The organism is Bacteroides fragilis, assembly GCF_019583405.1.
GTDB classification, from domain to species: Bacteria; Bacteroidota; Bacteroidia; order Bacteroidales; family Bacteroidaceae; genus Bacteroides; species Bacteroides fragilis_B.
Genome location: NZ_SZUU01000002.1, coordinates 1 through 57,671, shown reverse-complemented (window position 1 = coordinate 57,671; position 57,671 = coordinate 1). Strand labels below are relative to the sequence as shown.

The 57,671-nt window shown below is 40.5% G+C and carries 56 protein-coding genes and 4 pseudogenes (1 of these 60 running past the window's edge); 49 read left to right on the top strand and 11 right to left on the bottom strand.

Features of this window, described 5'->3' with window-relative positions:
- Both FDF36_RS04550 and FDF36_RS04545 read left to right on the top strand, forming a co-directional pair.
- Positions 1-767: the end of a polysaccharide biosynthesis protein gene (locus tag FDF36_RS04550; RefSeq protein WP_220390509.1), read on the top strand. The gene continues 1,138 nt to the left of window position 1, outside the view; only the last 767 of its 1,905 coding nucleotides appear in the window; its start codon lies beyond the left edge, outside the window; it ends in the stop codon at positions 765-767.
- Between the two features lie 356 nt (positions 768-1,123).
- A pseudogene (locus FDF36_RS04545) lies at positions 1,124-1,576 on the top strand (DUF2589 domain-containing protein); the annotation flags it as partial.
- A gap of 62 nt (positions 1,577-1,638) precedes the next feature.
- On the opposite strand, the gene FDF36_RS04540 reads toward FDF36_RS04545, so the two are convergent.
- The 3 genes from FDF36_RS04540 to FDF36_RS04530 all read right to left on the bottom strand — a co-directional run bounded on the left by FDF36_RS04540 (position 1,639) and on the right by FDF36_RS04530 (position 3,947).
- Positions 1,639-2,613: a dihydroorotate dehydrogenase-like protein gene (locus tag FDF36_RS04540; protein WP_220390508.1), complete on the bottom strand. Its 975-nt coding sequence runs from the start codon at positions 2,611-2,613 to the stop codon at positions 1,639-1,641.
- Positions 2,614-2,667: 54 nt separating this feature from the next.
- A complete protein-coding gene (locus FDF36_RS04535) occupies positions 2,668-3,336 on the bottom strand; it encodes a YggS family pyridoxal phosphate-dependent enzyme (RefSeq protein ID WP_220390507.1) in 669 nt (222 codons plus the stop codon).
- A gap of 146 nt (positions 3,337-3,482) precedes the next feature.
- The gene (locus FDF36_RS04530; RefSeq protein ID WP_005788684.1) at positions 3,483-3,947 is read right to left on the bottom strand and encodes a DUF4494 domain-containing protein; all 465 of its coding nucleotides are present in this window, start codon (positions 3,945-3,947) and stop codon (positions 3,483-3,485) included.
- Between the two features lie 337 nt (positions 3,948-4,284).
- Here FDF36_RS04530 and FDF36_RS21445 point away from each other — a divergent pair, with 337 nt between their 5' ends.
- On the top strand, positions 4,285-4,500 hold the full coding sequence (locus FDF36_RS21445) for a hypothetical protein (RefSeq protein WP_310503285.1): 216 nt from the start codon (positions 4,285-4,287) through the stop codon (positions 4,498-4,500).
- A 327-nt stretch (positions 4,501-4,827) separates the two neighbouring features.
- Here FDF36_RS21445 and FDF36_RS04520 read toward each other — a convergent pair whose 3' ends face one another.
- Positions 4,828-5,142 carry a helix-turn-helix domain-containing protein gene (locus FDF36_RS04520; RefSeq protein ID WP_220390505.1) on the bottom strand — a complete coding sequence of 105 codons (315 nt, stop codon included), beginning with the start codon at positions 5,140-5,142 and terminating at the stop codon, positions 4,828-4,830.
- A gap of 5 nt (positions 5,143-5,147) precedes the next feature.
- A pseudogene (locus FDF36_RS04515) lies at positions 5,148-5,484 on the bottom strand (type II toxin-antitoxin system RelE/ParE family toxin).
- Positions 5,485-5,584: 100 nt separating this feature from the next.
- Between FDF36_RS04515 and FDF36_RS21125 the strand changes: the two are divergent.
- A pseudogene (locus FDF36_RS21125) lies at positions 5,585-5,893 on the top strand (DUF4858 domain-containing protein); the annotation flags it as partial.
- Between the two features lie 437 nt (positions 5,894-6,330).
- On the opposite strand, the gene FDF36_RS04510 reads toward FDF36_RS21125, so the two are convergent.
- The 3 genes from FDF36_RS04510 to FDF36_RS04500 form a co-directional block, all read right to left on the bottom strand.
- Positions 6,331-7,224: a DUF4373 domain-containing protein gene (locus FDF36_RS04510; RefSeq protein ID WP_220390504.1), complete on the bottom strand. Its 894-nt coding sequence runs from the start codon at positions 7,222-7,224 to the stop codon at positions 6,331-6,333.
- A gap of 140 nt (positions 7,225-7,364) precedes the next feature.
- On the bottom strand, positions 7,365-7,712 hold the full coding sequence (locus tag FDF36_RS04505; protein ID WP_044301806.1) for an SH3 beta-barrel fold-containing protein: 348 nt from the start codon (positions 7,710-7,712) through the stop codon (positions 7,365-7,367).
- 67 nt (positions 7,713-7,779) lie between these two features.
- Positions 7,780-8,013: a hypothetical protein gene (locus FDF36_RS04500; protein ID WP_005780393.1), complete on the bottom strand. Its 234-nt coding sequence runs from the start codon at positions 8,011-8,013 to the stop codon at positions 7,780-7,782.
- Between the two features lie 783 nt (positions 8,014-8,796).
- Here FDF36_RS04500 and upfY point away from each other — a divergent pair.
- The 45 genes from upfY to FDF36_RS04275 all read left to right on the top strand — a co-directional run bounded on the left by upfY (position 8,797) and on the right by FDF36_RS04275 (position 55,604).
- Entirely contained in the window at positions 8,797-9,357 is a 561-nt protein-coding gene (gene upfY, locus FDF36_RS04495; RefSeq protein ID WP_220390871.1) for a capsular polysaccharide transcription antiterminator UpfY, read from the top strand.
- 11 nt (positions 9,358-9,368) lie between these two features.
- Positions 9,369-9,851: a UpxZ family transcription anti-terminator antagonist gene (locus FDF36_RS04490; protein ID WP_005820796.1), complete on the top strand. Its 483-nt coding sequence runs from the start codon at positions 9,369-9,371 to the stop codon at positions 9,849-9,851.
- A gap of 50 nt (positions 9,852-9,901) precedes the next feature.
- Complete coding sequence (rfbA, locus tag FDF36_RS04485; RefSeq protein WP_217737563.1) at positions 9,902-10,786, top strand: glucose-1-phosphate thymidylyltransferase RfbA; 885 nt, start codon at positions 9,902-9,904, stop codon at positions 10,784-10,786.
- A complete protein-coding gene (locus FDF36_RS04480; protein ID WP_220390503.1) occupies positions 10,783-12,228 on the top strand; it encodes a lipopolysaccharide biosynthesis protein in 1,446 nt (481 codons plus the stop codon). The genes rfbA and FDF36_RS04480 overlap by 4 nt, the downstream gene beginning before the upstream one ends.
- Before the next feature lie 12 nt (positions 12,229-12,240).
- Entirely contained in the window at positions 12,241-13,356 is a 1,116-nt protein-coding gene (locus tag FDF36_RS04475) for a DegT/DnrJ/EryC1/StrS family aminotransferase (protein WP_220390502.1), read from the top strand.
- The gene (locus FDF36_RS04470; RefSeq protein ID WP_220390501.1) at positions 13,347-14,186 is read left to right on the top strand and encodes a glycosyltransferase family 2 protein; all 840 of its coding nucleotides are present in this window, start codon (positions 13,347-13,349) and stop codon (positions 14,184-14,186) included. Before FDF36_RS04475 ends, FDF36_RS04470 begins: the two co-directional genes overlap by 10 nt.
- A complete protein-coding gene (locus tag FDF36_RS04465) occupies positions 14,186-15,391 on the top strand; it encodes a hypothetical protein (RefSeq protein WP_005820789.1) in 1,206 nt (401 codons plus the stop codon). Before FDF36_RS04470 ends, FDF36_RS04465 begins: the two co-directional genes overlap by 1 nt.
- On the top strand, positions 15,375-16,169 hold the full coding sequence (locus FDF36_RS04460; protein WP_005820787.1) for a glycosyltransferase family 2 protein: 795 nt from the start codon (positions 15,375-15,377) through the stop codon (positions 16,167-16,169). The genes FDF36_RS04465 and FDF36_RS04460 overlap by 17 nt, the downstream gene beginning before the upstream one ends.
- Positions 16,166-17,173 (top strand): glycosyltransferase family 4 protein, encoded by a 1,008-nt coding sequence (locus FDF36_RS04455; RefSeq protein WP_220390500.1) that lies wholly within the window; start codon positions 16,166-16,168, stop codon positions 17,171-17,173. The genes FDF36_RS04460 and FDF36_RS04455 overlap by 4 nt, the downstream gene beginning before the upstream one ends.
- A gap of 6 nt (positions 17,174-17,179) precedes the next feature.
- On the top strand, positions 17,180-18,202 hold the full coding sequence (locus tag FDF36_RS04450) for a polysaccharide biosynthesis protein (RefSeq protein WP_220390498.1): 1,023 nt from the start codon (positions 17,180-17,182) through the stop codon (positions 18,200-18,202).
- A 41-nt stretch (positions 18,203-18,243) separates the two neighbouring features.
- The gene (locus FDF36_RS04445) at positions 18,244-19,395 is read left to right on the top strand and encodes a capsular polysaccharide biosynthesis protein CapF (RefSeq protein WP_220390497.1); all 1,152 of its coding nucleotides are present in this window, start codon (positions 18,244-18,246) and stop codon (positions 19,393-19,395) included.
- Positions 19,396-19,402: 7 nt separating this feature from the next.
- On the top strand, positions 19,403-20,587 hold the full coding sequence (gene wecB, locus FDF36_RS04440) for a non-hydrolyzing UDP-N-acetylglucosamine 2-epimerase (RefSeq protein ID WP_186993089.1): 1,185 nt from the start codon (positions 19,403-19,405) through the stop codon (positions 20,585-20,587).
- 10 nt (positions 20,588-20,597) lie between these two features.
- Positions 20,598-21,806: a glycosyltransferase family 4 protein gene (locus FDF36_RS04435; protein ID WP_220390496.1), complete on the top strand. Its 1,209-nt coding sequence runs from the start codon at positions 20,598-20,600 to the stop codon at positions 21,804-21,806.
- Positions 21,807-21,808: 2 nt separating this feature from the next.
- Positions 21,809-22,417, top strand: coding sequence for a sugar transferase (locus tag FDF36_RS04430; protein ID WP_220390495.1), 609 nt, complete (start codon positions 21,809-21,811; stop codon positions 22,415-22,417).
- 11 nt (positions 22,418-22,428) lie between these two features.
- The gene (locus FDF36_RS04425) at positions 22,429-23,958 is read left to right on the top strand and encodes an amino acid adenylation domain-containing protein (protein WP_220390494.1); all 1,530 of its coding nucleotides are present in this window, start codon (positions 22,429-22,431) and stop codon (positions 23,956-23,958) included.
- Positions 23,951-24,754, top strand: coding sequence for a GNAT family N-acetyltransferase (locus FDF36_RS04420; protein ID WP_005820774.1), 804 nt, complete (start codon positions 23,951-23,953; stop codon positions 24,752-24,754). Before FDF36_RS04425 ends, FDF36_RS04420 begins: the two co-directional genes overlap by 8 nt.
- A gap of 7 nt (positions 24,755-24,761) precedes the next feature.
- Positions 24,762-24,992 (top strand): phosphopantetheine-binding protein, encoded by a 231-nt coding sequence (locus FDF36_RS04415; protein ID WP_005820772.1) that lies wholly within the window; start codon positions 24,762-24,764, stop codon positions 24,990-24,992.
- On the top strand, positions 24,992-26,056 hold the full coding sequence (locus FDF36_RS04410; RefSeq protein WP_005820769.1) for a 3-oxoacyl-ACP synthase III family protein: 1,065 nt from the start codon (positions 24,992-24,994) through the stop codon (positions 26,054-26,056). Before FDF36_RS04415 ends, FDF36_RS04410 begins: the two co-directional genes overlap by 1 nt.
- Before the next feature lie 2 nt (positions 26,057-26,058).
- Positions 26,059-26,277 (top strand): acyl carrier protein, encoded by a 219-nt coding sequence (locus tag FDF36_RS04405; protein WP_005820767.1) that lies wholly within the window; start codon positions 26,059-26,061, stop codon positions 26,275-26,277.
- Positions 26,278-26,281: 4 nt separating this feature from the next.
- Positions 26,282-27,043 (top strand): SDR family NAD(P)-dependent oxidoreductase, encoded by a 762-nt coding sequence (locus FDF36_RS04400; protein ID WP_005820766.1) that lies wholly within the window; start codon positions 26,282-26,284, stop codon positions 27,041-27,043.
- 8 nt (positions 27,044-27,051) lie between these two features.
- Positions 27,052-27,801 carry an SDR family NAD(P)-dependent oxidoreductase gene (locus tag FDF36_RS04395; RefSeq protein ID WP_005820764.1) on the top strand — a complete coding sequence of 250 codons (750 nt, stop codon included), beginning with the start codon at positions 27,052-27,054 and terminating at the stop codon, positions 27,799-27,801.
- Positions 27,801-28,433 carry an MBL fold metallo-hydrolase gene (locus FDF36_RS04390; protein ID WP_005820762.1) on the top strand — a complete coding sequence of 211 codons (633 nt, stop codon included), beginning with the start codon at positions 27,801-27,803 and terminating at the stop codon, positions 28,431-28,433. The genes FDF36_RS04395 and FDF36_RS04390 overlap by 1 nt, the downstream gene beginning before the upstream one ends.
- Positions 28,430-29,092 carry an acetyltransferase gene (locus FDF36_RS04385; protein ID WP_005820760.1) on the top strand — a complete coding sequence of 221 codons (663 nt, stop codon included), beginning with the start codon at positions 28,430-28,432 and terminating at the stop codon, positions 29,090-29,092. Before FDF36_RS04390 ends, FDF36_RS04385 begins: the two co-directional genes overlap by 4 nt.
- A gap of 161 nt (positions 29,093-29,253) precedes the next feature.
- On the top strand, positions 29,254-30,384 hold the full coding sequence (locus tag FDF36_RS04380) for a DegT/DnrJ/EryC1/StrS family aminotransferase (protein ID WP_220390493.1): 1,131 nt from the start codon (positions 29,254-29,256) through the stop codon (positions 30,382-30,384).
- A gap of 177 nt (positions 30,385-30,561) precedes the next feature.
- A complete protein-coding gene (locus FDF36_RS04375; protein WP_220390492.1) occupies positions 30,562-32,199 on the top strand; it encodes a bifunctional metallophosphatase/5'-nucleotidase in 1,638 nt (545 codons plus the stop codon).
- Positions 32,200-32,374: 175 nt separating this feature from the next.
- The gene (locus tag FDF36_RS04370) at positions 32,375-32,632 is read left to right on the top strand and encodes an OadG family protein (protein WP_220390491.1); all 258 of its coding nucleotides are present in this window, start codon (positions 32,375-32,377) and stop codon (positions 32,630-32,632) included.
- Between the two features lie 34 nt (positions 32,633-32,666).
- Positions 32,667-34,502 (top strand): biotin/lipoyl-containing protein, encoded by a 1,836-nt coding sequence (locus FDF36_RS04365; protein ID WP_220390490.1) that lies wholly within the window; start codon positions 32,667-32,669, stop codon positions 34,500-34,502.
- A complete protein-coding gene (locus FDF36_RS04360; RefSeq protein WP_005779936.1) occupies positions 34,502-35,737 on the top strand; it encodes a sodium ion-translocating decarboxylase subunit beta in 1,236 nt (411 codons plus the stop codon). Before FDF36_RS04365 ends, FDF36_RS04360 begins: the two co-directional genes overlap by 1 nt.
- 223 nt (positions 35,738-35,960) lie before the next feature.
- Positions 35,961-36,500, top strand: a complete 540-nt coding sequence (locus FDF36_RS04355) for a Pvc16 family protein (protein ID WP_220390489.1) — start codon at positions 35,961-35,963, stop codon at positions 36,498-36,500.
- Positions 36,497-37,249, top strand: coding sequence for a hypothetical protein (locus FDF36_RS04350; RefSeq protein WP_220390488.1), 753 nt, complete (start codon positions 36,497-36,499; stop codon positions 37,247-37,249). The genes FDF36_RS04355 and FDF36_RS04350 overlap by 4 nt, the downstream gene beginning before the upstream one ends.
- 36 nt (positions 37,250-37,285) lie before the next feature.
- A complete protein-coding gene (locus FDF36_RS04345) occupies positions 37,286-38,779 on the top strand; it encodes a phage tail sheath family protein (protein WP_220390487.1) in 1,494 nt (497 codons plus the stop codon).
- Between the two features lie 157 nt (positions 38,780-38,936).
- Positions 38,937-39,389 (top strand): phage tail protein, encoded by a 453-nt coding sequence (locus FDF36_RS04340; RefSeq protein ID WP_005803146.1) that lies wholly within the window; start codon positions 38,937-38,939, stop codon positions 39,387-39,389.
- Positions 39,390-39,401: 12 nt separating this feature from the next.
- A complete protein-coding gene (locus FDF36_RS04335) occupies positions 39,402-39,863 on the top strand; it encodes a phage tail protein (protein ID WP_220390486.1) in 462 nt (153 codons plus the stop codon).
- A gap of 1 nt (position 39,864) precedes the next feature.
- The gene (locus FDF36_RS04330) at positions 39,865-40,035 is read left to right on the top strand and encodes a DUF5908 family protein (protein ID WP_193683993.1); all 171 of its coding nucleotides are present in this window, start codon (positions 39,865-39,867) and stop codon (positions 40,033-40,035) included.
- 1 nt (position 40,036) lies between these two features.
- A complete protein-coding gene (locus tag FDF36_RS04325) occupies positions 40,037-40,711 on the top strand; it encodes a CIS tube protein (protein ID WP_220390485.1) in 675 nt (224 codons plus the stop codon).
- Positions 40,712-40,721: 10 nt separating this feature from the next.
- The gene (gene vgrG / locus FDF36_RS04320) at positions 40,722-42,518 is read left to right on the top strand and encodes a type VI secretion system tip protein VgrG (protein ID WP_220390484.1); all 1,797 of its coding nucleotides are present in this window, start codon (positions 40,722-40,724) and stop codon (positions 42,516-42,518) included.
- A 26-nt stretch (positions 42,519-42,544) separates the two neighbouring features.
- Positions 42,545-42,847 carry a PAAR domain-containing protein gene (locus tag FDF36_RS04315; RefSeq protein ID WP_220390483.1) on the top strand — a complete coding sequence of 101 codons (303 nt, stop codon included), beginning with the start codon at positions 42,545-42,547 and terminating at the stop codon, positions 42,845-42,847.
- A 5-nt stretch (positions 42,848-42,852) separates the two neighbouring features.
- Positions 42,853-43,263, top strand: coding sequence for a GPW/gp25 family protein (locus FDF36_RS04310; RefSeq protein ID WP_220390482.1), 411 nt, complete (start codon positions 42,853-42,855; stop codon positions 43,261-43,263).
- Positions 43,247-46,447 carry a hypothetical protein gene (locus tag FDF36_RS04305; RefSeq protein WP_220390481.1) on the top strand — a complete coding sequence of 1,067 codons (3,201 nt, stop codon included), beginning with the start codon at positions 43,247-43,249 and terminating at the stop codon, positions 46,445-46,447. The genes FDF36_RS04310 and FDF36_RS04305 overlap by 17 nt, the downstream gene beginning before the upstream one ends.
- 5 nt (positions 46,448-46,452) lie before the next feature.
- The gene (locus FDF36_RS04300; RefSeq protein ID WP_220390480.1) at positions 46,453-47,175 is read left to right on the top strand and encodes a hypothetical protein; all 723 of its coding nucleotides are present in this window, start codon (positions 46,453-46,455) and stop codon (positions 47,173-47,175) included.
- Positions 47,176-48,972, top strand: coding sequence for a hypothetical protein (locus tag FDF36_RS04295; protein WP_220390479.1), 1,797 nt, complete (start codon positions 47,176-47,178; stop codon positions 48,970-48,972).
- Positions 48,959-51,916 carry a contractile injection system tape measure protein gene (locus FDF36_RS04290; protein WP_220390478.1) on the top strand — a complete coding sequence of 986 codons (2,958 nt, stop codon included), beginning with the start codon at positions 48,959-48,961 and terminating at the stop codon, positions 51,914-51,916. The genes FDF36_RS04295 and FDF36_RS04290 overlap by 14 nt, the downstream gene beginning before the upstream one ends.
- The gene (locus FDF36_RS04285; RefSeq protein ID WP_220390477.1) at positions 51,913-52,497 is read left to right on the top strand and encodes an eCIS core domain-containing protein; all 585 of its coding nucleotides are present in this window, start codon (positions 51,913-51,915) and stop codon (positions 52,495-52,497) included. Before FDF36_RS04290 ends, FDF36_RS04285 begins: the two co-directional genes overlap by 4 nt.
- A gap of 12 nt (positions 52,498-52,509) precedes the next feature.
- Complete coding sequence (locus FDF36_RS04280; RefSeq protein WP_220390476.1) at positions 52,510-53,817, top strand: ATP-binding protein; 1,308 nt, start codon at positions 52,510-52,512, stop codon at positions 53,815-53,817.
- A gap of 20 nt (positions 53,818-53,837) precedes the next feature.
- Positions 53,838-55,604 (top strand): hypothetical protein, encoded by a 1,767-nt coding sequence (locus FDF36_RS04275; protein ID WP_220390475.1) that lies wholly within the window; start codon positions 53,838-53,840, stop codon positions 55,602-55,604.
- Between the two features lie 137 nt (positions 55,605-55,741).
- On the opposite strand, the gene FDF36_RS04270 is transcribed toward FDF36_RS04275, so the two are convergent.
- The 3 genes and pseudogenes from FDF36_RS04270 to FDF36_RS04260 form a co-directional block, all read right to left on the bottom strand.
- The gene (locus tag FDF36_RS04270; protein ID WP_220390474.1) at positions 55,742-56,791 is read right to left on the bottom strand and encodes a mannose-1-phosphate guanylyltransferase; all 1,050 of its coding nucleotides are present in this window, start codon (positions 56,789-56,791) and stop codon (positions 55,742-55,744) included.
- A gap of 16 nt (positions 56,792-56,807) precedes the next feature.
- Positions 56,808-57,236, bottom strand: coding sequence for a BT0820 family HAD-type phosphatase (locus FDF36_RS04265; protein WP_005820748.1), 429 nt, complete (start codon positions 57,234-57,236; stop codon positions 56,808-56,810).
- Between the two features lie 27 nt (positions 57,237-57,263).
- Positions 57,264-57,548 (bottom strand): annotated as a pseudogene (locus FDF36_RS04260) (OmpA family protein); the annotation flags it as partial.
- Positions 57,549-57,671 lie beyond the last annotated feature (123 nt).

Here is a 57,671-nt window from a genome sequence, read left to right as displayed (position 1 = left end):
TGCCGATGATGGAAGACAATGTATCGGAGTCTATTCAAATTAATGTATCGGGTACACGTACGCTTGCCGATCTGGCTGTTAAATTCGGTTCAGAGAAATTCGTAATGATTTCTACGGATAAAGCCGTTAATCCGACGAATGTTATGGGTTGTTCAAAGCGTATTTGTGAGATCTATGTACAGTCCTTGGCCAAGAAATTACAGAAGGAAGGCATACGTTCGGTACAGTTCATTACCACTCGTTTCGGCAATGTATTAGGATCTAACGGTTCGGTTATTCCCCGTTTCCGCGATCAGATTCAGCGTGGGGGGCCTGTCACAGTGACCCATCCCGAAATAATCCGTTATTTCATGACTATTCCAGAAGCTTGCCGTCTGGTACTGGAAGCCGGAAGTATGGGTAATGGTGGAGAAATCTACATCTTCGATATGGGTAAACCGGTTAAGATTGTCGATCTGGCAAAACGGATGATCAGCCTTTCGGGACGTACGGATGTGAAAATTGAGTTTACCGGTTTGCGTCATGGTGAGAAACTGTACGAAGAGTTGCTCAATGTGAAGGAGCTGACCAAACCTACTTATCACGAAAAGATTATGATTGCTACTGTACGTGAGTATGATTATGACGAAGTGAAAGAGAGAATCCAGAAGTTAATCGATGTAAGCTATACCTATGATCAGATGAAGATCGTAGCTGCCATGAAAGATATTGTTCCTGAGTTTGTCAGCAAAAACTCTTGTTTTGAAGCGTTGGATAAGAAAGATTGATCGTATAGGAATATCCTGATCTTATTTATATAATCCGAAGTTATAGTTGAATCTATAGTTTCGGATTTTTTTATGTATTCATGCTTTTCGCTACTTCACGATCTTATTAAATATGCCTTTTACGCTTTTGGGCAAATCATATTTCCGCTTTCTTTCTTGTGAGTTCAGTACTTTCTTCATATATTGTCTATTGGTTTCCGTTGGATCTGCCTGATACGTCTTTATTATTAATTTAGTCACTTCAAATAAAGAAAGACTTGGTTAGTTACGTAAACCTTCTTAAGATTTTATCTCAACCATTTTTAAATATAGGAACTAACAATAAATAATTTATGAAAGAGAATTTAACCAAACTCAAGATGAATGCCGATATGAACGCAAGCTATTCATCGAAAAAGGACTCTAAAGCGACTTCCGATTCTAAATACAGTGTAGAGTATACTATGGACGTGGCTGTAAAAGCCGGACAGGACAGTATGCCCGCAGGTCTTTCTAAAATCCTGGAATTGCTGGGTAATTCACTGGATGTTTCCGATCCTGACGGTACACTGGAAGTGAACAGCGACTTGCTGTTTATTGAAAATGGTAAAGAAACAGCGCAATTGATTGCTACCTATAAGGATAGAAACGGTCTGTTCTCTCCTGACAAACTGACTATTACAGGAACCGGTGCCAATGCGGTCGGCTTTAAGGTAAGTGGCGATAGTAAGATTATAGATTTGCCGGAAGGTAAATATACCGTCAAAGCAGAGGGAAGGGAGAAAGAAGTGACTGTCGAAGTGAAGAAAAATGCCTGCGGGGGTGTCTAATGTGGATTAAAAAGAGCGGTGAGCAAGCTGTGAAGCTTGTTCACCGTTCATCGTTATTATCTTTATTTCTCAGAAAAATATTTCAGGAATTGGGTACGTTCAAACATATTGATGCCTTCTACATCTTTGGCGTTCAATTTACCTTTGAATTGCGAGATGTGTTTGAAGCCTTTTCTTTCCATCCATGCACCCAGGAAACGGTTCATTTCTCCTATAAACAAGTTGGTGTTCTGATAAATGGCACTGCATACCTCTATGGCAGATGCTCCGGCTAAAATGGCTTTTACGATTGCGTCCGGTTTATGAATACCTCCCGAAGCGGCATAATCTATTTTAGTAACCAATGATGAAGAAATGCCTATCCAACGCAGGGTTGCCGAAAGGTCGGATGCGTTGCTGAACACGTCTCCTGAAGTATGCTCCATTTTCTCTACGTCAATATCCGGTTGGTAGAAACGGTTGAAGAGAACAACTGCCGCTGCACCGTTGGCATATAGTTGATCGATCAGAGCTACCGGATTCGTAAAGTTACTGCCCAACTTCATAATAACCGGAATACGAATCGTTTTCTTTATATGGCTTAAGATATCGATGTGACGCTGTTCAAATGAACCATATTTATATTGGACGTCCGATTGCAAAGCAAGAATGTTGATTTCCAGCGCGTCTGCACCGGCTTCTTCTATTTGTTTGGCGAAGTCTATCCATTCAGCATCGGTATAGCAGTTTATACTTGCAATGACAGGAATGGTGCAGGCCTTTTTGCTTTCTTTAATCAGTTCCAGATATTCAGCCAGTTTATGATTGCGGATATATTCAGCCAGATAGTCACTTCCTTCCGGATAATAAGACGGGTTTCTCAGGCGGTCAGCTTCCAGCATAATTTGCTCTTCGAACAGTGATTTCAGGACAATAGCTCCTGCACCGGCTGCTTCCAGCTTAGCGTTTTTAGCAGCGCTGTTAGTGAGTCCCGAACTACTGATGATAACAGGATTTTTTAAAGTCAATCCCGCAAAGGTTGTTTTTAAGTCGGCCATGGTAATTATTGTTAATGGTTTTTCAATGAATTTTCTGTTTCATTGTTTCAATTATTAATAAACTCTTTCCCCGAAAATTTTACTTCCTACTCTTACCAGCGTGCTGCCTTCTGCAATGGCGAGGTGATAATCGTGGGACATCCCCATTGAGAGTTCGCAAAAAGTCGGTTCGTCAGCAAAATATTGTTTTTTCACTTCGTGGAAGAAACAATTTAAAGAACGGAATTCCCGTTCGATTTGTTCTTTCGAATCTGTGTTGGTAGCCATTCCCATCAGTCCGCATATCTGTATGTTTGCCAATGCTTTCCATTCGGCGGCATTCAACATCTCCTTGCATTCGTCAAAACTGAAACCAAACTTGGTCTCTTCCTGGGCAATATGTATTTGCAGCAAACAGCGAATGACTCTTCCTGCTTTGATAGCTTGTTTATTTACTTCCGCTAACAACTTGTACGAGTCGATTCCATGGATCATGGACACATAAGGCGCCATATACTTGATCTTGTTGGTCTGCAAGTGCCCGATAAAATGCCACTCAATGTCCTTGGGCAGGCTTTCATACTTGCCTGTCATCTCCTGTACTTTGCTTTCTCCGAAAATTCTCTGTCCCGCGCGATAGGCTTCTTCAATGGTTTCGTTCGGATGGAATTTCGAGACTGCAACCAGTCGAACGCCGGATGGCAATTCGGCCAGGACCTGCTTTAAGTTATCAGTAACATTCATTTTTATACTGTTTTGAGTTCATTTCACCACAGATTACACGGATTTTCACAGATTGATAATTTTTTATTTCATTGAAAATTAGATTAAAACATCTGTGTTAATCTGTGTCAATCTGTGGTGAACTTAGTTCATTTCCTTATATAATATTATACTTCCGGTTTATCATTAGGCTCAGAACTATACGGATATACATCCATAATTGCTGTTTCAGCAACAGAACCGATCTGATAATCAGCCATTGTACCTTTCATGCCTTCGTCCAGCTTTTTTACAGCATCGCGCAGGTCGGCTGCCTGTACCAAAACTTGTGTCGACGTTTTTTTCTCAGCACCACTTTTTTCGTCCAGTGTGATAAAAATCAGTTTACACTTAAACCAGCGGTCAGCAGCTTCTTCTTCGCTGGGGAAAAGTTCACTATAGTTGGCTCGTTTGATGTCCGATACGGTAAATTCTCCTGTAATGAACGGAGTCATCTCCTCAATAATGCGTGCTTCTGCTTCTGTAAAGCTGAGTGCATCTACGAGATAAGGTTCAGTAACTTTCTTGTTCATTCCGTTTTCCATCAATTTCTCGTAACGGATCTTACACTCAAACCAAGTATGCATTGACATATTCTCTTTTGATTTTTAAGTAGTTAATATATGATTTACTATATAGATCTGCTTGTTTGCTAATCTATTCTACCACAAAGATAGTTCAAAATCTCTCTTTATGCTGTGATAAAGATAAGAATTTATTGCCAGTTTATTGTAATTTATCACCTCGCAGCCCGGAAATATGGGTTTATTGGGGGATTTTTGTTGATGAATTCGTAAGTTGGCGTTGGGTATACAATTTCTACAACATATCAAGTATGTGAGATTTAGTGCCTCATTGGAGAAAAGATCCGGACACCTGTAAGATCAAAACCGTTTCTTGCATATATGCGCGGAATAAATAACGGATAAAATGGATAAAGTGGTTTACGTATATCTCGTCTTTGAGAAAAAATACTATTTTTTCGGCAGCATCGCCGCCATTTATGACCACCTGAGCGCGGAACAGGTCGGAGCCGGCTACCATACGCTCTGGAATGTCCGGTGGAGAGAGACGTCGGTGCATACTACGTCCAGGGCTATCATAAAGGTCGGAAGGCTTCTGCGTGCCCGTAGTGGCAGGAAGTGACCTTATCTGTAATTTATGACAATAGTGATTGCCTGAGGAGTGGTCCGCAAGTGGAGGGTAAATTGAGGCAACATTACCTCGATTTTAATAAAAAGCCTGTTTCCCGGTAATATTCAGCGGTAAATTTACCTGTTTCCGGATAAATTACACACCTGTTTCCGTGATGCGTTTCATTAGGAACTGTAGGGGTTCCGGATTTAGAGAAATGGTATCATTTGATGGCGAGAGACCGGAAAGAGAAGAGGCGTTAGAAGCAAGCAAGAAGGAACTGATTATACAAAAATAGCCTATACGGTTTTATATAGCCTATTCTTTTTTATATCCGGGTTACCACAAAGCGACTTTTCCTAAATTGCCAATTTTAAGTTTAGCGCTTATTCCCATAGCCTTGAAAACTCTGGAAATGGTAGAAAAAGTCAGGTTCTTCCCGTTCTCGATCCGGGAGATCTGCGCTCTTTGTACCCCGATCAAGTTGCCTAATTCCTCTTGGGTCAGATTCTTGGATTGCCGGGCTTGTTTGATCGCTTCGCCAATCAGAAACGAATGCAGGTCCGCTTCAAACTTATCTCTCTTGGGAGTGTCTTTTTCTCCTATGTGCCTATCTAATATTTCTTCTTCTGTATAAAACTTCATTGTTTCCATACGCTTTATTTTTTTGAGTTAAAATATGCTTTTCTGATCTCTTCGGCTTTGGCTGTTTCTTTGGGCGGTGTCTTTTGAGTCTTCTTGATAAATCCATGCGTGGCAATCACCAACGTGTCTGCGCCGCTATCTTTGTCCCAAAAGGCCAGCAGCCTGTATTTTACTTTCTTATAGAATGTCCTGAACTCCCAAATGTCCGTATCATCTAATTTTTTAAAGAGTTCGGGGTCAATCACAAACTTCGCTTTGGCAATGTTGTAGATGATCCTTTGAGGGTAAGTGATTCAGAAAATCGTCTGCCTCCTTTGAATATACAACCTTGAATTTAGCTTTTACTTCCATTACTTTTATTTTGATGCAAAAATAAGCAAATAGTTCCATATAAAGAAACATTTTCCCAAAGAAATAAAATAAATTAATATAAAAGACAGCTTCCCGGTATGGCAATAAACAGTTATTTATAAAATCCCAGTTAGACACAGGGGATCCCCGAGTATTGATAAAGAGGAAAACTGATATACAGTTCAAGTTTACAGACCATTTGGCGTATCGTGTTTATGGTGGCTATGCTATTGATAAGAACCGAACAGTAATATTGCCAACTACAGCTACTCCATATTATGTGGGCACAGGTTTTTCTTATAGCCTTAATAAGAAATTACAGTTAAAAACAGGGGTAGAGTATCAGTACAACGTTGTTTATAAGCGTTGGGAATGGGTTTGGAATTCCGGTATCCGTTTTAGCTTTTAATGATTTCAGGCTAGATTCTCTACTTGTGTTGAACCATGGAATAAACCTTTATGCGCTTTACTATATAGATTGGAAGATTTCGTTAAAATAGAGTGGTTTCTCTGATACAAGAAAGTATTCTTATCTAGTAGTACGTAAATACAGTTTGTTATCCTTATTATTAACATTGTTAACACCCTTTCTCGGCCATTTTTATTCTTGTGTGCAAATAACAAGTCTTTTGCATTTAAAACACTTGTTATTTGCATCCAAAGAATAAACTTTAACTCTGTGTTAAAACAAAGCTTTTACTGATAGATATTTTGTACTTTGAATAGCTTGTTTTTCAGTTTGTTAAGTTTGATCTTTACTTCTTAGCCTCACTGAAGGTCTCTGCGGGCTAAAACCGATATACTTGCTTTTTTGCCAACTATACACAGGGGACTTGCACTATCCGTTTATTTCCTTTTTGTCTTATTTAGCGCCGCTATCAGATATCTTCCTTTAGCCCCTATATCGCTCCAGCAAGTGTTGGCAATCAGCCGCCACACCGTCGTTCCCTTTCTTCCATAGTCCGACAGCCTGAGAATGGCATTTACCTCGCTTACCTCGTTGATCCCCAATCTTTGGAGCGTATCCGTCAGTCCCGGATAATTGTGCGTCATCGTATTGAAAGCGTATCCCGGTATCGGGAGAGAAGCAGAATCCTCCATCCTTTCTTCCTCCTTCCCCTTGGGGGGAGCTGAGGGGGGTAATTCTTTATTTTCCTTTGCTTTACTTTCCTTTACTTTACTTTGTCCGGAATTGCATGCATTTTTTGCGTTAACGGCTACATCGTGTACTACATTTCCCGGGCTAACGGCTACATCTCCTGTACCGACAGCTACTTTTCCTTCTTTAAGCGGCTTGGGTCGTTCAATTTCCTGTTGTGTGGATGCATTGTCCGGTTTGCCGCTTTCCTTTTCCGGTCTCACCATCAGGTAGGGGAGCTCCGACAGCTCTCGCTTTCTCCGCTTCGTAGCTTCCAGCCATACCTTCTGTATGCTTTCCGAAGTCAGTATTCCGTTTTCCTGATAACTGTTTTCGTCCAGTATTCCTTTGATGAACAGAATTTTGATGATCCCCTTCACCTCTTCTGCTTGCACCTCTCTCCCTGCCTTGTTTGCGAAAATCAGGCACTGTTCTTCATCCCACCGTATGTAGTATCCCTCCTTGTAAATCTTGCACATCAGTTTCAGCACAATTGCCAACCCTTTTATTCCGTATTTTGCCTCTATCACTTCCATTGCGTTCTCTTCCATGAAGTTTACGCCCACCGGGAAATAGTTGATCCCGTCATATGCTATTGCCATATTGTTTTTTAGATTAGTTGTTTGTACTTTCAATAAGATATTTACCACAAATTACACCGGATTCCCAAAGACGTTTTCTCCTGATTCCTCAAAATAGAAATAATTCATTTGTGAAAATCTGTGTAATCTGTGGTGGCGCCCTATACGATCGGTCTCCACTCCATGAAGTTCTCCACCTGGAATGTTGTCCATCGCTGTTCGTCCACATTCCAGTAGACTACTGCGCCTTCTATTTTTGTGGGATCATACTTCTTGTGGAATTCCGCTTCATAGTAGATCAGTGTCGCTTTCACCAGTTTGAAATCTCCGTTCTGCTTCTGATAAGCAATAGCTGCGTGCCCGTATTGCAAGTGGTCTGTTAATTCTTCCAGGCGTTCCGCCATCCATTCGGCACACTGCTCGGTATATCCTTTCTCAAAGACAATCCGTCTCTTCCATCTCAGTTTCATGGCTTCACTTTGTGATGCCGGTCTTTTTTTCCGTTTCATACGTATATTTTTTAAGTTGATAAAATGTTATCGCTACGAAGATAGGGGACGTTTCATGTAAGGCGGATTATGATAATTCATTGTGCGTATTTTTGCGGATGATGGCTTTGTGCGGTTTGTCTTTTTCCATTTCTTCCCAAATGCTGCTGATATAGACTAATATTGAACTGATGGATAATGGTTTAAATACTCCGTTTTTAATATTTCCGATTAGTCTTTTTTCATTGATGTAGCGTGCGAGTGAAGCCTGACATGTATTGATATTTTGTATGTTCGCATCCTCTATGTAGGATTCTATCAACGCTTTGATAAGCTCTGCTTTGTGCGAAGTAATTCCACGTATCGGTATTCCTTTCTTTCTGCCTCTTGTTTCTTTAACTGGTTATGTAATAGTTGATTGCGTTTTGCTAATAGCGTTTTTTTACACTTTTGTCTACGGCTTGAAATAATCCTTTTTCTTTGTCCATAATTTCTTTTATTTTGTTAATAACTAAATGTTGTTAATTTGTGGCAAAGGTAGAAAGGAATCTATCGGTAGGCAAGTAAAGATGGAATTAAAGAGAAAATGAACCTTCTGATTAGATAATTATTTGATATATAGTATTATATTGGGTGAAAATGTGAGTGTTTCAATAGACGTTCGTTTAATTGAACGCAAAGATAGGGGGTATTTTTAGAACTACAAAATGTTTAATAAAAAAAATGATTTTCTTCTTTTGATTGTTATCCCAATATCTTAAACCACAGGTATTTATGAATTAACAAAAAACAGTTTATTATCTGTCTGATTTTGTTTTCTGTTCTCTTCTGATTTATATACAAAAATCATGTGTTTTTAAACGAACGTCTATTGAAACACTTTTTGTTTTCAATACCCTCGTTTAAAAGCTATTATAATAAATAACTATTTTCTGCCTCTCCTTCTGTGATAGTGGAGGGTCATTAAATAACATGGATGCACTGAATTTTTCATTAAAATCCGCATTACATAACTTGACCGGGAGGTATGCTTCGCTACTCCGGTGTCCCCAAAGAACATCCTGACGTGAACGACATGACAACATCCGCATCTATCGAATCTTCGATGGAGCGTTCTCAATCCCTCCTGTCTTCTTCCGCTTTGAACTGGTATGCCTTGCGTATCACTTACGGGCGTGAACTGGCTTTGCAGGAGTACCTCAATTCGGAGGGGATCGAGAATTTCATCCCCATGCACTACGAATATACCATTAAAAACGAGCGTCGGGTCCGTAAGCTTGTTCCTGCGGTCCATAATCTGGTTTTTGTCCGTTCCTCGCGTAGTTGTATCGATGCCATCAAAGAAAGCAAGTGCACCACGCTTCCTATCCGTTACATTATGGATCGTGAATACCATCGTCCCATCATCGTTCCTGATTCCCAAATGCGTAATTTCATGGCTGTCTCTGCGAATTATGATGAATCCCTGCTTTATTTCGAACCTTCTGAGTTGAACATCCGCAAGGGTACCCGTGTGCGTATCACCGGAGGCCTTTTCGAGGGGGTGGAGGGCGAGTTTGTCCGTGTCCGCAATGACCGTCGTGTCGTAGTCACCATCGAAGGAGTCATGGCTGTCGCCACCACTTTTGTCCATCCTTCATTGGTCGAACCTGTCATCGAAAAATAACATAACAAGATATGAACTATTTAGAATCCGAAATCTCCGCCCTTTATGCTTCTGCCCATGAACTTTGCTACTTAGGCATGGACGGTCGGCCGATCTACAGTGATCAATTCACCCGTCTGAATCGTGATGTTTTTTCTCAGGCTAATGCCTTGTACGACAAGCATGGCAATAGTCATGAAGAAGAGGCCCGGTTGTGTCTGTCGCTCCTGATGGGATATAATGCGACTCTCTATAATAACGGTGACAAGGAGGAACGCATTCAGCATATTCTGGATCGTTGCTGGGATGTATTGGAGCATCTGCCTGCCTCCCTGTTGAAAGTCCAACTGTTAGTTTATTGTTACGGAGAAGTTTTCGACGAGGAATTGGCTCGGGAAGCTCAGGCCATCATTGATACGTGGCAGGACAGGGAGTTGTCAGAAGAGGAGCGTGAGGTGATGGAACGTCTGAAGGATGTGCAAGAGAATCCGTATCCTTGGAGTGAGGTGGAATGATTCCGGTGGAGTGATTTCGGTATAGTAATTTAATTTTAATAAGTATATTGATGAAAGGTATTGTTTTGGCCGGTGGTTCCGGCACTCGCTTATATCCGATCACCAAAGGAGTCAGTAAGCAGTTGCTTCCGATATTTGATAAGCCGATGATCTATTATCCTATCTCTGTACTCATGTTGGCGGGGATTCGTGAAATATTGATTATTTCCACTCCATACGATTTACCCGGCTTTCAACGTTTGCTAGGTGACGGCTCTGACTTTGGAGTACGTTTTGAGTACGCCGAGCAACCTTCTCCCGACGGCTTGGCACAGGCATTTATTATTGGTGAGAAGTTTATAGGCAATGATTCTGTATGCCTGGTTCTTGGCGATAATATCTTTTATGGTAGCTTTTTTACTAAGATGTTGAAGGAAGCTGTAGTATCCGCAGAATTACAAAATAAGGCTACGGTTTTTGGCTATTGGGTTGAAGATCCGGAACGCTATGGGGTGGCTGAGTTTGATAGGGATGGGAATGTCCTCAGCCTTGAGGAGAAACCTGATACTCCTAAATCTAATTATGCGGTTGTTGGACTTTACTTTTATCCCAATAGGGTTGTTGAGATCGCAAAACAGATCAAGCCTTCTTCCCGTGGAGAACTGGAAATCACCAGTGTAAATCAGCAATTTCTGTTTTCTCAGGATCTGAAAGTTCAGGTATTAGGACGTGGCTTTGCTTGGCTTGATACAGGTACCCATGATTCTTTATCCGAGGCAAGCACCTTTATAGAAGTAATAGAGAAGCGTCAAGGCCTAAAAATAGCTTGTTTGGAAGGTATTGCTTTCCGTCAGGGCTGGATTGATTCAAAGAAGTTACGTGAACTAGCTTATCCTATGCTGAAGAATCAGTATGGAAAGTATTTATTGAAAGTAATAAAAGAGATAGAAGGGTGAGCGAATCCTTAAAGCATAAAACGGTTAAGGGAGTGGGATGGAGTTTTGCTGATAACATCTCCAGTTCCGGTGTTTCATTTCTGGTCGGATTGGTACTTGCGCGTTTGCTTACTCCTGCAGAATATGGCATTATGGCTATGATTGCCATCTTTATCGCTATTTCGAATTCTATTATTGACAGTGGATTCTCCAATGCGTTAATTCGCAAAACGGATATAAAGCGTATTGATTATAACACAGTCTTTTTTTTTAATCTGGTGGTTGGTGTCATCCTATATGTCCTTCTTTATTTTTGTGCCCCTTCTATCAGTTCTTTTTTTAATGAACCTATATTGATTCCTGTTACAAGAGTTATAGGCCTTGTTCTAATCATTAATTCTTTAGGTATCATTCAACGCACTATTATGGTGCGGGAGATTGATTTTAGAACACAAACCAAAATCTCTTTGATAGCTTCTTTATCCAGTGGTGGAATTGGCATCGTGATGGCTTGCTATGGCTACGGTGTCTGGAGTTTGGTTGGACAACAGGTCTCCCGGCAGTTATTAAATACCGTTTTCCTCTGGCTTTACAGTGCTTGGCGTCCGGTGTGTGAGTTCTCCGCAGATAGTTTTAAATGCCTTTTCGGCTTTGGCTCAAAATTACTGTTGTCGGGTTTACTCGATACGCTTTACAAGAACATCTACTATATCGTTATCGGACGTTTTTATAGTTCCGCCCAGTTGGGCCAATATACACGTGCCGAGCAGTTTAATACAATTTTTTCCAGTAATCTGACTAGCGTGGTACAGCGTGTCAGCTATCCCGTTCTGAGCTCCATCCAGGATGAACCGGAACGTTTGCGTGAAGCTTACCGCCGTGTGATAAAGGTTACCATGCTGATCTCTTTTGCCTGTATGCTTGGTCTGGCGGCTGTGGCTAAGCCGTTGATACTGTTATTAATCGGTGAGAAATGGCTGGTGTCAGTCTCTTATCTTCAGATCATTTGTTTTGCCGGAATGTTATATCCTCTTCATGCCATTAATTTGAATATTTTGCAGGTGAAGGGTCGGTCTGATCTGTTTCTCAAGTTAGAAATCATAAAAAAAATAATAGCGGTCATTCCCATTTTTCTTGGTATCATGTATGGTATAGAATATATGTTGTGGGGCAGTGTCTTAATCTCCTTTATAGCTTATTTTCTGAATAGTTATTATTCTGCCGGTTTAATCCGGTATCCTACAATAGATCAGATCAAAGATGTATTTCCGACGTTCGCTGTTTCATTGTCTGTCGCTTTTGTCATGTGGATTATTTCTTTTCTTGATATTTCAATATATGTCATGCTCCCCTTGCAATGCTTTTCAGGTCTTTTGTTGTCTTTTCTTGTATATGAAAAGTTGAATCTGGAGGAATATCTTGAAATCAAACAGCTCATACTCTCTTGTGTTCAAAAAAAGTAATATAATATTAAGATGGATGAAAAACTAATCACGGTTACTTCTCCACTTCTTCCTTCCTTGGATGACTTTATTCCTTATCTTGAGGATATCTGGGATCGTAAATGGCTCACTAATAATGGTCATTATCATCAGAAGTTGGAGCAGGCTTTATGTGAGTATTTAAAGGTACCTTATATAAGTCTTTTTACTAATGGTACACTTCCTTTAATGTGTGCCTTACAAGCATTACGTATAACCGGTGAAGTAATTACGACTCCTTATAGTTTTGTTGCCACTACCCATTCTCTGTGGTGGAACGGGATTAAGCCGGTGTTTGTAGATATTGATCCTGTAACCTGCAATCTGGATCCTGGAAAAATAGAGGCTGCTATTACTCCCAAGACGACTGCTATCATGCCTGTGCATGTCTATGGCAAACCTTGTGACACGGTTCGTATTCAAGAGATTGCGGATAAATATGGTTTGAAGGTCATTTATGACGCTGCCCATGCATTTGGTGTAGAGGTAAACGGCAAGTCAATACTTGAATCCGGTGATATGTCCACTCTGAGTTTTCATGCTACGAAGGTCTATAATACGATTGAAGGTGGAGCTCTGGTCTGTCACGACGAACAGACCAAGAAACGCATTGATTATCTGAAGAATTTTGGCTTTGCCGGTGAAACGACTATTGTTGCTCCTGGCATTAATGGTAAGATGGATGAAGTTCGTTCCGCTTATGGACTATTGAATTTGAAACAAGTTGATTCCGCCATTGAGGCTCGTCGTAAAGTTGCCGTTCAATATCGTGATGCTTTGAAAGATATCCCCGGTATCCGTTTCATGGAGGATATACCCGGTGTCCGTCACAACTATTCTTATTTTCCTATTTTTATAAATGCTGAGGAATATGGTCTGACCCGTGATGAACTTTACTTCAAGTTGAAAGAGAGTGACGTACTCGGCAGAAGATATTTTTATCCGTTAATAAGTGAGTTTTCCACTTATCGTGGATTGGAATCCGCTAAAAGGGAGAACTTACCAGTAGCAGTGAAGATGGCAGATAGTGTGATATGTCTGCCAATGCATCATAACTTAACAAATCAAGATGTTGATATTATCTTAAATTTTGTTGCTCGATGGAAGTAATGTTGTCTATTATTTGTACGGCTTATAATCATGAGGAGTTTATTGACAAAGCTATAGACGGATTTTTGGTACAACAATGTAATTTCAAAATAGAAATTATTATACATGATGATGCCTCTATTGATCACACGCCTCTGATTATACAAAGATATGTGGATAAATATCCAAATTTAATTTATCCGATCTTTCAAAAAGAAAATCAATACTCAAAAGGTGTTAATGTTTGGGGGAGTTTGATAAATAAGGCTCGAGGGAAATATATTGCAATATGTGAAGGAGATGACTATTGGATCAATCCTTTAAAACTACAACAGCAAGTTGATTTTTTAGAGAATAATCCTTCTTATTCACTTTGTGCTCACAATGCTTTGGTTGTATATACAGATTCGAATTTACAATATCAGTTTCTAAAAAAGGAAAAGAGTACTGAACTATGTATAAAAGAGATTCTATCAAATTGGTGTGTACCTACTGCTAGTATTGTTTTTAGAAAGGAATTGTATGAATGGCCTATTTGGGCAAATAATGTTATTAATGGTGATTTAGTTTTGCAGATTGTATTAATAAAGAAAGGAAAGGTCTTCTTCTTCAAAGATATAATGTCTGTTTATAGGAAACACAATGCAGGCTTGTCTATAATGATTAATAGTTTCCCAGTAGAGTATCTGAGGCAAAAAAACACATTATATAAACATATTAATAAGTACTTTGTATATAAATATTCATTGGTAATATACAAGATAATAATAAAAAATGATATTCGTATATTTTTTCAAGTTATATTTAGAATAGCTCCTTTTCTGAGGTTTTTAGTAAAAAAAGTTAGGTGATGAAATACGTGACTAGATGGAGCATGATTTGTTTATCGATATTGATTTTGTATTTTTATATTTTCGCACCTCCATTTAAAGTACTTCCATTTGGAAGTGATAAAATAATAATTATAGTTATATTGTTTATTATATTAATAAATGGGATGTTTTCTAAAATCATTTATTTTTATAAATATGAGATGTTTTTTTTAGGATTAATAGCATTATTTTCTATTTATGTAGATTTATTTAATGGACATGTAGTTTGCTCTTTAAATGATACTTCATTAGTTTTATTTTTATTTCCATGTTCTTATGGGGTACTATGGAGTATTAATCATATAACTGATATTTCTATTAAAAGAATATTATTTATGTGTGTGTCTTTAGCTTCATTTTTCTCATTCTTTTTAATTCTAAATCCTAATATAGCATATGATTTAAAAATAAATTTGTTAAGATACCCAGAGGAACTTTTAAACACTTTTATATATAGAGGGTATGGTTTGGCTGATGGGTTGTTATTTTCGTATCCAGTTATACAAGGTATATGTATTGGATTAATTATTTTAGGTTATTGGAAATACGGGGGATGGGGGGCTTTTTTTGCCAGTATAATGTTGATAGCTGTGTTTACAAATGCAAGATCAGGGTTTGTTCCAATTTTATTTTCATTATTGATTGTATTTGTTCTAAATACTAGAAAATTCCTAAAGGTAGGGTCGTTCTTTATAATAATAGTTTTGTGTATTACTGTTTTGGATGATTTTATGGAAAAAAGTGAAATGTTATCAACATCTTTTGAATGGAGCATGACAACTTTCGATATCCTCAATGATTTTTTATTGGGGAAAACAAGTGAAAATTTAGAAGCATTATTAGGAGATATGCTTGTTTTTCCTGTTAATTTACAAGATTGGCTTCTAGGTACAGGTAATTATCTTTTTGTTGATGGAGTTCGTACAACAGATATAGGTTTCTTATTACGTTTAAATTATGGTGGAATATTCTATTTATCATTGATGTTAGCGTTATATTTTTATATGTTTTATCGTATATGTTATGTTGATAAAAAAATTGCGATATATTTATTATTCACTTTACTATATTGTAATTATAAAAGTGATTTTTTTATATTTAATTCAGGTGTGCGATTTGTTTTTTTACTATATGTTTTAATTACTTGTCCTTTTTTTAATTCAGAAAATGGAGAAAAAACTTAAAATAACAGTCATTACAGTAGTATACAATGGCATAGATTATATTGAAGATACTATATTAAGTGTCATTAATCAAGATTATTCAAATATAGAATATATTATAATAGATGGAAAATCAGATGATGGTACTATGGACATAGTGGAGAAGTATGCTACAAAAATTAGTTATTGGGTTTCAGAATCTGATAATGGTATATATGACGCCATGAACAAAGGAATTAAAGTTGCTACGGGAGATTGGATTATTTTTATGAATTGCGGAGATTACTTTTTTAGTTCTGATATAATTACTCAGGTGTTTAGTCAAATGCTAATTGGAATTGATGTTGTGTACGGAGGTGCGTGGGTTCGTAGTATGTGGGGAGAATTTCAAATAAATCCCTGCATTCCTAAGAATATTTGGAAAGGATTTGTTCATCAGTCAGTTTTTGTAAAATGTGAGGTTTGTAAAGATATGCTTTTTGATGTAGATATAAAAGCAGCTTCCGATTATGATTTTATATATAAATTATATATTGGTGGAAAAAGATTTCAAATGTTAGATTTAATCATATCTAATATCCTATATATTGATTCTGGTTTCAGTTCAGTAAATGAGATCGTCTCTAAAAAAGATGTTTTATATTCTATTTTTAGAAATAGGCATTCAAGAAAAAAATTTATTATTCATTACAGCTATCATTTGATTGCCTACTTGAGGAAGTGTATGCTTATTATTATTAGAAGTTTATTTCCAAATGTAATATTGCAAATTCGTAGATATAGAGATTGTAAAAGATGAAAAGAATATTATTTTATTCAAGTGTAAGAGATTTGTCTTCATTTGTGAGCCAACGATTTTATGTAATAGATATTTTGTTGTTAAAAGAATTAGGATATGATGTGATTATCACTAATAAAATTATAGATTTTATTAGATTTTATCGATATGATTTCTCTTTCTTATATTTTTATAGAAAAAGTTTATTCTCAGCTATATTATCTCGTCTTTTCTGCAAGAAAGTATATATGACAGGAGGAATTGATGCTTTAGACCGAAATCTTGTATCGGAGAAAGAATATATATTTCAAAAAATAATGTTTAAATTATGTTATTTGTTTGCTGATAAATGTGTTGTTGTTTCAAATTCTGATTTGAAAAACATAAGTGGGTTATATAAAAAGAAACCTACAAAGCTTTTTTTCTCATATCATGTAATAAATATAGAAAAATTTAGTTGTGGATTTGAAAAGAAATGTGAAGAGTTATTTGTGACAATTGGCTGGATGGAAACTAAAGCTAATGTAATAAGAAAGGGTATTGATAGAGCTTTGTATGTATTTGAAAAATTGGTTGCTAATAAAAAATACGCAGACTCTAAATTTGTTATAATTGGTAAACTTGGAGAGGGAAGCGATTATCTTAGAGAAATAGTAGAGAATTTAAGATTGGAGGAATATGTTTCTTTTGTGGGGAGTATATCAGAGGAAGATAAAGTCTCTTTGTTGAAAAAAAGTAAGTATTATTTCCAACTATCTTCTTATGAAGGTTTTGGCATATCTGCTTTGGAGGCATTGGCTGCCAGTAATATAGTTATTCATTCTGGTATGGGAGGACTTAATGATACCATTAAATCATTTGGTATAAAAATCGATATACAAAAAAATTATGAAAATATGACTGCTTCTATTCTTGACTTGATAGAGCAATTTGATTATAATAAACTCATTGATGGTTATAATTATATTCATGAAACTTTTTCTTTAGAGAAGAGACGTGAGGAGTTTAGGGAACTATTAAAATAATATATTGTGTTTGATAATAAGATACTTTTAATTACCGGTGGAACAGGTTCTTTCGGCAATGCGGTTTTACGTCGTTTTCTTGATTCCGATATCAGGGAGATTCGTATATTCTCTCGTGATGAAAAGAAACAAGATGATATGCGTCACCATCTTCAGAATCCCAAAGTAAAATTCTATATTGGCGATGTCCGTGACAAACGCTCTGTGGATGGAGTTATGAATGGAGTGGATTATATCTTCCATGCCGCTGCGCTGAAGCAAGTCCCTTCCTGTGAGTTTTTTCCCACACAAGCGGTTAGGACAAATGTTCTCGGTACAGAAAATGTGTTGGATTCCGCCATAACTCATGGTGTTAAGAATGTGGTGGTACTTTCTACCGATAAAGCTGCCTATCCTATAAATGCGATGGGTATCAGCAAAGCCATGATGGAGAAAGTCGCTATCGCCAAAGGTCGTCAGTTGGGTAATTGTGGAGGAACAACGATTTGCTGTACCCGTTATGGGAATGTTATGGCCAGCCGTGGTTCTGTGATACCATTGTGGGTAGAGCAAATTAAGAAATGTAATCCAATAACAATAACAGATCCCAACATGACCCGCTTCATGATGACTTTGGATGATGCTGTCGACTTGGTGATTTATGCCTTTCAGCATGGAAAAAATGGTGATTTGTTTGTTCAGAAGGCACCCGCTGCCACTCTGGATGTATTAGCCGATGCATTAAAGTCTCTTTACCATAGTAACGCGGATGTCAAAGTGATTGGTACCCGCCACGGTGAGAAACTCTATGAAACTCTTGTTACCCGTGAAGAGATGTCTAAAGCAGAGGATATGGGTGATTATTATCGTATCCCATGTGATACGCGTGATTTAAATTATGATAAGTTTTTTGTGGAAGGAAGTGAGGAGGTCTCCAAAATAGAAGATTACCATTCTCATAATACCCGTCGTCTTGATGTTGAAGGAATGAAAGAACTTCTCTTGAAACTTGATTTCATTCGTAAAGATCTGGCTCTTGAAGAAAAATAGAATTGATAGCAAAGATCAAATAAATTAATTCCTCTTTATTTATGAAAGTTTTAGTAACCGGTGCGAAAGGTTTTGTCGGGCGGAATCTTGTATCCCAACTGCGCAATATTCAAAGTGGCAAAGCAAAAAATTACGCTTTGTCCGGAAACGAGTTGGTCATTTTTGAATATGATGTAGATAGTGACCCTTCTGAATTGGATGACTATTGCCGACAGGCTGATTTCATTTTTAATCTGGCCGGTGTCAACCGCCCACTGGACCAGTCTGAATTTATGAAAGGGAACTTTGGTTTTGCCTCTACGCTTCTTGCTTCATTGAAGAGACATGGAAATACTTGCCCTATCATGATATCCTCCTCTACACAAGCCGCTTTGGATAATCCTTATGGAGCCTCTAAACGGGCGGGTGAACAATTGTTGTTTGAGTATTCCCGGGAAACGGGATCGAAAGTGTTGGTATACCGTTTTCCCAATCTCTTTGGTAAATGGTGTCGTCCCAATTATAATAGTGCAATAGCTACTTTTTGCTATAACATAGCACATGATCTTCCCATTCAGGTCAATGATCCGAATGTGGAGATGAATCTTGTATATATAGATGATGTTGTGGATGAATTAATCTCTGCTTTGACGGGCAATGAACATCGGGAAGGAGCTTATTGTAAAGTATCTGCTGTATACACTGTTACTTTGGGAGCAGTTGTGGAATTGCTATTTTCTTTCCGTGAGAACCGTAACAACTTGGGAGTTCCCCATGTGGGAGATGGTTTTACTAAGAAACTTTACTCCACCTATCTCTCTTATCTGCCGAAAGATGGATTTGGCTATCCTTTGAAGATGAATGTGGATGCCCGTGGCAGTTTCACGGAGATTATCCGCAGTACGGACCGGGGACAGTTCTCGGTTAATATTTCCAAGCCACATATTACAAAAGGTAACCATTGGCATCATACCAAAAACGAAAAATTTGTGGTTGTAAGTGGCCAAGGTGTCATCCGTTTTCGTAACATGTATGATTCATCCTCTGAGATTCTAGAATATTTTGTTTCAGGTGATAAGCTTGAAATAATTGATATTCCTACCGGTTATACCCATAATATTGAGAACCTGGGTGATACGGATATGGTAACTTTTATGTGGTGTAACGAGTGTTTTGATCCCGGTAGGCCGGATACTTATTTTGAAGAAGTTTAATAGCATTATGGAAATCAAACTGGATTATTCAGATATCAAGTTTCGGTATAATGGCAAACTGAGACTGTTGATAATAGTCGGTACCCGTCCGGAGATTATCCGGTTGGCTGCCGTAATAAATAAATGCCGTCGATATTTTGATTGTATTTTGGCTCATACCGGACAGAATTATGATTATAATCTGAACGGAGTCTTTTTTCATGACCTGAGCTTACAGGCTCCGGATGTCTATATGGATGCTGTAGGGGATGATTTGGGCTCGACAATGGGTAATATTTTGAATGCGAGCTATAAACTGATGTCACACTTACGCCCTGATGCCGTTTTGGTTCTCGGTGATACCAATTCTTGCCTAAGTGTAATCAGCGCTAAACGCTTGCATATTCCTATTTTTCATATGGAAGCCGGTAACCGTTGCTTTGATGAGTGCCTTCCTGAAGAGACAAACCGGCGTATTGTAGACATTATTTCTGATATGAATCTATGCTATTCGGAGCATGCCAGACGGTATCTGAATGCTTCGGGTGTGGCAAAGGAACGTACTTATGTAACCGGTTCTCCGATGGCCGAGGTTCTGTCTGAGAACCTTTCTGCTATAGAATCTTCGGATATTCACGCCAGATTGGGTTTGAGGAAAGGACAATATATCCTGCTGTCTGCACATCGGGAAGAGAATATTGATACTGACAAGAACTTCGCTTCATTGTTTGAAGGCATAAACGCGATGGCTGAAAAGTATGACATGCCTGTACTTTACAGTTGCCATCCTCGTAGCCGTAACCGCCTGGAATCAAGTGGATTTAAACTGGATAGCCGGGTGATTCGGCATGCCCCTCTGGGTTTCCATGACTATAACTGCTTGCAGATGCATGCTTATGCCGTGGTCAGTGATAGCGGGACATTACCGGAGGAAAGTTCTTTTTTCACTTCTGTCGGTCACTCTTTTCCGGCTGTTTGTATTCGCACAAGTACCGAACGTCCTGAAGCTTTGGATAAGGGATGTTTTATTCTTGCAGGGATTGATAAAGCTTCTTTGCTTCAAGCTGTAGATACTGCTGTGGAAATGAATAGGAATGGTGATAATGGTGTCCCTGTTCCGGACTATATGGATCGAAATGTATCGACAAAGGTGGTGAAGTTGATTCAAAGTTATACAGGAATAGTAAACAAAATCGTCTGGAGAAAATCTTGATAATATCGAAATGAATATTTTGTTTCTGACCCTTAACCGTGTTTCAGATCTTTCTGAACGGGGGATATACACGGATTTGATGCGGGAATTTATTTGTCATGGGCATAGGGTCTATATGGTTGTTCCCGCTGAACGTCGCTTTCATGAATCTACTTCAATAAAAGAGAGTTGTGGCGCTCAAATATTGAGGGTGAAGACATTGAATATCCAAAAGAGCAATGTGGTGGAGAAAGGCATCGGTACATTGTTATTGGAAATGCAGTATCAATGTGCCATAAAGAGATATTGGAAGGATATCCAGTTTGATTTGATACTTTATTCAACTCCTCCCATTACTTTCAATAGGGTCATCAGTTCACAAAAGAAACGTTGTAAGGCGAAAAGTTATCTTTTATTGAAAGATATTTTTCCTCAAAATGCCGTTGATTTGGGAATGTTTTCAAAGAGAAGCTTAATTTATAGATTTTTCCGTAAAAAAGAGGAGGTTTTATATCAGATATCGGACTTTATAGGCTGTATGTCTCCTGCCAATGTGGATTATGTGTTGACACATAATCCGGAAATAAAGGCTGATAGAGTAGAGATATGCCCCAATAGTATTAAATTGTTAGAGAAGCCATTAATGACTTCAATTGCAAGAAAAAACATATTGCAGAAATTGCATATTCCAATTAATAAGACTCTTTTTATATATGGTGGCAATTTGGGGCGTCCACAAGGTCTGATTTTCTTGTTGGACGTGATAGCCGCAAATGAGGAACGTAATGACAGTTATTTCATCATTGTAGGCAGTGGCACTGAATATGGCAAGATAAAGTCTTGGTTTGAGGCGAATCATCCGGATAATTCAATGCTGCTATCTTCACTTCCAAAGAAAGAGTATGATGATTTGGTAAAGGCTTGTGACGTCGGTTTGATTTTCCTTGATAGACGTTTTACCATCCCCAATTATCCTTCCCGTTTACTTTCTTATTTAGAAAACCGGATGCCCGTTTTATTGGCTACAGACATGAATACGGATATCGGGCGGATCGCTGAACGGAATGGTTATGGCTTTTGGACAGAAAATGGGAATCTGGATACATTTATGGAAATGGTGGATTCTTTATCTGCAGACAGGGAAAAAATAAAAGTGATGGGCGAGAAAGGGTATGAATACCTGAAATCTAATTATACAGTAGAAAGAGGGTACCGGATGATAATGAAACATTTTGAGTAAGTATGTATCAGTATGTTATTAAACGATTAATTGATTTTATTGTCGTATTTTTTGTCTTGATCATTGTCTGGCCTGTATTGTTTCTCGTAACTTTTTGGCTTTATTTTGCCAATAAAGGTGCCGGTGCTTTTTTTCTTCAGGAGAGGCCCGGGCGGCATGGTAAAATCTTTAAGGTCATCAAATTTAAAACTATGACAGATGAACGTGATGCAGAAGGGAACTTACTTCCGGATGATAAACGACTAACTAGGATTGGTAAACTAGTACGTTCTACTTCGATAGATGAGTTACCCCAATTAATTAATGTCTTGAGAGGAGACATGTCTTTAATCGGACCACGCCCTTTGCTTCCTCAGTATTTGTCCTTATACAATACTGAACAGGCTCGGAGACACGAAATAAGACCTGGTATTACTGGTTGGGCACAGGTGAATGGGCGTAATGCTATATCATGGACAAGAAGGTTTGAATTGGATGTATGGTATGTCGATCATTGCTCCTTCTCTCTTGATTTGAAAATTCTGTTTTTAACAGTAAAGAAAGTATTCACACGCGAAGGAATTAGTTCAGATTCGTGTGCAACTATGGAAGCGTTTAATGGTAATAATTAAATAATGGTAAAATGAAGATCAATATTATTGAGTATTTTAAAGAAACAGTACACTTATTTCCTAATAAAATTGCTGTTATAGATCGAGATAGAGAAATAACTTTCTCTTCATTAGATGATAAAGTTCATACATTAGCTTACAATTTTGCATCGAATGCCAATGTTCTGAAAAAGCCAATAGCTGTCTATTTGAATAAAAGTATTGAAAGTGTTTGTGCGGACTTAGCTATAATCTATTCTGGTAATTTTTATATGAATTTAGATGTGAAAACACCTTCCGAACGTATAAAAAATATAATAGATTTAATCACTCCAGCCATAATTGTTACTAATAATCAATATCTTAAAAATATATCAGGAATTCTACCTGATTCTATACAAGTAGTAAACTTAGATGAGGTGGATTGGGACTTGTCTATTGATGATGAGCTATTAGACATTCGTTTGCAAAAACTAGTTGATACTGATCCCTTGTGTATTATTAATACGTCTGGATCTACCGGTACCCCTAAAGGAGTGGTACTAAATCATAGAAGCTTCTTTGATTTTACTGAATGGGCGTTAGATGTATTTAAGTTCTCAAACGATGAAGTGATAGGCTCATTATCTCCATTAGTATTTGATATATATAGTTTTGAACTTTGTATGTTGATGGCAAAGGGGAATACTATTGTAGTAATCCCAGAGCATTTGTCTGCTTTTCCTGCTTCTATATTACAATTATTGGAAAAATATAAAGTTACGTTTCTTTTTTGGGTACCTACTATCATGGTTAATATTGCTAACATGAATCTATTGACCTCAATAAAGTTACCTGACTTGAAAACTGTTTGGTTCGCAGGAGAAGTATTTCCGACTAAACAATTTAACTATTGGAAAAAACAATTGCCAAATACTATGTTTGCTAACTTATATGGGCCTATTGAGATTACTTTAGATTGTACATATTATATTGTAGATAGAGATATAAAAGATGAAGAACCTATACCTATTGGCTTCCCTTGCCGGAATACGGATGTGTTGATACTCAATGAGGATAATAAACTTGTTACAAAAGTAAATGAAGAGGGGGAGTTGTGTGTTAGAGGAAGTTCTTTAGCAATGGGGTATTATAATAATCCGGAAAAGACAGCTGCTGCTTTTGTGCAAAATCCATTAAATAGTGCTTATCCTGAGCTTGTCTATCGTACGGGTGACATTGTATATGTTAATGCCTTGGGAGAGATTGTTTTCAAAGGCAGAAAAGATAGTTTGGTAAAACATATGGGATATCGTACGGAACTGGGAGAGATAGAACATATTATAATAAATAAGTTGAAGTTAGTGAACAATGGATGTATTGTTTATAATTTTGTGCATAAGGAAATAACTCTGTTCTACGAATCGGCAGAAGAAATTTCACCAGCGGAGTTTAGGACTAAAATAGGAAAGGAACTTCCTAAGTATATGTTACCTACAGCTTTTTATCGATTGGATGAATTACGACGTAATACCAATGGTAAAATTGATCGTTTGTTCTATAATAAACAGATTAATGGATAATTTACAATCGATCAATGACGTCCAAATGCTAATTCAGCAGATAAGGAGTGAAAGAAAGGGGTTTATTACAAATTTTTTTCTTGATCATTTTAAGCATTCTTTATGGATAGATCGTAATGCCTTCTTTTATGAATCATTTGATGATTGCTTTTTATTGATTAAGCGGAATGAGACTTACTCTTATCTTTATTTTATCTCAACTGATATGCGTGCTTTAAATAAAGCTTTAGTAAAATTCTTTCGAAACTACATAGGTACTTGTGTCGTTGACTTAGTGGGAAATGACTCTATATTACCACTTAAAAACAAGTTTGTACTTTGGGGATTTGAAGAGTATGAATTGCTCTATCGGATGAGTAGGACAGGATATCCGAATGTTTCTCTTCCTATAGATGAACACATAAAAAAGGGAGTGCTGGGTGATGTTGAAACGATAAAAATATTGCTTGATGCTTGTTTTGATCCACTGTCAGAACAAATACCATCAGAAGAAGAATTAGGCCATTTTGTAAAAAATGGGACAGTACTGGTTTATAAACAGAATGGTTCTATAAGTGGTTTCATTATTTATGAACTTACTGGAGTAACACTTTATTTAAGATATTGGTTTGTCATACCAGAGTTTCGTGAAAAAAAAATTGGAGCAAAATTGTTCAATGCTTTCATGCATGAAGGTGCTTTATCGAAACGGCAGATGTTTTGGGTAATCTCAAGAAATGAGAATGCGATAAAACGGTATTTGCATTATGGCTTTTCCCCAGAGAAACTATATGATTATGTTTTAATTAAAAAATAATATATATATGAAAGAAAAGATTGTAGTAATTCTAAATGGTCTAAGGCCTGAATTTGATTTCAATGAACCGGTTAACTTTATAGAAGAAGGTATGCTAGATTCGTTTGATGTAATTAATTTGGTAAATGAATTGGATTCTACTTTTGGCATTTCCATTGATGGTGTTGATGTATTGCCAGAAAATTTTTCTTCTTTAGAGAGTATTATCGGACTTCTAAAAAAGAATGGAGTTGTCTAATGAAGTTGTTATTTCATAATAAAAAAATATCGGGTATATTGACAATATTGCCTGATAAAGAAGTTTTGTTTGAAGATGAAATGGATAATTATAATTTCTCACATGCAAAATCTTTGAAATTGAAATTAGCTATGGGATATAATAAGCATCGTATTGTGGAAAAGGGTGTTTGTGTATCTGATTTATGCTGCTATGGTTTGAACTATCTAATTGAAAGCGGAAAGATTAGTAGAGATGAAATAGATGCTTTAGTTCTTGTAACGCAATCTCCTGATCATTTTATGCCACCTACAAGTAATATTATCCAAGGAAAACTGGGATTAAAGCGGGATATGATTTGTTTGGATATTAATCAAGGTTGTGCTGGATTTATTATAGGTTTAATTCAGTCTTTTATGCTGCTTGATCAGCCAGAGATAAATAAAGTCGTTTTGCTGAATGCTGATGTATTAAGTCAGAAAGTGTCTAAAAGAGATCGTAATAGTAATCCTTTGATAGGGGATGGTGCATCTGTTACTATTGTGGAACGCTCTAATTGTGATTCTGTTATTTATGGTAGAATACAAATGGATGGGAGTAGGGCTGAAGCACTAATGATTCCGGCAGGGGGCTTTCGAGAACCATCGTCGGTTGAAACCGCTGTGATGAAAGAAGATGTTAATGGGAATTTTCGTTCAAGGGATAATCTTGTAATGAAAGGCGATGAGGTTTTTAATTTTGTTCAGATAGAAGTCCCTCCCATGATTAATTCTTTGTTAGAAGATGCAGCTATAGATAAAGATTGTGTAGATTATTACATGTTTCATCAGCCGAATAGGTTTATGTTACATAAATTGGCTGATAAAATAGGAGTTCCTTATGAAAAACTTCCTAGTAATATTGTGGAAAACTTTGGGAATGCCAGTGGAGTATCTATTCCTACAAATATTACTTTTAATTTAGAGAAGAGATTATTAAAAGAGGAACTGAACCTTTGTTTTGCAGGTTTTGGAGTTGGGCTGACGTGGGGGAGCTTATTAATGAAAGTTGGGAATTTATCTTTTTGTGAACAAATAAATTATTAATTATGGAACAATTTTTAGAACAAATTGCAGAATTACTCGAAGAAGATACGGTGAACGTGTCAGATGAATTAAAATCTTTTGAGGCTTGGGATTCTTTAACTATTCTTTCGATTATAGCTTTTGCTGATGAAAGTTATAAGATCACTTTAAATGCCAAAGAGATTACTGAGGCAAAAACTGTTGGAGGATTAAAGGAACTTATAGATTCAAAGTCTAAATAGAATTATGGAATTAGATTTATTAAATCTTTCAGGAAGGAGTTATTTGATAACTGGTGCAGCCTCAGGAATGGGGCGTGCTACTAGTATTTTGTTATCTAAATGTGGAGCACGTTTAATTTTAGTAGATATAAATGAAGATGGGCTCCAAATAACGAAGAAAGACTGTGTAGGAGAAACAATGATTCTAAAAATGGATTTGTCTTTTCCAGAAGAGTTTAAAGGATGTATCCTATCTTCTATTAGCTCGTTCGGAAAGTTGAATGGATTTGTGCATTGCGCGGGACTTCCATATATTTCACCGTTGAAAACCGTATCAGCAGCCCATTGTGAAAAACTTTATACTGTAAATGCTTATGCTGCGGTTGAATTAGCAAAAATATTGATGAATAGAAATGTGTATGCGGGTGAGCATGGCACTATTGTTTTGATTTCGTCGGTTTATGGTTTGGTTGGTTCCGCTGCCAATGTTGGGTATGCACTTTCTAAAGGGGCTATTCAAGGAATTACCAAAGCATTGTCTATCGAGTTGGCACCTAAGAAAGTACGTGTAAATTGTATTGCTCCTGGGTTTATAAAAACTAAGATGATGGAGAATGTATCTTCTTCTTTTTCGGAAGATTATGTTGATCATCTAAGTACTTTACATCCATTGGGACTGGGGGAAGCGGAAGATGTGGCTAATTCTGTTTTATTTTTGTTGTCTGATATGTCGAAATGGATAACAGGAGCAATTATTAGTGTGGATGGTGGATTTACTGCCCAATAAAATATGATATGAAAAAAAGACAGAATGTTATAATCACTGGAGCTTCGTCTGGAATAGGTAGAATCATTGCTATTAAATTATCAGAGAATTATAATGTTATTTTGAATGGGAGAAATGAAGACAAATTAATGTCTGTCTTACAGGACTGTGATAAGGAGGGCTCTCATCTAATTTGGGCCGCAGATTTAGAAGATACGCATACATTAGAAGATAAATTGAGGACTTTTATTGATTTGGAAGATATCTCAATATCTCATTTTGTTCATTGTGCTGGTTTCATGAAGATGTTACCATTAAAATTGGTAAACTTGTCCAATCTATATACAACATTTAATACCAATGTATTTTCAGTGGCTCTAATCATTAAACTTTTAGTTTCGAAGAAAGTTAATAAATCATCTCTTAAAAGTGCGGTTTTTATTTCAAGTAATATAAGTAACCGTGGTGCAAAGGCGTTCAGTAGTTATGCGGCTTCTAAAGCTGCGTTGGATGGTTTAATGAGATGTTTGGCTATAGAGTTGGCACCGAATGTGAGGATAAACTCTGTGTTGCCAGGGGCTGTTCAAACTCAAATGACGCAATCTATATTTGAGAATGAAGAGGTTGCAAAAAGGATGCTTGTGACATATCCTTTAGGGTTAGGAAGACCTGAAGATGTTTATAATGCAGTGAGTTTTCTGCTATCTGATAAGGCAAGATGGATAACCGGGCAACAATTGGTTGTAGATGGTGGACGGATTATTAATATAACAGGTTGATGGCATTAGAATTATTACGAATAGAAAATGAGCCTGTGAATTCTAATTGCTTTATCCTTTTTGATAAAGTTGTAGGCCTGAGATGTGTTGTTGTGGATCCGGGGAGTGAAAATTGTGCTGTAATAGATATGGTCTTAGAGAAGAATAAACTTATTCCTGAATACATTATTTTGACTCATGAGCATTTTGATCATATATGGGGATGTAATTATTTGGTGAATAAGTACAGCACTCGGATTATATGCTCTAAACAATGCGCTTTTGCTATCAGAGATGCAAAAAGAAATCATTCTTTGTTTTATAATCAAAAAGGATTTATTATATCTAAAGTTGATATTCTTTTAGAAGATGTACAATTCAAATTTTTGTGGGAAGGATATGATATTTACTTTGAGAATGCAAGGGGCCATACTAATGCTGGAGTCTTTTTTAAAATAGACCATTATTTATTCACAGGTGATACTTTGATAAAAGGTATACGTACGGTAACGAAACTGTATACAGGATCTAGATCGGAATTAATAGATACATTGGAGGTAATAGAGAAAATGAAAGGAAAAAAATTGGTCGTCTGTCCTGGGCATGGTGAATGTTTTGAATTAGATACTTATGATATGAAGTTGGCTTTATGAATAAAAAAATTGTATTTATAGGAACTGGGGCTGTAGCTGCTGAATTAACCTCTTATTTGGAGGATGGAAGTTGGGGAAATGATTGTACCTTTGAAATAAAGGGATATTTGACATATGGAGTGTCGGGTATTGATAGTTGGAAAGAATATCAATTAGCCCATTCATATTTAGGGCTGTTAGAAGATTATCAAGTTCAAGAGGAGGATCATTTTATTTTGGCTTTAGGTAATAGTGAAGTTAAAAGAAAAATAGTGGAGATAATAAAAGCTCGTAATGGTAAATTTATGACTTTGATTCATCCTACCGCAATTGTGGCAAAAACAGCTAAGATTGGTGAGGGAAATATATTGTGCCCTTTTGTTATGATTGGTCCAAATGTCCTTTTAGGGAACTTTAATTTGCTAACTTCTCAAAGTATTATTAGTCACGATTCAAAAGTCGGTGATTTTAATTTTTTTGCAACAGCTTTATTATGTGGACATACCATTGTAGGAGATGCCAATTATATGGGTATTCGAGTAACAACTGTTCCAGATATAATTATTGGAAATAGAAATAAAATTCAGGCAGGGATGATTGTTGATAAGAATGTTGGTGATGATTCAACTTTGTTTTATCGATACAAAGAAAAACTGATGTTTGTCCCGTCTAGTGAATAAATTTATGTTGATATAAAATTATTATATATTTAATCATATGGATAGTTGAAAAACAATGTGCCATTTTATTAGATTGTTTTGTTTAAAAATATATGTATTGCTATCTTTCCTTTTTATTCCTTACTACGTAAGAAAATCAAATAAACATAGATAATTTCGTTATGAACAAACGAATCTGGCTTTCGCTTGCTCACATGGGTGGCCGTGAGCAAGACTTTATAAAAGAGGCCTTTGATACGAACTGGGTAGTTCCTTTGGGACCTAACGTGGATGCCTTTGAGCAATCTTTGGCCGAATGTTTGCATGAAGACCGCCATGTGGTGGCCTTGAGTGCGGGAACGGCTGCACTTCACTTGGGCTTGATTCTTCTGGATGTAAAACCCGGTGATGAAGTGATCTGCCAAAGCTTTACTTTTGCCGCCTCTGCCAATCCGATTTCTTATCTGGAGGCCAAACCTGTTTTTGTGGATAGTGAGAAAGATACCTGGAATATGGATCCGGTATTGCTCGAGGAGGCCATAAAGGACCGTTTGCGCAAGACGGGTAAGCTTCCGAAGGCGATTATTCCGGTTCACCTTTATGGCATGCCTGCCAAGATGGACGAGATCATGGATATTGCGGGGCGTTATGGTATTCCCGTATTGGAGGATGCTGCCGAGGCTTTGGGTTCGGAGTTGAACGGACAGAAGTGTGGCACATTCGGTGAACTGGCCGCTCTCTCTTTCAATGGCAACAAGATGATCACGACTTCCGGTGGAGGTGCTCTGATCTGTCGTACGGAAGAGGAGGCCCGGCAAACAAAGTTCTATGCGACGCAGGCTCGTGATGCCGCTCCGCATTACCAGCATACTCATATCGGTTATAATTACCGTATGAGCAACATCTGTGCGGGTATCGGCCGTGGCCAGATGTACGTTCTGGAAGAGCATATTGCGCGTCGCCGTGCTATTCACTCTTTGTATGTTGATTTGCTGAAAGATGTTGCGGGTATTACGGTCATGGAGAATCCTGATTCACGGTTTGCTTCCAACTTTTGGCTGACTTGTATTCTGGTTGATCCGAAGCTTGCGGGCAAGAGTCGTGAGGATCTTCGCCTGAAGCTGGATGCCGCAAACATAGAGACTCGTCCTTTGTGGAAGCCGATGCATCTTCAGCCTGTGTTTACGGATGCTCCGTTCTATGGGAATGGTACGAGTGAGAGGTTGTTCGATATCGGTCTTTGTCTGCCTTCGGGACCTACATTGACAGATGAAGATATCAGGAGGGTGGTAGATACGATCAAGAAGATATAATGATTCATTGTATCAGTATTATAAAGGAAAGCCGGCTGGAATATTTGAAAAATTCCGGCCGGCTTTCCTTTATATATATGGGAATACAAGAAAACTAAATTTTACTTTTCCGGGAAACGAATTGCTTTTGAATATATTTCTTTTACCTTTGTGAGAAAATACTTAAAATAAATTGCTATGGAAAAATTATACTTTCAAAGAGCTGCTTCATTAGGGTTGCTTTTCTGTCTTCTTGCAGGAACATGGGCTCAGACACCTCTGAAAACAAAGAAGAAAAAAGAACATAAGTCGCAAACAGAAGTATCGGTAAACGAATGCGTATCGGTGGATACGTTGTCTTTGGTATCGTTTAACGATTTCCATGGAGCCTTTGCCAGCGATAAGGGAGTGCCCGGGGCAGGGAAATTAGTACAAACTATCTTGACTCAAAAAGAAAAAAACAAAAATACAATAGTGCTTTCGGTCGGCGATAATTTCAGCGGGAGTTATTTCTCAAGAATTACAAGAGGTAATCCGTTGCCTGAAATGTTTCGGGAGATGGATGTCAAGATGTCAGCGGTAGGTAACCATGAATTTGACTGGGGATTACCTTATCTGACGGATACAGCCAAAGTATATATGAACTTTGTAGCTGCCAATATCATTTCAGAACGGGGGGATTCGTTGGAGTGGGCAAAACCTTACCGGATTGTGAATCTGGAGATGAAAAACGGAGGAAAGGTGCGTGTTGCTTTTGTCGGATTGACAACAACGGAAACTGCCCATAAGACGAGTCCGGAAAATATCAAAGGATTGGCTTTTGTACATCCCACATATGTTGCCCGTGTCGAGACGGCTTGCCGGTTGAAGAAGGAGGGGAAGGTGGATCTGGTGGTGCTTCTGATGCACATTGGTACCAATATGAAAAATAAAGATATTATTGAAGAAGAGAATGCCAAGTCACTTCCTTATCTTAATGGAGTGGACGCTATCATTTCCGGTCATTCCCATGAAGTGGTGCTTAGTAAGGTGAACGATGTTCCCATTATTCAGGCAGGAGTCAACGGTACACACGTCGGTAAACTGGATTTCAAGGTTATCAGAGAAGGAGGGAGTTGTAAGGTTTCTTATATCGGTGGCGATACTATTCGCACCGGTGAGGTTTCGAATCCATATATTGATTCATTGGTCAATAATGTACTGGAAGAATATGGATTGTCGGATAGCTTGACTAATGCTGAGGATGCTTTGATCCATGATCGTACCGTTAATAAGTGGGACTATACATCTGTGGGAGCTTATGTGACTGCTGCCTACGTGCAGAGTTTCTTGCAAAGTGAATGTGTGGCGGATGAACTGAAAAAATTACCTGTGATTGGAGTGAATCATTACGGGGGCTTACGTGCCAGTATTCCGGCCGGAAAGGTCACAAAGTTGCGTGCCGGTAATGTGCTCCCATTCGGTGGTAATGTGGTGGCTTATGAATTTACGGGTGAACGATTGAAGCAATTATTGGACGATGGACGCAGAAATAAAAACGGTTTTCTGCAAACTTCTTATTTAAAATTACATTTGAATTCTAAAGGAAATATTGAAACGATAACCGACTGCCGTACCAATAAGATAATCCGTGATGACGATAAATGTATTGTTGTGTTGGATGCTTTCATCACCTCGGGTGGCGACGGTTATGACAGCAAATTGTTTTCAGGTTATGAAATAGGAGATTTTAATAATCAGAAACTTGAAACAACCACGGCTTTTATCGATTATTTGAAGAGTCTGAAAGGGTTTATTTCGTCTGCGGCTGCACCGATACCCATAGTGCAAAAGTAAAAAATTAGAGCTAAGATGAAAGCGATCAGGCGGTTTAAAATGTAATTACACATTTTGACTTGCCTGATCGCTTTTGTGTTTTTTAAGGTTTTTGTCTTTCACTTATTAATAAATTATTGCTAAATTCGAACGATTTTTTTGCAAATCGACATTGTTTACTAATAATTTAATTTATATGGAAAATCTGGAAACAGCGTTTCTGCTGATGGTAGTTGGAATGGCAACTGTCTTTGCTATTCTCCTTCTTGTGATCTATTTAGGAAAGTTACTTATCTCGTTGGTTAATAAATATGCTCCTGAAGAAGAGCTTCCTGCGAAGCAGGGTGCCAAATCACCGGTTCCTATTCCCGGAAATATTGTTGCAGCCATTACGGCAGCCGTTAATGTAGTGACTCAGGGAAAAGGGAAAGTGGCTAAAATCGAGAAAATCTGAAAATTAATCTTATAGAATAATACCGAAAACGGAAATGAAAAGAGAAGTAAAATTTAGTCTGGTTTTTAGAGACATGTGGCAGTCTGCCGGTAAATATGTGCCTCGGGTAGACCAGTTAGTGAAGGTAGCACCTGCTATTGTTGAAATGGGATGTTTTGCCCGGGTAGAAACAAACGGCGGTGGTTTTGAACAGGTAAATTTATTGTTTGGTGAAAATCCGAATAAATCGGTGCGCGCATGGACAAAGCCTTTCCATGAAGCCGGAATACAAACCCATATGTTGGATCGTGCCCTCAACGGGCTTCGTATGAGTCCTGTTCCGGCCGATGTGCGTAAGTTGTTTTATAAAGTAAAGAAAGCACAGGGGACGGATATCACCCGTACATTCTGCGGACTGAATGATGTACGCAATATTGCACCTTCTATCACTTATGCCAAAGATGCAGGAATGATTTCGCAATGTTCGCTTTGTATCACCCATTCGCCGATCCATACGGTGGAATATTACACCAATATGGCACTGGAACTGATAAAATTAGGGGCGGACGAGATTTGCATTAAAGACATGGCAGGTATCGGACGCCCTGTTTCTTTGGGCAAGATTGTGGCAAATATCAAAGCTGCACATCCCGATATTCCTATTCAATATCACAGTCATGCGGGACCGGGCTTTAACATGGCCAGCATTTTGGAAGTATGTGAGGCCGGGTGTGATTATGTGGATGTCGGAATGGAACCGTTGTCATGGGGAACGGGACATGCCGATTTGTTGAGTGTGCAGGCCATGTTGAAGGATGCGGGATTCCAGGTGCCTGAGATTAATATGGAGGCCTATATGAAGGTGCGGGCCCTGATTCAGGAATTCATGGACGACTTTCTGGGGCTGTATATCAGTCCGAAAAACCGGCTGATGAATTCATTATTGATAGCTCCGGGACTTCCGGGCGGAATGATGGGAAGCCTGATGGCGGATTTGGAAACGAATCTGGAATCCATTAATAAGTATAAGGCAAAACACAATCTTCCTTTCATGACACAAGATCAGCTTCTGATCAAGCTGTTCAACGAAGTGGCTTATGTATGGCCCCGCGTCGGATATCCTCCTTTGGTTACTCCTTTCAGTCAGTATGTGAAAAATCTTTCGATGATGAACGTTATCGCGATGGAGAAAGGAAAAGAGCGTTGGGGAATGATCGCTGATGATATTTGGGATATGATTCTGGGTAAAGCCGGACGTCTGCCGGGCAAGCTTGCTCCTGAGATTATAGAGAAAGCCGAGAGAGAAGGAAGGAAATTCTTTGAGGGAAATCCGCAGGATAACTATCCGGATGATCTTGACAAATATCGCAAACTGATGAAAGAAAAGAAGTGGGAGACGGGCGAGGACGATGAAGAACTCTTTGAATATGCGATGCATCCGGCTCAATATGAAGCTTATAAGAGCGGAAAAGCGAAAGAGGATTTCTTGGCCGATGTGGCAAAACGCAGGGCTGAGAAAGAGCAGGTGCCTACGGAAGAAACGAAACCTAAAACACTTACGGTACAGGTAGACGGGCAAGCTTACCGGGTGACGGTTGCTTACGGAGATACGGAACTGCCTGTTGCACCGGCTTCACAGCCGTCTGCTGCTGCGGGTGAAGGAAAAGAGGTACTTTCTCCGCTCGAAGGAAAATTCTTCTTGGTGAAGAATGCGCAGGAGACTCCGCTCAAGGTAGGCGATGCAGTGAAAGAAGGTGACGTGCTTTGCTACGTGGAAGCAATGAAAACCTATAATGCCATCCGTGCCGAATTTGGTGGAACGGTAACGGCTATTTCTGCAAACCCCGGTGATACGGTTTCTGAAGATGACGTATTAATGAAGATAGGATGATGAACGGAATATTTGAAAAATTATATGATATGACTGCCTTCAGCAATATTGTTGCCGAACCGCAGTTTTTAGTGATGTATGTCATTGCCTTCGTTCTCTTGTATCTGGGTATAAAGAAGCAATACGAGCCTCTTTTATTGGTGCCGATTGCCTTTGGAGTGCTGTTGGCTAACTTCCCCGGCGGAGGCATGGGAGTGATACAGGCTGACGAGAATGGCATGATCCTGGTGAACGGAGTAATGAAGAATATCTGGGAGATGCCTCTTCATGATATTGCTCATGAATTGGGACTGATGAACTTTGTGTATTATATGCTTATAAAGACAGGGTTTCTTCCCCCGATCATTTTTATGGGAGTGGGAGCTTTGACGGACTTCGGGCCGATGCTTCGCAATCTGCGTCTGTCGATTTTCGGGGCTGCGGCCCAATTGGGTATCTTCACCGTATTGTTGGTAGCTATCCTGATGGGATTTACACCGAGTGAAGCGGCTTCTTTGGGAATTATCGGTGGAGCGGACGGACCTACGGCTATCTTTACCACCATTAAGTTAGCTCCTCATCTGTTGGGTCCGATTGCGATTGCCGCCTATTCTTATATGGCACTGGTTCCGGTTATCATACCATTGGTCGTTCGGCTTTTGTGTACCAAGAAGGAACTGAGCATTAATATGAAAGAGCAGGAAAAGAAATATCCTTCGAAAACGGAAATTAAAAATCTCCGCGTACTGAAGATTGTTTTCCCGATTGTGGTGACTACGGTCGTAGCTCTTTTTGTACCGAGTGCAGTGCCTTTGATCGGTATGCTGATGTTCGGTAACCTGGTGAAAGAGATCGGTGCCAATACTTTCCGTCTGTTTGACGCAGCTTCGAATAGTATAATGAATGCGGCAACCATTTTTCTGGGTTTGTCGGTAGGAGCTACTATGACAAGTGAAGCCTTCCTGAACTGGACGACTATCGGCATTGTGGTAGGAGGATTCCTGGCTTTTGCGTTGTCTATAGCAGGAGGTATCTTCTTTGTGAAACTGGTGAACCTGTTTACGAAGAAAAAGATTAATCCGCTGATTGGTGCTACGGGGCTTAGTGCGGTTCCTATGGCCAGCCGTGTCGCCAATGATATTGCCTTGAAATATGATCCTAAAAATCATGTATTGCAATATTGCATGGCCAGTAATATCTCGGGAGTGATCGGGTCTGCCGTAGCGGCAGGGGTGCTGATCTCTTTTCTGTCTTAATTGAAGCCGGAAGGGTATCCGGTTTATAATATGTTATAAAAAGCGTCCGGTTATTCTGTTGTGGGATACCGGACGTTTTTTATTAGATTTTTAAAAATCCTGTATTTTTTCTTTGTTAATTATTTGCATAATTAAAATATAATGTTTTAATTTGGGAATGCGTAACAATGTTTTTCCGGAACATTGTTGTAGAGTATGTGTGTGGACTAAAATGTAGAAAATTATGATAAACCGGATATTGACCATGTATGCCAGTCAAATGGAACAATACATGGAAACCTACTTCCACCGGCCGGAAGGTATGGTAGAGGTTGGGGCGATCGGAGCACAAGTAGACGAAGAACCATGTAAAATACAGATCTCTTTGTTGAACGTGGAGCGCGAAACTGCTCAAGGGATGAATATGGGAAAAGTGGGAACTTCAGGAAAGTTTTCCGGTTTGTCTTATCCGCTCATACACGTTAATCTGGACGTGATCATAGCTGCTGTTTTTAATGAAAAGAGATATCGTGAATCTCTGTCGGCTCTTTCGTTAGCCATTACTTTTCTTCAGTCTAATCCAGTTTTTATGGTAGAAAACACAAAGTATACCATCGAAATGATAACTCCTTCACTTCAGGATCAAAGTAATGTATGGACACTGTTTGGTGGACGATATTATCCTTCTATCTTCTGCAAAATCAGGAGGTTGACATTTGATGGTAGTGAAGTGAAACAGGTGGTAGCAGATATAACGGACAATAAGTCGACCATAAGAAAATGATAAAGATTATTTGGAGCCTTCGGCTGAAGCATGAATATTATAAGGTATTTCCAGAGAAAGGGTTATCGCTGATTTTATCGGACGAATCGCGGCGGCTTTTACTTAGACGGGGAATGATGTGGCGTTATGACAGCAACGGCAGATGGCTTTTGTTTTCGTTGGACGGTGACCATGGACAACCGGCCGAGGGAGACAGGGTAGTGATTGATTTTCGTGTGGAAGATAAATCGTTATCGTATGTGACGGATTGGGACTGGAACTTAGCAGGCGCATGCGAACAGCTGGAACTGTCGGAGAGCAGGGCACCTATTATGATGAACTCCCTCCACGAAGCTCTGGTGCCGGTGCATCCCGAAGTTTGTTTTCGACTTGTTTTTTCATTTGATAAGATCAGGGATCAGTCATTGCCTTATGAAACTGAACTTGTATTTAATTCTTTCAATAGGCAGGTGGAATATTTGTTTTTACCTCGTGATGAAAATACAGAACGTAAATTGATGATAGAGGATATGGAGAATACGGTTCTGTTTGACGATCCTGTAGAGGTTGATTTTATGGGAAAGAAAGTAATACGTTTCCGGTCAAAAGTAAGGGTGAAGATGAAAGAGTTTCCGGATTATCGTTTGCGACTGTGGGAAATTTATCCTTCTGGTAAAAGGGAGATCTTTCGTCAATTGCCCTATCCGGTTCCCGGAAATATTATGGGCGAGACTTATAAGGATATTCTTTGCCGATTATTATATATATGAAATAGACCGATTGTTTAATATAAAAATTAAATGCTTATGGGATCAATGAAAACACCCGGCGTATATATCGTCGAGAAAAGTGCATTTCCGAGTTCGACAGTTGAAGTGGCTACGGCTGTGCCTGCTTTTATCGGGTATACCGAAATGGCTTTGAACGGTAACGTTTCGTTGTTGAACAAACCCTTCCGTATCACTTCGATGGCCGAATATCACTCTTTTTTTGGAGGAGCACCGACTCCTTTGTTTACTTTGGAGGATGCAGCCGACGGTGAGATACCGACAATGGTTTGCGGAACTAAAAAAATGGTGGCAAAGCGTACCAGTGTGCCTTTTACTCTGTACTACCACATGTTGATGTTCTTTGCAAACGGCGGGGGGCCTTGCTACATTGTTTCCGTAGGTGATTATACAGCCGACAGCCTCGACGCTGATGCGTTCAAGGCAGGCATCGACACGTTACTGAAAGAGCAGGAACCGACAATGGTACTGTGTCCCGAAGCCGTCAATCTGAATGATAAAGAATTATGTTACAGTGTGCAGACTGCTATGCTGAGCCATTGCGGATACAAGATGCGCAATCGTATCACGATTCTGGATGTATATGATGGCTACAAGGATCGTAGGGATCCTGAAGGAGATGTGGTAAATGAATTCCGCGAAAAGATAGGCAGCGCTTTCCTCGACTTCGGAGCTGCATATTATCCCTGGCTTAACACTTCTATCGTGCAAGACCGTGATCTGTCTTTCCTGAATCTGGATGCCGAAAGTCTGAAAGTATTGCTTGAGGAAGATTCAAAGAGACAGCCTGAAGAAAGGCGGCAGCTGGTAAAAGAGCAGATTGATAAACTGGGTACGGAGATGACTGACGTGGAGCAAGACGGACTGCATAAAACGTTGATATTGATTTGTCCGATCTACACTGCCGTGCTGAAAGAGCTTAAGAGAGTGCTCAACTTGCTTGCACCGTCGGCTGCAATGGCCGGTATTTATACAATGGTGGACAACACACGCGGAGTGTGGAAAGCACCTGCTAATGTCTCCGTTAATTCAGTAATCTCGCCGGCTTTGAGTATCACTGGCGATGAACAGGAAGACCTGAACGTACCTTTATCGGGTAAAGCCATCAATGCCATCCGCACGTTTGTGGGTGAGGGAATCAAAGTGTGGGGTGGTCGTACATTGGACGGTAATTCGCTCGATTGGCGTTATATTAACGTCCGCCGTACTATGATTATGCTTGAAGAGTCGGTGAAGAATGCAAGCCGGGCGTATGTTTTCGAGCCTAATGTGGCATCTACCTGGTTGAACCTGAAGAGTATGATTCAAAACTTCCTGACCGGTATATGGAAGCGGGGAGGACTGGCCGGAGCTACTCCGGATGACGCTTTCAGCGTGCACGTCGGCTTGGGAGATACGATGACTCCGGAAGATGTGCTGGAAGGTATTCTTCGCGTGACGGTTCTGGTAGCTATTGTCCGTCCGGCAGAGTTTATCGAAATCACATTCCAGCAGCAGATGCAAAAAAGTTAGCGGAGGAGGAGGCAAGGTGTTTCTCAACAAAAAGACTTAAGTCTTCGGAGTGAAACTCTTAAGTCTTTTCAGAAAACGTTTAAGTCTTTTCGAAAAACACTTTAGTCTTTATCGAAAATAAGATAAACAGATTATTTATAATTTAATACTAAAGATTATGGCAGGAGAAAAACAAGATAGCGTATGGCCGTTGCCGGTGTTTTATTTCAAAGTGGAGATTGGGAGTTTGGGTGAGATTGCCTTTAAAGAAGTTTCGGGAATGGATGCTGAGGCACAAGTGATAGAGTACAGGCATGGAAACAGCCCGCAGTTTTCCACAATCAAGATGCCGGGCATCAAGAAGTACAGCAATGTTACTTTGAAAAAAGGAGTTTTCGCTCAGGATAACAAGCTGTTCGACTGGTTCAATACCATTAAGATGAATACCATTCAAAGAGAACCGGTTACAATCAGTTTGCTGGACGAGGAAGGAAATCCGACAATGGTATGGAAACTTACCAATGCGTGGCCTACTAAAGTGAGCGGTGTCAGCCTGAAGTCGGATGGCAACGAGGCGGCTATCGAGCAGTTGGATATAGCACACGAAGGAATTACTATTGAAAACGGATAAAAGATAGGTTGAATGTTCGAATTGGATCATATCATACCGCCTCCTACTGCTTTTTACTTCAATGTACAGTTTTTGGCTCCTTTTCCCATTCCGGATATGGCCTTTCTTGAAGTGTCCGGACTGACCATGGAGCTGGAAACCATAGAAATAGAAGAGGGAGGAGGACCGAAAGTGAGACTGCCGGGATACCCGAAACATGGAAACCTGGTATGTAAAAGACCCATGAAGCGATTGGGACTGAGTGCTTTGTCGATGTGGACAACGGCGACGATGCAAATGGAGTATACCACTCCGGTATTGACCAGTGAGATTATGGTGACTCTGTTGGGAGCTTTCGGTGAACCTACATGCGGGTGGCTGATTACGGATGCCTATCCGGTGAAATGGGAAGTTGGTGCATTCGATTCAAAGAAAAATGATGTAGCGATTGAGACGATTGAGTTTGCGTATTATTCTGTAAATCGTGTGTTGTGATATGCCTATCATTATTAAGGAAGTAATTGTAAGGACCACTGTGGAGTCTAAAAAGACTCCACAGGAGACTTTCCCGGAAGAGTGGATGGAAAAGATGAAGCGGGAAATAATTGAAGATTTGAGACAGGAGAACCGGAGTGTAAGAACGGGAAAAATCAGAAAGGACAGGTGAAATGGATATCGGATGGCTTAAAAAACTTGAAATTATAGGGTATAAGGACGGAACGTTCAATACTTTGAGTGGCCATCGTTTTAGGTTGATGATTAACCCGAAGGATTATGAATCTAAAAAAGAAATAAAGTATTGCGTTGAAAACTGGGTTGGAGGACCTGTTTTCAGGAGCTACAATCAAGAGGGACTGGAACTTGAATTTGTGCTTGATGCTACAGGAGTACTGACTAAGCCCGGAGATGACAAATTTGGGAAAAGTCTGAAATCTCTGATTAATGATTTGAGCGAAACCGTTTATCAATATATAGGGACTGTCCATCAACCGGGGTTTGTTAAGGTGATTTGGGGAGAACTTAACTTTCAGGGACGGCTGCAACAGATGGATATCAAATATACCATGTTCGATCCGAATGGCGCTCCGCTGCGTGCAACCGTGAAGCTCAAGTTGATAAATTACATGGACGTGAAAACCTTCCGGTTGCTGATGTCGAAGAGTTCTCCGGATCTCTCACATGTGGTTACTGTAAAAGACGGAGATACACTTCCGGCCCTTTGTCGGAAGATTTATGATAATACAGCCTATTGTGCGGAGGTGGCGCGCATCAATGGGCTTACGGGTTTCAGGCACATTGAACCGGGAACACAGTTGTTTTTTCCACCATTAACTAACGAGTAAATAAGAAGCCATGAATGATAATTCACCAGGTGAAAATGCCGGAAAACTGGTCACCTATACCGTTTATAGTAACGGGATTAAAATAAGTGATAAATATCAGTTTAAAAATATAGAAGTATGTCGTGAAGTAAATCGGATAGGAAGTGCTGTACTGAAGATTTATGCCGGGGATATGCCAAAAGCGAATATTCCGGAAAGTGAGTCGGACGACTTCAAACCCGGTAGGAAGATAAAGATTGAGTTAGGATATGAATGCACGGACAAACCGGTTTTTGAGGGTATAGTCGTGGCTCAAAGAATCTATATTCCACGAAAAGCGGAGGTTGCCGCATTATTGATTGTAGAGTGTAAGAACGGAGCGGTAAAAGCTACCGTAGCCCGTAAAAATCGGGTATTTGAGAAAAAGAAAGACAGTGATGCCATTATAACGGTTCTTTCTGATTGCGGGTTGTCGGTCGACGTGGATGGTACGGATGTGGAACATACACAACTGGTACAATATTATTGTACTGATTGGGATTTTGCCCTGTCACGGGCCGATGCTTGTGGCATGATTGTGACAACAGAAGGAAATAAAGTAACCGTGGGTAAACCTAAAGTGTCGGAGGCTCCGGCTCTGAAAGTGGAGTATGACACGGACTTGCTTTCATTTGACGGTGAGCTGTATGTCGAAGACCAGTTTTCAAAAGTAGAAGGCGTGGGATGGGATCCGATTACTCAGAAAGCAGTTATTGTCAATGCGTCAGCTCCTTCTTTAAATAAGCAGGGAAATCTCTCGACAGCAGATATTCTTTCTGTTGCCGGTACGGATAGAGTGACTTTACAGACAGATGCGCTATCAGCGAGGGATGTACTGCAAAACTGGGTGGACGCCACACTGCTGAAGGCGGGATTGTCACGCTTCAGGGGGACGTTCTCTTTTCAGGGAAATGCTTCTGTTACACCGGGATGTATCATCGAACTGACCGGTATGGGAGCGCGGTTCAATGGGAAGGTATTTGTGGGATCGGTGACACACAGAGTACAGGAGGGGGCGTGGATAACGAAAGTGGAGATGGGTATTTCGCCCGTGAACATCACCCAACGTACGGATGTGGTGGCTCCTCCGGCATCGGGGTGGATTCCCGGTATTGAAGGACTGCACATCGGTAAGGTTTCAAAACTGACTGATGATCCGGATTCAAACTATCGTATCCAGGTGGAAGTGCCGTTATTGAATTCCTCTCGGGATACCGTATGGGCACGGTTGTCTCAATTTGCGGCTTCCAATGGGATGGGAAGTTATTTTATACCTTCGGTTGGCGATGAAGTAGTACTGGGTTTTATTAATAACGATCCGAATCAGGCTGTCATATTGGGTTGTATGTATAGCAGCAAGCAGGCGCCTCCGTACGAAGCGGATGAAAATAATTATAAGCGGGCTATCATCACTCCTGAGAAACTGACGGTGGAACTGGATGATGAGAAAAAAGTGATAACCATCAGCACACCTTGCAAGAACTCGATTGTGATAAGCGATGACGCCAAAGGAATTAGAGTGAAGGACCAGAACGGGAATGAATGTGTGATGGACGATAAAGGTATTAAACTGACTTCCGCAAAAGATATTGTTCTGTCGGCAAAAGGGAATATACAATTGGATGCAAAGGGGAAAGTTGCTGTCAAAGCTACACAGGATGCATCGATTGAAGGGATGAATGTGACTGCTAAAGCACAGGTCTCCCTGAAGGCTACCGGTTCTGCTTCTGTTGAACTTTCAGCTTCCGGACAGACCACTGTCAAAGGTGCCATGGTGATGATTAATTGATTGTTTTATACTAAAAATAGAAAATTATGCCTCCAGCTGCCAGATTAACTGATATGCACTCTTGTCCCATGCAGACTCCTGCATGGCCGTCACCTATCCCGCATGTGGGCGGACCGATTATTGGGCCCGGTGCCCCTACCGTACTGATAGGTAAGTTGCCTGCTGCCGTGATGGGCGATAATTGCGTGTGTGTAGGGCCTCCTGATTCGATAATCAAAGGATCGGCCACTGTAATGATATGTGGAAAACCTGCTGCCCGTATGGGGGATACGACTGCCCATGGCGGTTCGATTATTGCCGGTTGCCCGACTGTTCAAATAGGAGGATAGCTTTTATGGATACGGATAAGGACCGTTCTTTTCTGGGGAAAGGGTGGGCTTTCCCACCGGTTTTCCATCCGGGTGTGTCTCCGACAGCGATGGTGTCGGATGAAGAAGATATCCGACAGAGCTTGCGCATTATCTTATCCACACGCTTGGGGGAGAGGGTGATGCGCCCTGAGTTCGGTTCGGAGGTACACAATATGGTCTATCACAATATGGATCTGACTGCACGTACTCAACTACGGGCAGCTATTGAAAACGCGATACTTCATTTCGAAAGGCGCATTACGTTGACCGACGTGGAGTTTGACGTAAGTGAAGAACGGTTGGGCAAAATGAGTATTTTACTGGAATACACCATACGCCTGACAAATGCCCGCGGTAATTTGGTTTATCCTTATTATTATGACGAACATTTCTGACACAGACGGATTGAGTAGGGGAAAACGCCTGGAGCGCTTTGAATCTTCGGTTGTTTTGCCGGTACTGGAAGAACGTTTTCCGGTACTTCTTGCTCATGTCTTATGCGGTTCGAAGTTTTCTTCTTATTACCATTGGCAGCCATTAATGGTATGGCTTGATATGGTTCGTTTTCATGACTTTGATGATGCGGGACAAATCTATCATGTTTTGCGGGAATGGAGAAAGAGGTTGGAGTACGCTTGTCTGGAAGGGCCTTCTTTGGGATTGCTGAAAGATATAAGCGGACAAATAGACCTTCACATCCGTCCTGTACAGGTTGTTGCAGAAGAGCAGCCGGAAGATGAAAGTGTACGGCGTCGTTTCCATTTGTTGTTGCAAGGTGTCGTACGCTGGTTGCAATCCAGGAGGGAAATGTATTTGACGGAAATTTGTGCTTCCGGAAAGATGGACCCTTCACTTGCTTTACTGGTTGCCTTTCTGCACAATTATGCCGGAATCGTTTCATCGTTCAATCTGCGTTGGGAACGATTGCAAGACTTCTATCAGAAAGAGATTCTGAAAGGAATTCCTCAGAAAAGAAAACCTTGTTCCACTTGGCTTTCTTTCGAAAAATCACCTGCTGTGACTTCTGTTCTACTTCAGCGTAATATGTATTTCAAAGCAGCAAAGGATGAAAAAGTAGCAGGCTATAAGCTGCTATCCGATGTCTGTGTGACGGGAATGAAAGTAGCTGCGGTTAATATAATCCGGTTAGAGAAAAAGTCAGACCGCTATCCGGAAGCAGCATTAGGCTATGTGACTTCGGTCCTTCAGTCTACTCTGAAGGATCGGACATCTCGTCCGGAACCTATCGGATTTCGTATCCATTCAATGCTGTTACTATTGAGTGAGGGCGAACGGGAGGTTTCCGTATGGTTCGAACTGAACCGGGAGTCTCAGCAACGATGGGCTGGAATGGTGGATGGAGTGGCTAAAGCTCAGGAAATTAATCCAGATGAAGCTGTCTTTAAGATTCTTAATGATTCTTTTTTACTCAAAGTGAGTACCTCGGAGGGAGATCGGGAAGTAGATCGTTTCCAGCTTCGCTGGCAGGAAGGAATCGGATTGCGGTTAACATTCCGTTTGGATGAAAGTTTCCCTCCCGTATGTCCGGACAAAGGAGAAGGTGCTCCGGCGTTGAGCTTGCTGATGAATACCGAGGCATGGTTGTTCCCTTACTCGTGGGCACGTAGGCTTGAAGTGCGTTCAGTGAGGGTACATGTGAAGGTGAACGGATTCAGAGAGTTCAGTTTGTATAACGAACTGGGTCAGGTCGATGCCCGTCAGCCTTTTTCGCCTTTTGGTATACAGGGGGACAAAGGAGCATGGATGGCGTTTGGTTGTTATGAAATGGCATTAAAACCGGTAACGCATGTAGAACTGCATTTCCGCTGGCTACATCTTCCGGTGGGCAATGGAGGATTGGAGGAGCATTATCGGGAATATAATAAAGGATTGAATAATCGTTCGTTTCGGGCCCGAACAGAGTATCTGCATAACCGGGAGTGGAAGCGGACATTCGGGATAGAAGAACATTATCTGTTCTGTACCTCATCAGCGTCTGTTCCTGTAGCTGCGGATGTGGTGAAGGAAGAAACGAGGATCGTGTTTGAAGTTCCCGAGGTGGTTTTGCCTCCATTGGACGACATCGCCCGTTTCCGTCTCGGAGAGGTGCGTTCCGGTTTCTATCGGTTGGTATTGAGTGCTCCGGATATGGGATTCGGGATGCATGAATATCGTCGGCTTTTTGCTGAAGTGATGATGGAAAACAGTCACCGCCGTAAGAAACGTCCTTTACCGGAACCTCCGCTGTCTTTGCAAATGGATAACGTATCACTGAATTATACAGCGGAAGAAGAGGTGCAATTTGCAGTCGGATGTCATTCGGGAATCAGATTTTCATATATCCGTCCGTTGTCCGGAACTGTAGATACTACCCCCGATATGACCCATCCGATCACTTTGGTGGACGGACCGGAAGATGAAGGCAATATCCTGATAGGCATAGCAGATGCGATAGGTGAGAATATAATCCGGTTATATGTCGGGATGGAATTGTTGCAGCGTGAGATTGACCACGAGTATTTACCATCTGTAGACTGGTACTACAGGGATTCTTATCGTTGGGTGAAAGTGGATCCTGTATATGTATTACGGGATGATACCGGGGGATTGATGCATAGTGGTGCAGTCATCATTCAGTTTCCTTTTAGTATTTCTCCGGAGGTGACAGATACGGAGGAAGTTTTCTGGATTTGTGCGGGTATACACTCTAATGTATGTAACTGTTCGGTGTTGCGGAGTGTGAGTTTGAATGTAGCCGAGGTGGCATGGACGGCGGAAGAAGAAACAGAGAGGTCAGTCCCGGGTTTACTCTCTTACCAAAGAGTCGGATTACTTGATACGACTGCTTCTGAGGAATCGGAAACAGAGATGAAAGCACGTTTGAGCGAACGGATTGCACATCGTCAGCGTCCTCTTTTACCTTGTGAATATGAACAGTTGGTATTGCAGGAATTCCCTGGGTTGGCAAAAGTGAAGTGCTTACGGGGAATTGATGCGAAATCCCTGAATCGTGCAACTTTGGTTACGCTGGTCGCCATACGCAATCGTATCAGTAAAGACTGGCCCTTGTGCACCGATCAGTTACTTTGCAGGATAGAGAGCTTTTTACGTCCTTATACATCGCCATTTGCCGAGATTGATGCGATTAACCCGGTTTATGAAGAGGTGACTGTTTTTTGTGGGGTCAGCCTGAAGGAAGGGCAGCAAGCCGGAGAGGCTATTTCGGACATTAACCGGAATCTGTGCAGATGCATTGCTCCATGGAACGAAGAGCGGAAAGAGCCTGTTTTAGGGTACTGTTTCTCCATACGCGATCTGATAAGTTGTATCAAAGAAAATCCGGCTGTAGAGGCGTTGCACGGCATAAAACTTTTGCAGGTCATTGGTGAAGATGAGAAGTTCGGATTGAAAGAATATACGGGTGAGCAGGATGAGAATCAGATGATTGCTCCTTCTGTGCCTTGGGGGATATTGGTGCCGGCTGTACGGCAATACGTGAAGTTGGTGGAGGCTGGTGAATGGCGTCGGGATATTGAGTTCGGAGATTTAGAAGTAGAAAATACCTTTGTAATACAATAGCGAATATGGCAAAAACGAATCGTAAGACTTTGAAAGAGTATTTCGGTAAAGGTAAGAAACCGGATCATACACAATTTGTTGATCTGATTGATTCTATGCTGAACGTTGTGGATGATGGATTCAATAAATCGGCAGAGAGGGGGATGCTCCTTTCACCACTGAACGATGAGGGAGCTGTTATGGAGATACGCCGGAATATATTGGATGGGGCTCCGGCTTGGACCATATCTCTTGGTAAAGAGGAGGAATTGCATATTCATCGGGGAGAGGATGAAAAGGCCTTGCTGACTTTGTGTGCCGACGGAACAATTAGGATGGGAGATAACGGCAAGGTGAGGTTGCAGGTGAATGGTTCGATTCAAGCGGATAGTTTTGTGGGAGGCTATATGCAGGGAAAAGTACCAGCTAACGGATTATGGCATGATATGGGTGGAATGGAATATGGTTGTCTGGCTTACCATATTGTGGCAGCTTGCGGACTAAAATGGAAAGGTAAATATGCTATAGCGGATGTAACTGCGATGAATTGCTTCGGACAGCATCCTCGTATTTGGAATCGTCGTTCCTGGTTTGGGACTCGTTTCAACAAAATACAATTTCGGTGGCGACGAGGAGAAGGAAGGATATGTGGGTTGCAGGTTCGGACGAGTTCCAACTACGGAGAAGATGTCTGGCTTCACTATCGTGTCAGTTCAATGCTTGATATGGATTTTGTAACAAAAGAGTAAATGGAAGAGCACGTTACCATACAACGGAAAAGGGAGGGACAGGATCTTTATACGCAACTCCAGGAGAAAGCGCTGGCAAAAGTTCAGGAGTTGGCAGGAGAGTTGTGGACGGATTATAACGAACACGATCCTGGAGTAACGGTGCTGGATGTACTGAATTATGCTTTGTTGGAGACAGATTATCGTTTGGGTTTTGACCTACAGGATTATCTGACAGCCGAAGGGCAATGTTTTTCTCCCGGAGAGCATGCTCTTTTCCCTCCTTCTGAAGTCTTTCCGGTAAATCCTGTTACGGTTACCGATTACCGGAAATTATTCATTGCAGGGATTGAGGGATTGTCGGATGTACAAGTGGTGGTTCATCACGAATCCGGCATTTATGACTTTGTATTGGATGTAGGTCCTGAAGTACATGTGGAACGGAAGCATGAAATAATGAAGGAAGTATACAGGTTGTTTCATGCCCATCGCAATCTCTGTGAAAATGTAGGCGAAGTGAGCTTCCTCACTTATGAACCTTTGCAACTCTATGCCGAAATTGAGATAGACGAAACGGAAGATGCCAGTTATATGATGGCACGTTTGTATTTTGAAGTCCGTGAATTTTTTGGTGGAGGTGTGCGTTTCTGCCGGGTAGACGAATTATTGGACAAAGGCATGACTATTGATGAAATTCTGGAAGGTCCCGTACAACGACGAATGGTGATTGACGAGTCTTCCATGTGTACCGGAAGAATAGTGTATGATATCCTTGACCTCTATCAACGGATAAAAGCAATGCCCGGGATACATCGGGTTACTTCCCTTTACTTTATGGAGGATGGACGGATGTTGAAAGAATTCATTCATAGAAAAAGTCCTTTACAGGCTTATTCGGTGTCTCCTTTTAGTGGAGCAGAAGAAGGAGTTGTATTAAAAAAGAATGGAAAATGTGCAACGGTGCAACCGGAAGTGGTGCAGAGGGTGATTGCTTCTATGCGTGCGGCTACCTATGGAACACAAAACCAGACTATGTACAAGGCTATATTGGACGACAGCCCCGAAGGAACCTACAGGAATATCTTCACGCATTGTTCAGTTCGTCAGGATCTTCCGGAAATTTATGGTGCTGTTGAGCAAGGAAGTTTCAAAGAGTATCTTGCTCTTTTTGACGGACAGTTTATTTCTGTTCTGAATGAATTAGAATCCCTTCCCTTTTGGATGCGGCCTGATGAGACCGATCTGAATGATAAAAAAGAGGCATGGATGGATATTCTCGATCGTTTGTATGGAGAAGACAGTAATCCTACTTTTCTGAGGAAATATGAAACAGACGAAGAACGGCGAAAACGGCGGATTAATTTTTTGAGTTTTCTTCCCGAATGGGGGCGGGATAGGAACCGTGCGTTCAATTTGCAAAAATTTTCTCCGGAAAATCGTTCCGGATTAGAGAAATATATAGATTGTCTGCTCCATCTTGAAAGGTATGAAGCTGAAATATTTGTAGTGGAACATCCTCTATTGAAATCACGCTTGGAGAAGAGAGCAGACAGTTCTCCTTTCCGGATTTCAGTGGTATGGACCGCGGGTGAGCGTTGGATACGGGATGAAGAGTTCAGGCATAACTGCGAGCAACTGGTTCTTTCACGTATACCTGCCCATATCCAAGTCTGTATTTATTGGCTGGAAAAGGAAAAGGCTGTGGATTTCAGAACTGATTTCCGGTTGTGGAAATATGCACTTTCCACTTCCAGAGATTGGAAAATAGAGATATTGACTGATAAACTAAAAAAATGGCTGACGAATGATTTCAATTGACTCGGTGAAATTTGACTTTCTGGCAGATAACGAGCTTTTTGCACAAAGGCTGAATGCACGTTGGGACTACTCTTATGAAAAAGATTTCGAAGAAGTGTGGGAGGAAGTCATGTGTCACTATGACCGAGAAGATAAAGTCATTATCATAGAGCGTTTGTCGCTCGATTTGGATCTTTTGAAAGAAGAAGAGTTTGATGACCGGTTTGCGGAACAGTTACGTATTGCCTTGCATGAATATTGCCGGAAGTGGCTAAGTGAGGATACTTCATTTCCGGATCAGGGCATCCGGAAAGAGACGTTGCCCCATACAGCGTTGGAATTACTCAGTTTTTTTCTTTTGCACGGATACTTTCCTTCTTTTGTCGAACAGCGTTTGATGGATATCAGTTATCTTTTGTCGCTTGTTCTTCGTAAAGACGCCTATTCTTTCCGTGAGTTTTTGGAAACATATGGTCATTATGATTTCCTGTATCGTCGAATGGTATTTCAGTTCACTGATGAAGAGTTGGAAAATATCGTGCAAACAGTCAGACCTTCCGAGAGCAAGTTTATTAATCTTTATGTTCGTATCCAGTTGCGAGCCTATACTTTGATAAAACGTGCAGATATCGGACAATATGACTATAGGAATGTAGTTTGGACGCTGGTGCTTGCTTATCTGCTTTCAGAAAGCAGAGGTCGATTTGACCGAAAACAATTGTTGGTACATACGCTTCATGGGATAGCTGCCCACTTCAACTTCTCTTTTGCGGAAATGACGTTGCTCCTGACCGAAGGCATCAGGGAGTTAGAAAATAAAGTGGTACAATTACCCGAATTGTGGAGTATCCTGAAAGAGATCAGAACTAATGTACAAGCGGGATTACGTGCATTGGACGGTACTTTCTATACGATCATGTTTAGGGAAATTAGGGCTTGTCTGAGGCATCTGGCGGGAGAGGAAGAAGCATTCGTTATTTTGTCTGCCAATCGGTTGAAGCAGATTTTCTCAGACAGGAAACTAACCCGTGAATTGCTGAGTTCTCTGTGCGAAGAAGAAATTCATATACTGGTCGGAGTGATTATTCCGGAGGAAAAAGAGTTTGTTATTTTTTATGCTCAGACCCTTGGCAGACGTAAGAATACCGGTACTTTTTCCGGTAAGGCCGGAGATGAATTTCGCATACTGAAATGGGAGTTTATTTTTTCGGTATTGGTTCGACTCCCTGCCTCTGTTTTCAGTCGTAAGGTGTTTGTCCTTTCTGTCTTACAGCAACTGGCTGCACATTATAATTTATCCGTCGGTAGTTTGATCTTGTTGCTAACTGAGGACGAAGGCTTACAGGGAACTTTTCTGTCTGTGCAGCTACTTCCGGTATTATTGGAGTTGAAACAGGAGCTGGTCCCTCAAGCGGTTGAAGGTTTTTCCTGGGAGAAACTCTCTCGGGAAAGTATAATCACAATTTGGGCAACTCCACTTCTTTGCCGCCATTTTTTGGAACCATTCTCTGAAAACCAAATAGAAGAGGTTGTGGCACGTGTATTACCGGGAAGATATGAATTTATCCGGGCTTATGCCCGATTGCTTGATAGAGGGCATATACATGGGCTTCTTGAAGGAAAAGCAGGAAGTGATTTCCGTACATTGAAGTGGGAGTTTATTTTTGCCTGTATACTTCCTGGTGAGGAAAGTTTTTTTCAGCGAAAAAGTTTCGTCTACTCCGTGTTGTTGCGGTTGGCAGCTCATTATAATCAGAATATTTCTGAACTACTAGGCTATTTTTTTCGTGAACTAAAAGAAATATCGGATTTTGTTGTAAATAATGGATTAAGTGAGGTTCTGGAAGAACTTTATAAAGAACATCTGCTCCCTTTGGCAATTCCAGAGGTGGTGAGGCGGTTGGATCGGAGAGAATTGGAATCCTGGTTGTGTCACCTTTTTGGAGAATCAGCGTCTCTTCGAGATGCCAGAAAAGAAATCTATTGTGAGAAATGGCTTATTTATTTATTGGACGAACAGAATGAATTGTTTCGTTCTCTCTGGAAAACCGGGCGACTGAATTCGTCGTTTATATTGAGCCTGATAAATCGGAAGGCTTCTTTGCAAAGACTTTGGCTCCGAAGAATCGGAGATATGAGGTTACTGACTATTTATCAGGAGTTTTTATCTGTTTATGCGGTCCTGCGTACTCACTGCACTGAATTCTATTTTTTACAGTCGATAGCCGAATATTTGTCTGTTTGGATGGTAGAGTTAACAGCAAAACCTTTTATAGCCTGGTCCGAAGAAGAAATCATTCGCTTTCTTATGGGACGTATTCGGCAAGCTGTTCCTCCCGGAGTAATGGGAGTATTGGATAAAGTACATCTGAAAGCTTATAAAAATATTACAGAGATAATTAACTATATTAACCAATTAAATAAGAATGTAATGATTATGAAAACAAGTAATTTTGAAATCCCGAATGCAGGTATTGTTCTTTTGGCTCCTTTTTTTCCTCGTCTTTTTATGATGGCTGAGTATCTGTCGGATGATCGCAGGCAATTTAAAAATGAAGAGTTACAAAATCATGCTATCTTCTTATTGCAGTATATTGTACATGGTGAGGAAAAAGAGTGGCGCGAAGGAGATTTGCTGTTGAATAAGGTTTTAGTAGGGATGAATGTTGAAGCTCCTTTACCTTCTAAAGTTGTGTTGACTGAAAAGGAAAAAGAGTTAGCTGAAAGCCTCTTGGAAAATGTTAAATCTATGTGGAGTAAAATAAAGAATATATCCATTAGAGCTTTGCGAGAAGCTTTTTTAATACGTAAAGGCTCTTTGAGTATGAAGGATGACCGTTGGACATTGAGCGTAGAACGCAAAGCCTACGATGTACTTCTTGACAGTTTACCATGGAGCTATGTTATGCTGCGAGCTCCGTGGATGGATTTGCTTTTAATGGTAGATTGGAGGACAAACGAATGAATGCGGAAAAAGTGAATACAGAGGCTGCACCTATAAGGGTACAGCAATCTAAGAAAGGGCTGTCTGCTGTTTCAATGATTGATAATCGGGAATTGGCAACCACGCAAGCAAAGATGACTGAAGTCGTCCAGAGGATGGGAGACGATGATGACGAGTTATTGCAAGGTAGGTTTGTTGCACAGCGTGAAGACGATGATGATGAATTGTTACAAGGAAAGTTTGAACAGTCTGTGCAAAGAAAGGCTGAGAACCGAACTGGAATTCCGGATGGTGTGAAACAGAATGTGGAGGAGTCGTTTGGGATGGATTTCTCTTCTGTCCGCGTGCACCCTGAGTCATCAAAAGCCCCTGAAGTCGGTGCATTAGCTTATACCCAGGGAACGGATATACATTTTGCCCCCGGACAATTCAGACCGGATACTTCTTGCGGACAGCAATTGTTGGGTCATGAACTGGCTCATGTGATTCAACAGGCGGAAGGACGTGTACAACCAACGACCGAAATAGGAGGAATAGCTGTAAATGATGATGCCGGGTTGGAGCATGAAGCGGATGTGTTGGGAGCGAAAGCGGCACAATAAAAAGTGGATCTTATGAAAGAACTGATTGATTGGTTTCAGCAGGTGCTCGATGTGAGTATTCGTTTGTACTTCAGGCAGGAGTGTGAAGTGACCTCTCTGTTTGAAGTACAACCTCCTGTTAATTCATGGTGGGAGGAAATAACAGGCATATCTTCATCACAGATCACTTTTGAAGAGAAAGTGGTCATAATGCTTGCTTTGATGCCTCATTGTTATCCTCAGGCTTTGGACATTTTCTTTGTGAACAATAAAAATTTTGATCGTCCATATACTGAGTTTGGCGGTTGGAAAGGTGTTTCGCATGGGGGCTTTCTTCCTACAGGAGAGACCGCTGCTTTCATGTTGATCGGCGAGGATATGGAAAAACGGCAATCAGTGATTCGTCTGTTTGAACGTGACCATTGGTTTTATACTCATAATGTCTTACGGTTGGAGGGTTCCGGTGATGGAGAACCTTTCTTAAGCGGGCAGCTTCGTGCATCGGATGAATTGCTCAGTAGGGTGCTTTATGGTAAAGAATATAAGCCGGATTACAGTATCGGTTTTCCGGCAAAACGAATCGTGACTCCGCTTTCCTGGGATGATTTGGTTGTAGATTATCAGGTTGCCGGACAACTGGAGGAGATTAATACCTGGATTACCAGTCATCATACGGTAATGGAGAAGTGGGGGCTGAAACGTATTCTGAAGCCCGGTTACCGTTCTTTGTTTTATGGTCCTCCCGGAACCGGGAAAACACTGGCAGCAACGTTGCTTGGTAAACGTAATCAAATGGATGTTTACCGGGTAGACTTGTCTATGATTGTTTCGAAGTATATTGGCGAGACTGAAAAGAATCTCGCTCGTGTATTTGATTTGGCAGAAAATCGCAATTGGATCTTGTTTTTTGATGAAGCAGATGCTTTGTTTGGTAAAAGGACCTCTACGCAGACTTCCAATGATCGGCATGCCAATCAGGAGGTTGCCTATTTGCTACAACGTATTGAAGATTTTCCCGGTACGGTGATACTTGCCACTAATCTGCGTTCGAATATTGACGAAGCTTTTTCCCGGAGGTTTCAGTCTGCCATTTATTTTCCGATGCCGGATGAATATATTCGTAAGACATTATGGGATAAAATGTTGCCTATAGTCTGGACTCCCCGGGATCGTGAAGAGTTGATAGATAAACTATCAACTTACCCATTTTCGGGAGGTGCTATGACCAATATCATTCGTCGTTGCGCTTTGCAGTTGATTACGAACCATACCCAAGTCATCGATGAATCCATGTTGCTTGCCGCTGTGCGTCAGGAGCAGGCTAAAGAAGGTGCAAACTGAATATATAAATTGATATACTTATGAAAAAGTTCTTGTTAGTCTTCGGTGTAATGTTTTTAGGATATCTGTCGCTTTCTGCACAGAACAGCTTCACAAATGCCTATCAGAAGTTTCGTCCTTACCATTATCAGACTCCTCAGGGATGGAACCGAATTCGCTTAGAAGTTTTAACTCATGGACGTCAGAAGTGGCCGTTGATTCCAACTGAGAAACGGGATATGAGACTTGCCGGGGGCTGGAAAGGACTGATTCCTTCTCCTGTTCCCGAAAATACCCATTTCTTTAAGGATATCGATCAGCTGAGCAATATTTATAGTCTGATTCTTACTCCGGGAGTTTATGGCTATGTTGTTTATCCATATAAAATAGAAGAACAGTTCAAACTTTCTGAAAATGAACTGTTGAAGAAATACATTATTGCCAAAGGTTTTATGAATACCCTTGTTTCTGATGTGCCTTATGAAACAGAGAAAAAGCTGGATGAACTTATCTATACTTCTGATACGACACTGATGGAATTGAGTACAGAACCGGAGATATATGATGAAGCCCATCCGGTAGGAGAGTGGCTGAAAGAAGCTGAATATTACGATTATTACAATGTGAAGAACTTCTATTGCTACTTTGATAATCGTCCGGATACGTTGAAACAACGTCTGACCTATACGACTCGTGTAACGCGACAGTTTCAGTCCGAGGTCGATTCTCTCACTTCTGCTCTTCAGCGTGCCTCTTTGTCCTATGTCATGGTTCCTTATTGGATGACTGATGTCTATTTAAGCCAACCGGTTGTGCATACCCGAAAGATCAGCCGTTTGGGATATCCGGGCTATATTATTAATCCTGTGACAGGAATGCCCGAACTGACGAATAATTGGGACTCTCCGAATGTGATGGATTTCTATCCTTACGATCGTATTAACTATGATCTTGTAGCCTATTGCGGTGATGCGCTTTCCACCAATCGTTTCCTTTCTAATCCGGCAGCATGCCGTCGTTTTATCTATACCGTTTTCGGCTATCCGTCCGGAATGATCCATCGTCTGTATAGTGTTCACAAACCCAGTGGCCTGAATGTTTATCTTCCGGAGTTTGATTTTAAAGAGAAACGTGCGTTAACTCAGTTCGTCAAATCATTGAGTCTTGTCATTGACAGTTTCCGGGTAGATACCACCCATGTTTACGAGAAACTCGATTTATCTTTAACTTTCTCGCGTAATGCGGTCATCCGGAATTCAGGTTTTATAGCCGGACTGCAATGTTTTGTCGACACGGTTTATTTTGCGGATTTCGACTCCTTGGGGCTGGCATCCAAAATCATTTACAGTGATGGTTCCATAGATACCAGTTCTGTTATCTCTCTTGTTTCCAATCCGTTTTATCTTTTCCGGATCCCATTCAAACAGATCCAACCCGGAATAAATGATACAAATGTATGGGAGTTGTCCAATTGTGATTATGCTTCCGGACAGTGGGGACTTTTTTTCTGTATTGATCTTTGTCTGTTTCTGGCAATTTCCGGTTTGGTGGTAATGCGGTATATTTCTCCAACTTTTAATCTCTATGTAGAAAGATACCATACTTTTATTGTATTGTTGATGATCACTTTGGTCATGGAGTTTGCTGTCTTTTTTTTCTTTATGGTAGAAGCGCTTTCTCCACAGGTGATCTTTTTCGATCTTGAAACCGGAAACATGACTTACTTGGCATTAATAGCGCTTCCAGTGCTCCCCATTCTTCTGTATTTCTTTATATTGAAATTGAATAACCGGGAACGGCTACCCTAAAAAAATGTTCCTCCGACCACGCCTGGCCGGAGGAACACACACAAACAAAACAAATAAAAGCAGTCACGATTCGCATCGGGACGCCCCTACACCCGGTATTAAAACCGGGATTTATAAATATTGAAAGGGATCAACATTTATTCTTTTGAAAAGTCTTTGATTCGTTGCTCTTCGGATAATTGGCATATAAGCAGTATATTGTCTTTTTCAGCCACGATATAGTCATTCAGGCCTTGTATGACTACTCGTTTCTCTTGTGAGGTATGTATTATACAGTTCCGACTTTCATACATCCGGATATCCGGTCCTACTTTGGCATTTCCTTCTTGGTCTTTGGGCAACAGACTCTGTAGTGCTCCCCACGTTCCTAAATCTGACCATCCGAACTTTGCGGGTAACACATAAATCTCTTCTGCTTTTTCCATCACCGCATAATCTATCGAAATACTTTCGGCAGTGGGAAATAGTTTTTTTACGGTCTCTTCTTCACGTTCCGTATAGAAGTCGGGATATATCCGGTCGAAGATTTGCGCTATGCCCGGTGCATAGACCCGCATAACAGCTGTGATTGTTCTCACATTCCATACGAAAATCCCTGCATTCCAGAAATAATTACCTGCTGCCAGATATTTTTCGGCTGTCTCCCTATTGGGTTTCTCCCTGAAAGACTCTACATGGAATATTTCTTTGTCCCTTGTTATAGGTTCGCCTGCGGCAATATACCCATATCCGGTTTCCGGATGTCCGGGTTTTATTCCGAGTGTAATGATGGCACTGCTTTTGTCTGTAAACGAGAGTGCTTTGTCAATTACTCTGCGAAATTCAGTGGTGTCAATAACCACTTGGTCAGAAGGAGTGACCACTATGTTGGCATCCGGATATTTCTTTTTTATTTTCCAGCAAGCATAGGCAACGCAAGGAGCCGTGTTTCTGGGGCAAGGCTCTGCCAGTATATTGCTTTCCGGTATACCCGGCAATTGTTCCCGAACAATGTCTGTATATCTTTCAGATGTGACCACCCACATGCTTTCCAATGGACAAACATTACCGAATCTTTCGGCTGTCAATTGTAGCAGCGTCTTCCCACATCCCAGTATGTCTATGAATTGTTTGGGATATTCCGGTGTACTCATTGGCCAGAAGCGACTTCCTATGCCACCGGCCATAATTACTACATGATTATTCATCGTTGCTCCTTTCCTTTTATTTGTTACGTTTGCCGAGCAGTTTCCCTATCCAGTTTGAATCACCGGCCGATTTCTGTCTGTCAGATAGAACGGGTTCGTATGGTTTTTGTTCATGGATCATCTGGTAGATGGTTCCCCAGTCAGGCAAACCTCCCAGGTTTCGGTCATCAATAAAAAGGTCTGCTTTCAGTTTGCGGGAGAATCCGTGATGATTCTTTTCTTCTTCCGGATAGTCTTTATTGACGGCATAGAAGTAGACTCCCCGCTGCCGGCACCATTCAATGGCTTCTTCAAGTAACTCACCTTCGCGTACAGTCCATAAAATCAGTTTGTGACGTTCTTTTGCCAGCATTTTCAGAGTCTCTGTGGCGAATGGAATTTCTTCTCCGATCTTCGGATAGCGGTGTTCTACGATGGTACCATCAAAATCAACAGCAATCGTCATGTAATTAGTGTGTGTGAATGGTTATTATTATTTAGTTTCGGGAATGTATACAATCATGGCATTGCATCCCGTTTTGTTTTCGTATCCCATCGCTTCCGGAGTCGATTCGGTGATTCGTTCGGGCGCGATATGATGTTTTTCTATCAATCTTTTCCGGATGGCTTCCGAACGGCGGCTGCGCAATTCCTGGTCTGCTTTCTTGTCTGTAAGATTATCGCTGAAAGCAATGATTTGGATGCTTGAGTTATTATCCTTCATCCATTCACCTATACCGTCTATCTTCTGTCCCTGTTCTTCACTGACGAATGATGTGAGTAGTACCTTAGCCGTATCAAACATTCGTAATCGGACATACACCAATTGCGAAGTCTATTTAATAGATTATGGATACGGAGATTTTAAGGAAAAAATACACTTTATGGAGTAATATCATTG

Bases quoted from the DNA above. Each gene is read 5' to 3' on its own strand.
- FDF36_RS04490 (WP_005820796.1), top strand. From the start codon at position 9,369: ATGAACTATTTAGAATCCGAAATCTCCGCCCTTTATGCTTCTGCCCAT.
- FDF36_RS04415 (WP_005820772.1), top strand. From the start codon at position 24,762: ATGAAAGAAAAGATTGTAGTAATTCTAAATGGTCTAAGGCCTGAATTT.
- wecB (WP_186993089.1), top strand. From the start codon at position 19,403: ATGGAAATCAAACTGGATTATTCAGATATCAAGTTTCGGTATAATGGC.
- FDF36_RS04355 (WP_220390489.1), top strand. From the start codon at position 35,961: ATGATAAACCGGATATTGACCATGTATGCCAGTCAAATGGAACAATAC.
- FDF36_RS04390 (WP_005820762.1), top strand. From the start codon at position 27,801: ATGGCATTAGAATTATTACGAATAGAAAATGAGCCTGTGAATTCTAAT.
- FDF36_RS04540 (WP_220390508.1), bottom strand. From the start codon at position 2,613: ATGGCCGACTTAAAAACAACCTTTGCGGGATTGACTTTAAAAAATCCT.
- FDF36_RS04345 (WP_220390487.1), top strand. From the start codon at position 37,286: ATGGGATCAATGAAAACACCCGGCGTATATATCGTCGAGAAAAGTGCA.
- FDF36_RS04530 (WP_005788684.1), bottom strand. From the start codon at position 3,947: ATGTCAATGCATACTTGGTTTGAGTGTAAGATCCGTTACGAGAAATTG.
- FDF36_RS04535 (WP_220390507.1), bottom strand. From the start codon at position 3,336: ATGAATGTTACTGATAACTTAAAGCAGGTCCTGGCCGAATTGCCATCC.
- FDF36_RS04445 (WP_220390497.1), top strand. From the start codon at position 18,244: ATGAAAGTTTTAGTAACCGGTGCGAAAGGTTTTGTCGGGCGGAATCTT.
- FDF36_RS04475 (WP_220390502.1), top strand. From the start codon at position 12,241: ATGGATGAAAAACTAATCACGGTTACTTCTCCACTTCTTCCTTCCTTG.
- FDF36_RS04310 (WP_220390482.1), top strand. From the start codon at position 42,853: ATGGATACGGATAAGGACCGTTCTTTTCTGGGGAAAGGGTGGGCTTTC.
- FDF36_RS04325 (WP_220390485.1), top strand. From the start codon at position 40,037: ATGGATATCGGATGGCTTAAAAAACTTGAAATTATAGGGTATAAGGAC.
- FDF36_RS04340 (WP_005803146.1), top strand. From the start codon at position 38,937: ATGGCAGGAGAAAAACAAGATAGCGTATGGCCGTTGCCGGTGTTTTAT.
- FDF36_RS04350 (WP_220390488.1), top strand. From the start codon at position 36,497: ATGATAAAGATTATTTGGAGCCTTCGGCTGAAGCATGAATATTATAAG.
- FDF36_RS04410 (WP_005820769.1), top strand. From the start codon at position 24,992: ATGAAGTTGTTATTTCATAATAAAAAAATATCGGGTATATTGACAATA.
- FDF36_RS04405 (WP_005820767.1), top strand. From the start codon at position 26,059: ATGGAACAATTTTTAGAACAAATTGCAGAATTACTCGAAGAAGATACG.
- FDF36_RS04455 (WP_220390500.1), top strand. From the start codon at position 16,166: ATGAAAAGAATATTATTTTATTCAAGTGTAAGAGATTTGTCTTCATTT.
- FDF36_RS04380 (WP_220390493.1), top strand. From the start codon at position 29,254: ATGAACAAACGAATCTGGCTTTCGCTTGCTCACATGGGTGGCCGTGAG.
- FDF36_RS04275 (WP_220390475.1), top strand. From the start codon at position 53,838: ATGAAAAAGTTCTTGTTAGTCTTCGGTGTAATGTTTTTAGGATATCTG.
- FDF36_RS04395 (WP_005820764.1), top strand. From the start codon at position 27,052: ATGAAAAAAAGACAGAATGTTATAATCACTGGAGCTTCGTCTGGAATA.
- FDF36_RS04300 (WP_220390480.1), top strand. From the start codon at position 46,453: ATGGCAAAAACGAATCGTAAGACTTTGAAAGAGTATTTCGGTAAAGGT.
- FDF36_RS04435 (WP_220390496.1), top strand. From the start codon at position 20,598: ATGAATATTTTGTTTCTGACCCTTAACCGTGTTTCAGATCTTTCTGAA.
- vgrG (WP_220390484.1), top strand. From the start codon at position 40,722: ATGAATGATAATTCACCAGGTGAAAATGCCGGAAAACTGGTCACCTAT.
- FDF36_RS04505 (WP_044301806.1), bottom strand. From the start codon at position 7,712: ATGAAACGGAAAAAAAGACCGGCATCACAAAGTGAAGCCATGAAACTG.
- FDF36_RS04290 (WP_220390478.1), top strand. From the start codon at position 48,959: ATGATTTCAATTGACTCGGTGAAATTTGACTTTCTGGCAGATAACGAG.
- FDF36_RS04305 (WP_220390481.1), top strand. From the start codon at position 43,247: ATGACGAACATTTCTGACACAGACGGATTGAGTAGGGGAAAACGCCTG.
- FDF36_RS04460 (WP_005820787.1), top strand. From the start codon at position 15,375: ATGGAGAAAAAACTTAAAATAACAGTCATTACAGTAGTATACAATGGC.
- FDF36_RS04510 (WP_220390504.1), bottom strand. From the start codon at position 7,224: ATGGCAATAGCATATGACGGGATCAACTATTTCCCGGTGGGCGTAAAC.
- FDF36_RS04330 (WP_193683993.1), top strand. From the start codon at position 39,865: ATGCCTATCATTATTAAGGAAGTAATTGTAAGGACCACTGTGGAGTCT.
- FDF36_RS04365 (WP_220390490.1), top strand. From the start codon at position 32,667: ATGAAAAGAGAAGTAAAATTTAGTCTGGTTTTTAGAGACATGTGGCAG.
- FDF36_RS04385 (WP_005820760.1), top strand. From the start codon at position 28,430: ATGAATAAAAAAATTGTATTTATAGGAACTGGGGCTGTAGCTGCTGAA.
- FDF36_RS04315 (WP_220390483.1), top strand. From the start codon at position 42,545: ATGCCTCCAGCTGCCAGATTAACTGATATGCACTCTTGTCCCATGCAG.
- FDF36_RS21445 (WP_310503285.1), top strand. From the start codon at position 4,285: ATGGATAAAGTGGTTTACGTATATCTCGTCTTTGAGAAAAAATACTAT.
- FDF36_RS04335 (WP_220390486.1), top strand. From the start codon at position 39,402: ATGTTCGAATTGGATCATATCATACCGCCTCCTACTGCTTTTTACTTC.
- FDF36_RS04265 (WP_005820748.1), bottom strand. From the start codon at position 57,236: ATGACGATTGCTGTTGATTTTGATGGTACCATCGTAGAACACCGCTAT.
- FDF36_RS04430 (WP_220390495.1), top strand. From the start codon at position 21,809: ATGTATCAGTATGTTATTAAACGATTAATTGATTTTATTGTCGTATTT.
- FDF36_RS04400 (WP_005820766.1), top strand. From the start codon at position 26,282: ATGGAATTAGATTTATTAAATCTTTCAGGAAGGAGTTATTTGATAACT.
- FDF36_RS04425 (WP_220390494.1), top strand. From the start codon at position 22,429: ATGAAGATCAATATTATTGAGTATTTTAAAGAAACAGTACACTTATTT.
- FDF36_RS04470 (WP_220390501.1), top strand. From the start codon at position 13,347: ATGGAAGTAATGTTGTCTATTATTTGTACGGCTTATAATCATGAGGAG.
- FDF36_RS04465 (WP_005820789.1), top strand. From the start codon at position 14,186: ATGAAATACGTGACTAGATGGAGCATGATTTGTTTATCGATATTGATT.
- FDF36_RS04295 (WP_220390479.1), top strand. From the start codon at position 47,176: ATGGAAGAGCACGTTACCATACAACGGAAAAGGGAGGGACAGGATCTT.
- FDF36_RS04420 (WP_005820774.1), top strand. From the start codon at position 23,951: ATGGATAATTTACAATCGATCAATGACGTCCAAATGCTAATTCAGCAG.
- FDF36_RS04270 (WP_220390474.1), bottom strand. From the start codon at position 56,791: ATGAATAATCATGTAGTAATTATGGCCGGTGGCATAGGAAGTCGCTTC.
- rfbA (WP_217737563.1), top strand. From the start codon at position 9,902: ATGAAAGGTATTGTTTTGGCCGGTGGTTCCGGCACTCGCTTATATCCG.
- FDF36_RS04370 (WP_220390491.1), top strand. From the start codon at position 32,375: ATGGAAAATCTGGAAACAGCGTTTCTGCTGATGGTAGTTGGAATGGCA.
- upfY (WP_220390871.1), top strand. From the start codon at position 8,797: ATGGAGCGTTCTCAATCCCTCCTGTCTTCTTCCGCTTTGAACTGGTAT.
- FDF36_RS04520 (WP_220390505.1), bottom strand. From the start codon at position 5,142: ATGGAAACAATGAAGTTTTATACAGAAGAAGAAATATTAGATAGGCAC.
- FDF36_RS04285 (WP_220390477.1), top strand. From the start codon at position 51,913: ATGAATGCGGAAAAAGTGAATACAGAGGCTGCACCTATAAGGGTACAG.
- FDF36_RS04375 (WP_220390492.1), top strand. From the start codon at position 30,562: ATGGAAAAATTATACTTTCAAAGAGCTGCTTCATTAGGGTTGCTTTTC.
- FDF36_RS04280 (WP_220390476.1), top strand. From the start codon at position 52,510: ATGAAAGAACTGATTGATTGGTTTCAGCAGGTGCTCGATGTGAGTATT.
- FDF36_RS04360 (WP_005779936.1), top strand. From the start codon at position 34,502: ATGAACGGAATATTTGAAAAATTATATGATATGACTGCCTTCAGCAAT.